Here is a 57,186-nt window from a genome sequence, read left to right as displayed (position 1 = left end):
CTTGCGGTCCAGTGTGAAGTCGCCCACTGGTGCGCTGACATGCACCACCGCGCCCACTTCCACACCGTCGTGCAGGAGGTTCGATACATGGCCGGGCGCCGTATCTTCGCGGCCGGCTTCGCGCTTCACCGAGATACGCAGCCAGTTGCCGTTCGGCGCATCCGACAAGCTGTACTGCCGCGGCTGATCGACGCCGAGTTCATCCACGAAACGCTTCACGCTCAGATATTGGCCTGGCTCGAAGCCGCAGGCCGGTGAGCCGTCGGCGGGCGTCAGATAGAACGAGGTGATTTCATCGCTCTCCACTTCCTTGCGCGCAACCTTGAACGGCCGGAAGCCGCTCCACGCCGCACCTTCGTAAAGCTTGGCCTCTGTGCCGATGAAAATATCCGCAAGCTGCCCATAAGCGACTTCCCATGCGCCGAGCGTCTCCTGATCGACTGCGTCGCCGAGCACATCAACAATCGCGCCTAACAGGTGGCGTCCCACGATCGGATACTGTTCCGGCCGGATATTCAGACTCACATGCTTATGCGCGATGCGTGAGACGGTGGGACCCAGCGCGCCGAGGTTATCGATATTGGCGGCATATGCGTATACCGCCTTCGCCAGCGTCTCCGGTTGATTGCCGCTCTTCTGATGAGTCTGGTTGAACACGTTCTTCAACTCGGGATGGTGCGCGAACATGCGCTTGTAGAAGCGTTTGGTGATGGTCGTGCCGTGCAAGGCAAGCACGGGAACGGTGGCTTTGACGCGGGCGATCTGGTCGGCGGTGAGTGCGGTCATAACGACTTCTCCTTAAAGATGCATTTACAATACATCTTTAAGGAGAAGTTTTATCCCGGACAGATTGTCACAGGCGCTTAAAGGGACTGAAGCGCCGCGTTAGCCGGCGCTACGATCGTGCTGCCACAGCACATCGCTGCCGCCGTCCGCGCGATTGAGCACGCGCGCGAGCACGAACAACAGATCGGACAGCCGGTTCACATACTGGCGCGGCGCCTCATTGACCGCCTCGCTTTCACCAAGCGCGACGATCGACCGTTCGGCGCGCCGGCACACCGTACGGCACACATGCGCAAGTGCGGCTGCGCGCGAGCCGCCGGGCAGAATGAATTCCTTCAATGGCGGCAGGGTGGCGTTGTAGTCGGCCAGCCAGTCGTCGAGTTGACCGAGATGCTTGTCGGTAATCATCGTGTGGCCGGGAATGCAGAGCTCACCGCCAAGATCGAACAGGTCGTGCTGAATCGCGACCAACGCCGCCCGCACCTTGTCGGGCAGCGTTTCGCACAGCAACACGCCGAGATTCGAATTGAGTTCATCGACGTCGCCGATTGCGGCAATGCGCGCGCTGTCTTTGCGCACGCGCCGGCCATCGCCGAGACCGGTGCTGCCGTCGTCGCCCGTACGGGTGGCGATCTTGCTCAAGCGGTTGCCCATGATGTCTCCCATGCATTCATTCAGTAACGATGCGTCTGCGCGGCGCCAGTGAATCCGGTAAGTAAGCCACCAGATCGGTCACCGGGTTATCCATATTGCGCGCATCGTGAGGTCGCCACCATTATAGAAGCGGCAGCCGTCCCCAACGCCGACCCGCGGATGATCGGCGTAAAATGAAGCACAAGCTGTAGAACAGCTCCGCCCCAATATCAGGAGACATGCGTGAATCATCCCGTGCCGCCGGCCCCGCTACGCCGGCCGTTTCCCGCCGAGTTGCTGACTGCCCTCAAAGCCGCCTTCGGCGAACGCGTGTCCACCGCGGAAGCCGTGCGTGCCCACCATGGCCGCGACGAATCACCGTTCGATCCCCAACTGCCCGACGCCGTCGTATTCGTGCGCAATACGGAGGATGTGCAAACCATCGTCCGGCTGTGCGGGCAGTACAACGTCCCGATCATCCCCTACGGCAACGGTTCGTCGCTCGAAGGGCATCTGCTGGCGGTCCAGGGCGGCGTATCGATCGACCTGTCGGAAATGAACCGCGTGTTGTCGATCAACGCCGAAGACCTGACCGTCACCGTCGAACCCGGCATCTCGCGCAAGCAGTTGAACGAAGCACTGCGCGACACTGGCCTGTTTTTCCCGATCGATCCGGGTGCTGACGCGAGCATCGGCGGCATGTCGGCCACGCGCGCCTCGGGCACCAACGCCGTGCGCTACGGCACGATGCGCGAAAACGTACTCGGGCTGACGGTGGTTCTCGCCGACGGCCGCGTGATCAAGACCGGCACGCGCGCGCGCAAGTCGTCCGCGGGTTACGACCTCACGCGTCTGTTCGTCGGCTCGGAAGGCACGCTCGGCGTGATTACCGAAATCACCGTCCGGCTGTATCCGCAACCGGAAGCGGTCTCGGCTGCGGTCTGCACGTTCCCGTCGATGGGCGATGCGGTGCGCGCGGTCATCGAAACGATTCAGATGGGCGTGCCGATTGCACGCGTCGAGTTCGTCGACTCGCTCGCGATCCGCTCGATCAATCGCCATTCGAACCTGACGTTGCGCGAGGCGCCTACGCTGTTCTTCGAATTCCACGGCACCGAAGCCGGGGTGAAAGAGCAAGCCGAACTGGTGCAGGAGCTGGCGGCGCAGAATGCCGGCGAAGGCTTCGAATGGGCAACCCGGCCGGAAGACCGCAGCCGCCTGTGGAACGCGCGCCACAACGCCTATTTCGCGATGCTGCAGCTGAAGCCCGGCTGCCGCGCCGTCACGACCGATGTGTGCGTGCCGATCTCGCGTCTCGCGGAATGCGTGATGGAAACCGAGCAGGATCTGAAGGCATCGCCGCTGCCCTGCCCGATCGTCGGCCATGTCGGCGACGGCAACTTCCACGTCGCGATCCTGATCGATCCGAACAAGCCGGAAGAACTCGTCGAGGCCGAGCGCCTGAACCATCTCATCGTGCAACGCGCGCTACGCATGGACGGCACCTGCACGGGCGAGCACGGTGTCGGTCTGCACAAGATGAACTTCCTGCTCGAAGAACACGGCGAAGTCGCCGTCAACACGATGCGCTCCATCAAACACGCGCTCGATCCGCACAATCTGATGAACCCGGGCAAGATCTTTTCCTGGGCAGCTTGAGGCGTCATCAGCACTCAGCTCAGTTGCAGCACAGCGGCAGCGGCAACGCCTGCTGCCGCACAACCAGGCTTGACCGGGCACGCAGCGTGAAAGACACCAGGAGACAAGTCATATGAACGCACCCGTCGAACTGACGGCCGAAGTTCTCGCCCAGCGCCAGCGCGAAGTCGTGCAGGCGTTGATGGCCGTGCTGCCGAACCACTGTCTGCTGTATCGCGAAGAAGACACCGTTGCCTACGAGTGCGACGGCCTCGCCGCGTACAGGCGTCTGCCGCTCGCGGTCGCATTGCCCGAGACGGAATCGCAGGTCCAGCGCATCGTGCAGATATGTCACCGGCTCGACGTGCCGATCGTGCCGCGCGGCGCGGGCACCGGTTTGTCCGGCGGGGCGATGCCGATTCGGCACGGCGTGGTGGTGTCGCTTGCGCGCTTCCGCAAGATCGTCGAAGTCGACTCGTATGCCCGGACCGCGACCGTGCAACCGGGGGTGCGCAATCTGTCGATATCCGAAGCCGCCGCGCCCTACGGGCTTTACTACGCGCCCGACCCGTCGTCGCAGATCGCCTGCACGATCGGCGGCAACGTCTCCGAGAATTCGGGCGGCGTGCACTGCCTCAAGTACGGCCTTACCGTGCACAACGTGCTGCGTGTTCGCGCCGTGACGATGGAAGGCGACATCGTCGAATTCGGTTCACTCGGGCCTGACGCGCCCGGACTCGATCTGCTCGCGGTGCTGATCGGCAGCGAAGGGATGTTCGCGATCGTCACCGAAGTCACCGTCAAGCTGATCCCGAAGCCGCAAACGGCGCAGGTCATCATGGCCAGTTTCGACGACGTCGTGAAAGGCGGCAACGCGGTCGCCGGCATCATTGCAGCAGGCATCATTCCGGCTGGTCTGGAGATGATGGACAAACCGGCTACGCGCGCCGTCGAAGAATTCGTCAACGCGGGCTACGACCTCGACGCGGCGGCGATCCTGCTGTGCGAATCAGACGGTACGGCTGAAGAAGTGGCCGACGAAATCGTGCGCATGACCGCGGTGCTGCGTGAACAGGGTGCAACCCGCATCCAGATTTCGCGCTCGGAGAATGAACGGCTGCGCTTCTGGTCCGGGCGCAAGAACGCGTTTCCCGCGGCAGGCCGCATTTCGCCCGACTACTACTGCATGGACGGCACCGTGCCGCGCCGCAGTATCGGACCGCTGCTGGCGCGCATCGAAGTCATGGAGAAGAAATACGGCCTGCGTTGCATCAACGTGTTCCATGCAGGCGACGGCAACATGCATCCGCTGATCCTGTTCAACGGCAACGATATGGACGAGTGGCACCGGGCAGAAGCCTTCGGTTCGGACATTCTCGAAACCTGCGTGGAGCTGGGTGGCACGGTGACCGGCGAGCACGGTGTGGGCATCGAGAAAATCAATTCGATGTGCGTGCAGTTTTCGCCCGAAGAGCGCGATGCATTCCATGCGGTCAAACGCGCCTTCGACGCGCCGGGCTTGCTCAATCCCGACAAGGGCATTCCCACCCGCGCGCGTTGCGCCGAGTACGGCAAGATGCATGTGCGCGGCGGCTTGCTGCCGCACCCGGACCTGCCGCGGTTTTAAGACGGCTGATGATGCTGCCGGACCAAGGCGGTTCCGCAGCGTCACATGGCGCGGCCGCCGCCCGGCTCTGCGCCGCCTGTCCACATAGCGGGATCCCGCCCACGACCAGCCCGCCTCCCTGCACGCGCACTCCCCGCCGACGCATCCACAAGCCCCAAGCGCCAAGCGCCTCACCGCTCCCACCCTGATTACCCGATGCGGGTCCGCTCCGGGTTGCCAGCGCGCCGCCGCCCGGTACAATCAATCGAAACACAATGAAGCAGGACACCATGGAAGAGGACGACATCGTCGCCGTTTGGTCTGAACGCGTGCGTTCAGCCAGCGCCGAAGGGCGCACACTGCGCATCCGTGGCGGCGGCACCAAAGACTGGTACGGTCAGACGCTGGAAGGTGACATCCTCGACACGCGCGCTTATCGCGGCATCATCGCCTACGACCCGGCCGAACTGGTCATCACGGCACGCGCGGGCACACCCCTGCTGGAGATCGAGGCCGCGCTCGCCGAACACCATCAGATGCTCGCCTTCGAGCCGCCACATTTCGGGCCGCAGGCGACCTTCGGCGGCTGCATCGCGGCGGGCATCGCCGGTCCACGCCGCCCGTCGGCCGGTGCGGCGCGCGACTTCGTGCTGGGCGCCGTCATCATGAACGGCCAAGGCCAGCCGCTGCATTTTGGCGGCCAGGTGGTGAAGAACGTCGCCGGATACGACGTCTCCCGTTTAATGGCGGGTTCGCTGGGCACCCTTGGGCTGATCCTCGAACTGTCGGTCAAGGTACTGCCGCTGCCGCAGGCCGAAACCACGCTCAAATTCGACATGAACGGCACCGATGCGGTCCGTAAGCTCAACGAATGGGGCGGCCGCCCACTGCCGATCACGGCGAGCGCATGGCGTCACGGCACGCTGGCCGTGCGGATGGCCGGCGCGGAAGCCGCGGTCAAAGCAGCGCGCACGGCGCTCGGCGGCGAAGTTGTCGATGCCGTTGAAGCGGAGCGCTTCTGGGCCGGCCTGCGCGAACAGACCGACTCGTTCTTTGCGGCCATCCCGCCGAAAGCCGCGCTCTGGCGCCTCGCACTGCCATCGATCACCGAGCCGATGCAATTGCCCGGCGCCCAGCTGATGGAATGGGGCGGCGGCCAGCGTTGGTGGATCACCGACACCGATGCGCAAACCGTGCGCATCAGCGCCAAACAGGCCGGCGGCCACGCCACCATCTTTCGTAGCGGCTATGGCTACGACCGCGGCGCAGGCGTATTCACACCGCTGCCCGCACCGCTGATGAAAATCCATCGCGGCCTGAAAACCGCCTTCGACCCGGCCCGCATTTTCAATCGCGGCCGCCTCTACCCCGACTTCTGAGCGACGCGATGCAAACCAACCTCGCGGACTTCATTCGCAACACGCCGGATGGCGACGAAGCCGACGCCATCCTGCGCAATTGCGTGCACTGCGGCTTCTGCACCGCGACCTGCCCGACCTATCAGATACTTGGCGACGAACTTGACGGCCCACGTGGCCGCATCTATCTGATCAAGCAGATGGTGGAAGGCGCGGCGGTCACGCGCAGCACCCAAGTCCACCTGGACCGCTGCCTCACTTGCCGCAGTTGCGAGACGACCTGCCCTTCCGGCGTGCAATACGGCAGGCTGGTCGAGATCGGACGCAAGATCACCGAGGAAAAGGTCACGCGCCCGCTCGGCCAGCGGATGGTGCGCCGGCTGCTCGCGAGCTTCGTGCCGAATAGCGCGCTGTTCACGCCGACCATGCGAATCGGTCAGCATATCCGCCCGCTCCTGCCGAAGAAACTGCGCGACAAGGTGCCCGCGCGCCAGCGTCCGCTCGAATGGCCGACTGCGAAACATCCGCGCAAGATGCTGATGCTCGCGGGCTGCGTGCAACCGTCGATGATGCCGAACGTCAACGTCGCAACGGCACGGGTGCTCGACGCGCTCGGCGTGGAAACGTTGATCGCGCCCGAAGCAGGCTGTTGCGGTGCAATCCGTCTGCACCTGGGCTACAACGACGAAGCGCTCGACGACCTGCGCGCCAACATCGACGCGTGGTGGCCATATATCGAACAGGGTGTCGAAGCGATCGTGATGAATGCGTCAGGCTGCGGCGCGACGGTCAAGGAATACGGGCATCTGCTGCGCAACGATCCCGCGTACGCGGAGAAGGCGCGCCGCGTGACCGAGCTGACGCGCGACGTCGCGGAGATCCTGCCGGAGTTCGAAGAAGCGCTCGTCGCCGTGACACGCCGCCGCGCGATCCATACGGTGGCATTCCATCCGCCGTGCACGTTGCAGCATGGTCAGCAGGTACGCGGCAAGGTCGAACATCTGCTGACGGCGCTCGGCGTGGAAGTGCGCCTGCCCGCCGACAATCATCTCTGCTGCGGCTCGGCCGGGACTTATTCGCTGACCCAGCCCAAGCTCTCGTACGCACTGCGCGACCAGAAGCTCGAGCGGCTGCAGGCGCAGGAGCCGCAGGTGATCGTGTCGGCCAACGTCGGCTGCATTGCGCATCTGCAAAGCGGCACGTCCACGCCCGTCGCGCACTGGATCGAACTGGTGGAGCACATGCTGTCCGCCTGAGGCGATCGATTTTGACGAGAAGCGCGGCACGTGGCTTGCGGTACGTCATCGCAAGTGCGTCCGCCTGTCCCGCAGCGGTATAAAGCGGCACGAGGTGGCGGCGTCCGTATAATTCGATCATCGCCTTTCGCCAGACTTCCGGTTCCGTTCCATGCCCGATCTGATTCACAACCTCGAAGCGGTGCAGCAGCGCATCGCCCTCGCCGCGCAGGTGGCCGGACGCGACCCGCGTTCGATCACCCTGCTCGCGGTCTCGAAGACGTTTCCCGCCGAAGACGTGCGCGGCGCCTACGCAGCCGGCCAACGCGCGTTCGGTGAGAACTACGTGCAGGAATCGATCACCAAGATCGAAGCGCTGGCCGATCTGCGGGCCGCGCTCGAATGGCATTTCATCGGGCCGTTGCAATCGAACAAAACGCGGCCAGTTGCCGAGAATTTCAACTGGGTGCATTCGGTCGACCGTCTGAAGATCGCACAGCGGCTGTCGGAGCAGCGCCCGGACAACCTGCCGCCGTTGAACGTCTGCCTGCAGGTCAACGTTAGCGGCGAAGCGTCGAAAAGCGGTGCGAGCATTCCTGAGGCCGTCGAGGTCGCGCAGGCAATCGCCGCGCTGCCGAAGCTGAATCTGCGCGGACTGATGGCGATTCCAGAGCCGGCCAGCAGCATCGAAGAACAGCGCGCACCGCATCGCCGACTGCGTGAACTGTTCGAACGTCTGCGTAACGACGGCCTCGAACTCGATACGCTCTCGATGGGCATGTCGAGCGACCTCGAAGCCGCCGTGCTGGAAGGCGCGACTATTGTGCGCGTCGGCACGGCGATCTTCGGTGCGCGCGATTACTCTCACTGACCGTTTCAGACCTTTCCCTTCTCGACACCTCACGGCACTTCTTTCGGAACATCATGAAAATTGCTTTTATCGGCGGTGGCAATATGGCCGCCGCGTTGATCGGCGGTCTTATCAAGCGCGGCGTCGCGCCCACTGATCTGTGCGCAATCGACCCCAACGAAGACGCGCGCCAACGCAATGAGCAGCAATTCGGTGTCAAGACCGGCGCGGCCGCGGACGCCGCGCTCGCGTCGTATGACGCCGTCGTGCTGGCGGTGAAGCCGCAGATCCTGAAGAGTGTCGCCGAGGCACTGGCGCCGCATCTGACGGCGTCGCAACTGGCGATTAGCATCGTCGCGGGTATTCGCATGGATGACATGTCGCGCTGGCTGAATGGCCACGCACGCATCGTACGTGTGATGCCGAATACGCCGGCGCTGATCGGCATGGGTGTCACGGGCCTCGTCGCGACCGGCAGCGTCGACGAAACCGGCCGCGCGCTCGCGTCGCAGGTGCTGGGCGCAGTTGGCGAAACCGTCTGGTTCGACGACGAAGCGAAGATCGACGCTGTCACCGCGATTTCGGGCAGTGGCCCTGCTTACGTGTTTTATTTCATCGAGGCGCTGCAGGAAGCCGCGCGTCAACTCGGTATGGATGAAGCGCAAGGCCGCGCGCTGGCGGTCGCGACGTTCACCGGCGCGGCACAATTGGCCGCGAATTCGGACGAGCCGCCGAGCCTGTTACGCGAACGTGTGACGTCGAAGGGCGGCACCACAGCCGCCGCGCTGGCCTCGTTCGAAGCGAGCGGGATCAAGGATGCGATCGTACGCGGCGCGCTTGCCGCCAATGCGCGCGCCAAGGAAATGGGCGACGAGTTCGGCAAGCTGTAAGGGCGGTCTGAAGTCCGCGCTCAGCAGTCAGGAGCCGAGTGACCCCGACGGACGCACTGCCTCGAATCGAACCGAGGCGGCGTCCGCAGCGCTAGAGAACCGCAGAAGAACTAAAACGAAGCCACTGCGTAATGCGCTGCGATACCGACAAACAGCGCGCCGCCCAACCAGTTGTTATGACGGAATGCCGCGAAACACGCCATGCGCTCGCGATTGCGGATCAGCGTGTAATGATAGATTGCGCAGCCCACCGCTGCCGCCCATCCCAGCCAATACAACACGCCGAAGCCGAGCATCACGCCGATGCCGACGTAAATCCCCAGCGTCGCCGCATAGCACAGCATGATCGCCGCCACGTCGAAGCGGCCGAAGGTTAGCGCCGACGTGCGGATGCCGATCTTGATGTCGTCGTCGCGATCGACCATCGCGTATTCAGTGTCGTACGCAACCGACCAGAACACATTGGCCAATAGCATGACCCAGGCCAGCATCGGCACGTGATCCTGAATTGCGGCGAACGCCATCGGAATGCCGAAACCGAACGCAATGCCTAGATAAGCCTGCGGAATCGCAAAGAAGCGCTTCGTGAACGGATACGAACCGGCGACGAACAGCGCAGCCACCGACAACTCCTTCGTCAGCGTATTCAGCGGCAGAATCAGCAAAAAGGCCAGCAGCGACAAGCCGGCCGCCAGCGCCACCGCTTCCCATGCCTTGACCTTGCCCGATGTGATCGGCCGGTTTTCCGTGCGCTTCACGTAGCGATCGAAATCGCGATCCGCGTAGTCGTTGATCGCACAACCCGCCGAGCGCATCAGCACGGTACCCACCGTGAAAATCACCAGCAGCGGCCATGACGGATGGCCGTCGGACGCAATCCACAGCGCATTGAGCGTCGGCCACAGCAGCAGCAGGCTGCCGATCGGCTTGTCCATGCGCACGAGGCGCAGATACAGGGGAAGTCGGGCGAACATGGGCGGATTCGGTGAAGTGCAGACGGTGCCGCTATTTTACGGGATGCGGACCGCAGTCGGCCTTCAGGCGGGGTGAAGCTGACCTGCTGGGGGCCAAAACCGAGGCCGCAACCGCAGTCGGGCCTTGAGCTACAGCTGAATCCGGATCCAGCGCCGCAAAAAACAAAGCCTCCCGCAAAGGGAGGCTTTGTTTGTGTTGCCACTCAACTCAATCCAACGCGCAAGCGCCGCGCTGAAATCCCAGGCACAACGCCCGGAACGCTAAAGCAAGCATTTAAGCCAGCATCGAGCGCAGCATCCACGCGGTTTTTTCGTGCGTTTGCATGCGTTGCGTCAGCAAATCAGCGGTCGGCTCGTCGTTGGCGGCTTCCGTCGACGGGAAAATCGCGCGCGCGGTACGCACCACGGCTTCCTGGCCTTCCACCAGTTGGCGGATCATGTCTTCCGCGGCCGGCACGCCGTCAGCTTCCGGAATCGACGACAGCTTCGCGAATTCCTTGTAGCTGCCCGGCGCATGCACGCCCAGTGCACGGATACGTTCAGCGATCGAATCGACCGCGAGCGACAACTCGTTGTACTGCGTTTCGAACATCAGATGCAGCGTGTTGAACATCGGACCCGTCACGTTCCAGTGAAAGTTGTGGGTCTTCAGGTAAAGCGTGTAGGTGTCGGCGAGCAGTCGCGACAGACCTTCTGCAATCTTCTTGCGATCCTTGTCGCTGATCCCGATATTGACGTGCTGTACGGCTTCTTTCTTGGCCATGATGACTCCTTTGAAGAGTGATACGAACCGGTCGGTAGAGTGACGGCGTGCGGATAGCAAACCCGGCACGCCGAACGCCCGCCAGTTTAGCTTAGAAAGCAGCTGCGTTCGTGTGACGCGTGGTCGCTTACCGCACCCGCAGTCTCGCGTTCAATCACGCACCCAATGCATGTTGCACGGCTTGCGCAACGATCACCACGAGTCCGCTCGAGACGATCGCGAATCCCACAGCTTTGCGCAGCGTCAATACGTACTGCCGTTGCTTGCCGCGCGCGGCCGACGAGCCGCCAATGGTGGACATCATCATCTGGATCATGATCGTGCTTCCTCGATTCGTATCAATACCGGCGGGGCGCCGATGCGCCCTGCCCTGCTGCATCAACTCACTTCAACTGCTCACTTCTTGCCGCCTTCAGCGAGCTCGGCCATCGCGGCGATCACGCCTTGCGCATAGGCCGGATCAGCACGGCGGAAATGCTCGATCTGACGCGCGACGATCTCTTGCGGCACACCGTTGATATGGCGTGCGATGTTGCCGAACAGCCGCTGACGCTGTGCCGCATCGAAGAGCGCAAACAACATGCCCGGCTGCGTGTAGTAGTCCTCGTCCTCGCGATGCTCGTAACGATCGACCGTACCCGCTGCGAGCGGCGGCTCCGCTGCATTGGCGTCCTGCGCGAAGTCGCCGAAGCGATTCGGCTCGTAGTTCACATTGCCGCCGAGGTTGCCGTCCGTGCGCATCGCGCCGTCGCGATGGAACGAATGGTGAACCGGGCAACGCGGGGCATTCACCGGAATCTGATGGTGATTGACGCCGAGGCGATAGCGCTGCGTGTCGCCATACGAGAACAACCGGCCTTGCAACAGACGGTCCGGCGAGAAGCCGATACCCGGCACCACGTTGGCGGGCGTGAACGCCGCCTGCTCCACATCCGCGAAATAGTTCGCCGCGTTGCGATTCAATTCGATCGTGCCGACGTCGATCAGCGGGTAGTCCTTCTGCGACCACACCTTCGTGATGTCGAACGGATTGAAGCGATAGTTCGCGGCTTCCGCTTCCGGCATCACCTGAATCGCAAAACGCCATTTCGGGAAGTTGCCTGCTTCAATGCTCGTGAGCAGATCCTGTTGCGCGCTTTCACGGTTCTGTGCCACCACTTGCGCCGCTTCTGCATCGGTAAAGTTCTCAATGCCTTGCATCGACTTGAAGTGGAACTTCACCCAGAAACGCTCGTTGTTCGCGTTGATGAACGAGTACGTGTGCGAGCCGAAGCCGTGCATCTGGCGGAAGTTCTGCGGAATGCCACGATCGCTCATCAGGATGGTGACCTGATGCAAAGACTCCGGATGACGCGACCAGAAATCCCATGCCGCGATATTGCTGCGCATGTTGGTGTACGGGTCACGCTTTTGCGTATGGATGAAGTCTGGGAACTTCAGCGGATCGCGGATGAAGAACACTGGCGTGTTGTTGCCGACCACGTCCCAGTTGCCCTCTTCCGTGTAGAACTTGATCGAAAAACCGCGCACGTCGCGTTCCGCGTCGGCGGCGCCGCGTTCTCCCGCCACCGTCGAAAAGCGCATGAAGAGCGGCGTGTCCTTGCCGACCTGGGCGAACACTTTCGCCTTTGTGAAACGCGAGATGTCGTGCGTGACCTTCAGCGTGCCGAATGCGCCCGAACCTTTGGCGTGAACGCGGCGTTCCGGAATCACTTCGCGATCGAAGTGAGCGAGTTTTTCGAGCAGCCAGACGTCTTGCAGGACGACCGGACCGCGCGCGCCGGCGGTCATCGAGTTCTGGTTGTCGGCGATGGGTGCGCCGGCTGCATTGGTGAGCTTACGTTCGGACATGCGGGACTCCTGAGTGGCTTTGATCGGAAACGGAATGCGGGGAAGAGGTGCGGCGCGCTGATGCCTACGGCTTATGCGGACAGGGCCCGATCGACCAGCAAGGACAATGCAACCGTGCCCATGCCGCGCACCGACGTGGCGAAAGTGCCGGTGCTGCCAGTGGTTATGCGGGCGGGTTGAGCGACGACGATTGGGACTTGCTGCGAGTTCGGCTGCGTCATGATTTCCTCCGGGTCTGATGGGATCGGGCGATCCATGGAGGAAACTATAACAACGCTATCGAATTAACGTGTTTGATTAATTTTATCTATTCGATAGGGAGTGCGCCTATTGCCGCCTTGAATGCCGCCGGACCGGCCGCAAAGGGTGCGCGGCGGCCCGGCTTGGGCGCGGGTACGGCCGGTCAGTTGACGGCGACAGGCAGATCGAGCTTTTTGACGCCCGTCAGATCGCAGGCGTTGATCGCGTCGCAGACGGCGTCGATCGCGGGCGTCCGCGTGAAGCTCTTGCGCCAGGCAAGCACCACACGGCGATCCGGCACCGGTTCGTCGAAGGCGACGTAGCTGAGCAGGCCGGCGTCGATACCGCCGGCGTGCGGCTTGACCTCGTGCACCGACATGCGCGGCAGCACGGTAATGCCGACGCCGCTCGCCACCATATGACGGATGGTTTCCAGTGACGAACCTTCAAAGGTCTTCTGGATGCCGTCCGCGTTCTGCGAGAAGCGCATCAGCTCCGGGCAGACGCCCAGCACATGGTCGCGGAAGCAGTGGCCGCTGCCAAGCAGCAGCATGGTTTCCTGCTTCAGATCCTCGGCGTCGATCTTCGCGCGGTTTTCCCACGCGTGACCGGAGGGCAGTGCAACGACAAACGGTTCGTCATAGAGTGGGCGCTGCATGAGACCCGTTTCCGCGAACGGCAGCGCCATGATGGCGACGTCGATTTCGCCCTGCTTGAGCAGTTCGATCAGCTTGACCGTGTAATTTTCCTGCAGCATCAGCGGCATCTGCGGGACGCGCTTGATCATCTGTTTGACGAGCGTAGGCAGCAGATACGGCCCGATCGTGTAGATGACGCCGAGGCGCAACGGCCCGACCAGCGGGTCTTTGCCCTGTTTCGCGATCTCTTTGATGGCGAGCGTCTGTTCGAGAACGCGCTGCGCTTGCGTGACAATCTGTTCGCCGATCGGCGTGACACTGACTTCGCTGGTGCCGCGCTCGAAGATCTGTACGTTGAGCTCGTCTTCAAGCTTTTTGATGGCCACCGACAAGGTCGGCTGGCTAACGAAACACGCTTCGGCGGCCCGGCCGAAGTGCCGTTCGCGGGCAACCGCGACGATGTATTTCAATTCGGTGAGCGTCATTGGGGGACCAATCAGTGCGATGAGTTCGATAGGTTCTAGTTATACACCTATAGGGTCGGTTCGCCAACCTTTTGGTCCTTTGGCGGCCGGATAGACGGGCGTGTCTGCCGTCAAGGAGCCATCCTCAAGCCTTCAGATACTGCTCCCGCGCCCCGAGCCAGCGGGCTAGATGCTGCATCACCACGTCCGGATAAGTCGCGAGCAAAGCCGCGGCGGCCTCTCTGGCCGGCTCGATGAGCCACTGGTCATTCTGGAGATCGGCAAACCTCAACATGGCCGCGCCCGACTGCCGGGCGCCAAGAAACTCTCCCGGACCGCGAATCTCAAGGTCGCGCCGCGCAATTTCGAATCCGTCAGTCGTCTCGCGCATGGTCTGCAAGCGCGCCCGCGCCGTCATCGACAGCGGACCGGTATAGAGCAACACGCAGACCGAAGCCGCACTTCCGCGCCCCACCCGTCCGCGCAACTGATGCAACTGCGCGAGACCGAACCGCTCGGCATGCTCGATCACCATCAGCGACGCATTCGGCACATCGACACCCACTTCGATCACCGTCGTCGCCACCAGAAGCTGCACTTCGTTGCGCGTGAACGCATCCATCACCGCGGCCTTCTCCGCCGGCGCGAGACGTCCGTGCACCAGCCCGACGTTCAATTCGGGCAACGCGGCCACCAGCGTCTCGTAGGTCTCCACCGCGGTCTGCAACTGCAAGGTCTCGCTTTCCTCGATCAGCGGACACACCCAGTACACCTGGCGCCCCGTCAACGCAGCCTCGCGCACGCGGCCGATCACCTCTTCGCGTCGCGCGTCGGAGACGAGCTTGGTCAGAATCGGTGTGCGCCCAGGCGGCAATTCGTCGATGGTCGAAACGTCGAGGTCGGCGTAGTAGGTCATCGCCAGCGTGCGCGGAATCGGCGTCGCGGACATCATCAATTGATGCGGCTGGAAATCGCGCGCCCCATCGGCGGCGTTCCGCGCCTTGGCGCGCAAGGCAAGACGCTGCGCCACGCCGAAGCGATGCTGTTCGTCGACGATCACCAACCCCAGCCGTGCGAACTCGACTGCGTCCTGGATGATCGCGTGCGTACCGATCACAAGCTGCGCCGTACCAAGCGCCGCCGCCTCGATTGCGGCGCGCTTTTCCTTCGTCTTCAGACTGCCGGCGAGCCACGCGACGCTTACTCCGAGCGGCTCCAGCCAGCCGCGCAATTTGCGCGCGTGCTGTTCGGCGAGAATTTCGGTCGGCGCCATCAGCGCGGCCTGGTAGCCGGCGTCGATCGCTTGCGCCGCGGCCAGAGCGGCCACAATCGTCTTGCCACTGCCCACGTCACCCTGCAACAACCGCTGCATCGGATGAGGCTGCGTCAAATCGAGCGCGATCTCGCCGCCCACGCGCTCCTGCGCCGCGGTCAGCGAAAACGGCAGCGCCTTCAGCAAACGTGCCACCAGCGCTCCTTCGTCGCCCAGCTTACGGCGCGGCATCGCCGGCGCCGCACGCGTGCGGCGCTCGTCATGGGCGCGCTTCAACGACATCTGCTGCGCCAGCAATTCCTCGAACTTGATCCGCACCCACGCCGGATGCGTGCCGTCGATCAGCGCAGTTTCGTCGGACTGGGCGCCCGGATGATGCAGCGTGCGCACCGCCTCCATCAGCGCCGGCACGCCGAGCGGCTGCAAATAAGCTTGCGCGATCGGCTCGGGCAGCAACTCCGGCAACGAGGTGCGCGACAACGCGTTGTCGATCGATTTGCGCAGATATGCCTGTGTCACGCCCGCAGTGCTCGGATAGACCGGGGTCAGCGCCTGCGGCAGCGGCGTGTCTTCGTCGACCACGCGCACCGCCGGGTGCACCATCTCCATGCCGAAGAAACCGCCGCGTACATCGCCGCGCACGCGCAGCCGCGCGCCGATCGCCATCTGCTTGACCTGCGAGCCGTAGAAATTCAGAAAGCGAAGGACGAGTTCGTCGCCGGCGTCGTCGCGCAGTTTCACCAGCAACTGGCGGCGCGGGCGATAGGCAATTTCGTTGTCGAACACCACGCCTTCCGTTTGCGAGATGCCACCCGGCAGCAGATGCCCGATCGGCGTCAGCGAGGTCTCGTCTTCGTAGCGCATCGGCAGATGCAGCACCAGATCGATGTCGCGCGTGAGGCCGAGTTTGGCGAGCTTGTCGACGGGTTTGGCCGCAGGCTTCGCGCCGGCTTCAGCAGCAGGCTTCCTGGTGGCTTTGCCCGCGGGTTTGCCGGCAGGCTTGTCGCCGAATGGGTCAACCATCTCACCTTCACGCGCGGCCTTGTCGCTCTCCGGCGCGACACCTCCGCCGACGTCGTTCAGCTCAGCCGCCGCTGCTTTGCCCCGCGAGACGCGGCGCTTCGGCTCGGCGCTCACTTCATCGGTAGCAGAGGGCAATCGGCGTTCGGACAAAGGCATGGGTTGCTTCGCAAGTACAATATCGGCTGTCAAAGGTATCGCCGCCAATCAGCGCGCGGGCACGCGGGCCGCTCCGGCGTCCCGCAATCATAGCCGCCCGGCTCCGGCTTCGGCTCAATTCAGTCCCAATTCGCTTCCAGTCGTCCGCATGTTTACGCTTTCCGATTTCGATTTCGATCTGCCGCCCGAGCTGATCGCGCAAGTCGCGCTGCCCGAGCGCAGCGCCAGCCGTCTGCTCGAAGTGGCCAACACGGCCGGCGCGACCGACGCCGCGCGCCTGATCGACCGCCGCTTTGCCGAGTTACCCGAGTGCATCGCGCCCGGCGATCTGCTGGTCTTCAACGATACCAAAGTCCTGAAGGCGCGCTTCCTCGGCCAGAAGGCCAGTGGCGGCAAGATCGAAGTGCTGGTAGAGCGTCTGACGGGTGAGCGCACCGCCCTCGCGCAGATCCGCGCGAGCAAGAGCCCGCAGCCGGGCACCACGATCCGTCTGGCCGACGCGTTCGACGTGACGGTCGGCGAACGCGTCGAGCCGTTCTACACGCTGCATTTCCCGGACGACTGCCTCACGCTGATCGAGCAATTCGGCCGGCTGCCACTGCCGCCGTACATCGAACACGACCCCGACGCGACCGACGAAACCCGCTACCAGACGGTGTTCGCGCAAAACCCGGGCGCGGTGGCTGCGCCCACCGCCGGCCTGCATTTCGACGACGCGCTGCTCGCGCGGCTCGACGCCCGCGGCGTAGAGCGCGCAACGCTGACACTGCACGTCGGCGCCGGCACCTTCCAGCCGGTGCGGGTGGAGAATCTGGCCGAGCACAAGATGCACAGCGAGTGGTATCACCTGCCGCAATCGCTCGCCGACAAAATCGCGGCGACGCGTGCGCGCGGCAACCGCGTGATCGCCGTTGGCACGACGTCGATGCGCGCACTCGAAGCCGCCGCACGCGATGCGGACACGGCCGGACGCCCGCTCGGTGCAGCCAGCACGGAAACCGACATCTTCATCACGCCGGGCTACACATTCCGCGTGGTCGACCGGTTGGTGACGAATTTCCATTTGCCGAAGTCGACATTGCTGATGCTGGTGTCGGCGTTCGCGGGCGTCGAGACGATTCGCGAGGCTTACCGCCACGCGATCGAACAGCGTTACCGCTTCTTCAGCTATGGCGACGCGATGCTGCTCACGCGCCGCGACGCTTGAACCGTTTCGTGTCGCACGGCGATATCCCGTGCGATAGCGTTGCGCGACGGCAGCGCGCGCGGTAGTCTGCCGCTCCTTGCTACGTTGATGTAGCGGCAGTCGTTGCTGACCTCCTGCGCCCACGTGCAGCGGCAGATCGGCGCCGCATCTCAAGTTTTCTTTACCCAGCCGCCGTGGCCTACCCGGCGGCGTTCATCATTTGCGCCGGACTGTCCTCCGGTGGCACAGGAGTCCCCATGACCGACGGTCATACCCACGATACAAGCGGTACCTGCAATACCTGCGCAAGCACCCCCTCGCGCCCTGACAACGGCCTCAAATTCGAACTGCTCCGCACCGACGGCCAGGCCCGCCGCGGTCGCGTCACGCTGAATCACGGCGTGGTCGAAACGCCAATCTTCATGCCGGTCGGCACCTACGGCACCGTGAAAGCGGTCCAGCCGCGCGAGCTCGAAGAAATGCACGCGCAGATCATTCTCGGCAACACCTTCCACCTGTGGCTGCGCCCGGGTCTGGAAACGATCGAGGCGCACGGCGGCCTGCATGGCTTCATGGGCTGGAAGAAGCCAATCCTGACAGACTCGGGTGGTTTTCAGGTGTTTTCGCTCGGCGATCTGCGCAAGATCACCGAAGATGGCGTCACGTTCGCATCGCCGATCAACGGCGACAAGCTCTTCCTGTCGCCCGAAGTGTCGATGCAGATCCAGAAGGTGCTGAACTCGGACATCGTCATGCAGTTCGACGAATGCACGCCCTACGCGACCAACAACGTGCCGACTTCGCATCAGGAGGCGGCCGATTCGATGCGCATGTCGATGCGCTGGGCCAAACGCTCGATCGACGAATTCAACCGCCTCGGCAATCCGAACGCGTTGTTCGGCATCGTCCAGGGCGGCATGTTTGAAGACCTGCGCGACGAGTCGCTGGCGGGCCTCGCGGAGATGGATTTCCACGGTCTCGCAATCGGTGGCCTGTCAGTCGGTGAGCCGAAAGAAGACATGATGCGTGTGCTGAACCATATCGGCCCGAAGTTGCCGGCCGACAAGCCGCACTACCTGATGGGCGTCGGCACGCCGGAAGATCTGGTGGCGGGCGTGGCCGCCGGCGTCGACATGTTCGACTGCGTGATGCCGACCCGCAACGCGCGCAACGGCTGGCTCTTCACCCGTTTCGGCGACATCAAGATCCGTAACGCCGCGCATAAGAACTCGCTGCGCCCGCTCGACGAGCAATGCGGTTGCTACACCTGCCGAAATTTCACCCGTGGCTACCTGCACCATCTGCATCGTGTAGGGGAAATCCTCGGTGCGCAGTTGAACACGATTCACAACCTGCACTACTACCTCGAGCTGATGCAGGAAATGCGCGACGCGATCGACGCAAAACTGTTCGAGCCCTTCCGCAAGCGCTTCCACGAGGACCGCGCGCGCGGCATCGATTAGCCGGCATTTGGGAATCAGCTGACGAATTTGCCAGAGGAATCCGTCGGCTTCGCGCGGAAAACCTTACAATTAACTTTCGCGCACGGCAAAAAAGGCTTTAAACGGTTGATCGCAAAGCCGATTCGCCGCGCCGACCCCTGTCTGGCCGGTGGTAGAATAACCGGCTGATTTTTTTGATCGTTTTGACTTATAACGGAGAGACCAACGTGTCGTTCATTTCCAATGCCTTCGCCCAAGGCACAGCAACTGGTGGCATTGAATCGAACCTGATGAGCTTCCTGCCGCTGATCCTGATGTTCGGCGTGCTGTACTTCATCATGATTCGCCCGCAAATGAAGCGCCAGAAGGAACATCGCAACATGCTTTCCGCAATGGCCAAGGGCGACGAAGTGGTCACGAACGGCGGCATCGTCGGCAAGGTGACCAAGGTGGGTGAAGCTTACGTCGGCGTCGAAATCTCGGAAGGCACGGAAATCACCGTGCAAAAAGCGTCGGTCACGACGATTCTCCCGAAGGGCACGATCAAGTCGCTGTAAGGCCTGCTCTCTCGCGTCCGGCGCGGCCTCGCCGGCGGTTCTCGCAGAACAACGCTGAACTGCCCGCGCTCATCGCCGGACGCATCGCTTCCAAGCCAACCTTCCCGTTGGACCACTCATGAATCGTTACCCCCTCTGGAAATACGCCGTGATGCTGGTGGCTCTGGTCATCGGCCTCGTGTACACCCTGCCCAATCTGTTCGGCGAAGCGCCGGCGGTGCAGGTGTCGAGCGGCAAGGCAACGGTCAAGCTCGACTCGACCACGCTGTCGGCAGTCGAAACGGCGCTTGCCGCCAATCAGATCAAGCCTGACGAAGTCACGTTCGACAATTCGTCGACCAACGCGAACATCCGCGTGCGGCTCCTCGACACCGACACGCAATTGCGCGTGAAGGACCTGCTGCAGAAGTCGCTGAACAGCGACCCGACCGACCCGCAATTCATCGTCGCACTGAACCTGCAAAGCGCGTCGCCGCGCTGGCTGACCGCCCTGCATGCGCTGCCGATGTACCTCGGTCTGGACTTACGCGGTGGCGTGCACTTCCTGCTGCAGGTCGACATGGCCGGCGCGCTCAACAAGAAGCTCGACTCCGACGCATCGGATGCACGCACCATGCTGCGTGACAACAACATCCGCGACGGCGGCGTGAACCGCGTCAACCAGACGGTGGTGATCAATTTCGCCGACCAGGCCACGGCAGACGCGGCATCCAAGCAACTGGGCCGCGGCATCGGCGAACTCCAGTGGGCCTCGCAAGCGAACCCGGACGGCGGTGTGCAACTGGTCGGCACGTTCACGCCGGCGGTGCAGAAAGCCGTGCAGGACGCTGCGCTCAAGCAGAACATCACCACGCTGCATAACCGCGTGAACGAACTCGGCGTGGCCGAGCCGGTGATCCAGCAGCAAGGCTCGGACCGTATCGTCGTCGAACTGCCGGGTGTGCAGGACACGGCGAAGGCAAAGGACATCATCGGCCGCACGGCAACGCTCGAAGCGCGCCTCGCCGACCCGGTGAACACGCATCCGAATCCGTCCGATCCGGTGCCGCCGGGTGACGAACTGTTCACCCAAGGCAACCAGACGCCCGTGCTGCTGCGCAAGCAGATCATCTTCACGGGTGACCGCATCATCGACGCGTCGGCAGGTTTCGACGAACATCAGCGTCCGTCGGTCAACATCCGTCTGGATTCGGCCGGTGGCCGCGCGGTGCGCAGTGTCTCGCGCGACAACATCGGCAAGCCGATGGCGATGGTGCTGTTCGAAAAGGGCAAGGGCGAAGTGCTGACGGTGGCGACCATCCAGTCGGAACTGGGCGACCGCTTCCAGATCACCGGCCAGGCCACGCCGCAAGGCGCTGCTGACCTCGCGCTGCTGTTGCGCGCCGGTTCGCTCGCCGCGCCGATGGACATCATCGAAGAACGCACGATCGGCCCGAGCCTCGGTGCGGACAACATCAAGAAGGGCTTCCACTCGGTGGTGTGGGGCTTCGTGGCAATCGCCGTCTTCATGATCGCGTACTACATGCTGTTCGGCGTGATCTCGATGATCGGCCTGTCGGTCAACCTGCTGCTGCTGATCGCCGTGCTGTCCATGTTGCAGGCCACGCTCACCTTGCCGGGTATCGCCGCTATCGCGCTCGCGCTTGGTATGGCGATCGACGCGAACGTGCTGATCAACGAACGGGTGCGCGAAGAACTGCGCCACGGCGCGCCGCCGCAACTGGCGATCCAGAACGGCTACGCGCACGCATGGGCGACGATTCTCGACTCGAACGTCACCACGCTGATTGCCGGCCTCGCGCTGCTCGCCTTCGGCTCCGGCCCGGTGCGCGGCTTCGCGATGGTTCACTGTATCGGCATCTTGACCTCGATGTTCTCGGCTGTGTTCTTCTCGCGTGGCCTCGTGAACCTCTGGTACGGCGGCAAGAAGAAGCTCAAGTCGCTGGCCATCGGTCAGGTGTGGCGTCCGCAGCCGGAAGGCATCGATGGCGCTGCCGCCTACCTCGGCAACGAAGATGCCGCGACCGACACAGCGCGAGCCGTCGCCGCGGCAAGCGCCAAGCCCAAGGCCAAAGCTGCGGCCCAGGCGCGTACCAAGCCGACTGTGCGCCGTCGCGACGCGTCGGGTTCGTCGAACACGCCGCAGAAACCGGGTTCATCCCGCTGAGTCCCGGAGAACAAGACCATGGAATTTTTCCGTTTTCGCAAAGACATTCCGTTCATGCAGCGTGCGTTGCTGTTCAACGCAATCTCGCTGCTGACGTTCGTCGCTGCTGTGTTTTTCCTGCTGCATCGCGGGCTGCATCTGTCGGTGGAATTCACCGGCGGTACCGTCATCGAAGTGCAGTATCCGGGTGCTGCGCCGCTTGAACCGGTGCGTGGCACGCTCAACAAGCTCGGCTATCCCGATGCGCAAGTGCAGAACTTCGGCACCTCGCGCGACGTGCTGATCCGTCTGCCGCTCAAGCAGGGCTACACGTCGGCTCAACAGAGCGACCAGGTGATGGGCGCGCTGAAAGGCCAGGATCCGCAGGTGCAATTGCAGCGTGTGGAGTTCGTCGGCCCGCAGGTCGGCAAGGAACTCGCTACCGACGGCCTGCTCGCGCTGGCCTGTGTGGTGGTCGGCATCGTGATCTACCTGTCGTTCCGCTTTGAGTGGAAATATGCAGTGGCCGGCGTGATCGCCAACTTGCACGACGTGATCATCATTCTCGGCTTCTTCGCGTTCTTCCAGTGGGAGTTCTCGCTGTCGGTGCTGGCTGCGGTGCTCGCGGTGCTCGGCTACTCGGTGAACGAATCCGTCGTTATCTTCGACCGGATTCGCGAGACCTTCCGCCGCGAACGCAAGCTGACCGTGATCGAGGTGATCAACCACGCGATCACCAGCACCATGTCGCGCACAATCATCACCCACGGCTGTACGCAGATGATGGTGCTGTCGATGTTCCTGTTCGGCGGCCCGACGCTGCACTACTTCGCTCTGGCGCTGACGGTCGGTATTCTGTTCGGTATCTACTCGTCGGTGTTCGTGGCCGCAGCGCTCGCCATGTGGCTCGGCGTCAAGCGCGAAGATCTGGTGAAGGACAAGAAGGAACGCACCGATCCGGACGATCCGAACGCGGGCGCGCAAGTCTGAGCTTGCTGTAGGCGGACCTCGCAATAAGAAAGGCCAGTTCTCTCGAACTGGCCTTTTGCGTTTACCGCCTTTGCCGTGTTTTAGCGGAACCCAAGCTTACGCCGCGCCGCCATCAGCGCCACCAGGCTCACGACCGAGGCAAAAATCATGTAATAGCTCGGCGCGGCCTTCGAACCCGTGAAGCTGATCAGCCACGCGATGATGAACGGCCCAAAGCCGCCGAAGATCGTCACGGCGATGTTATAGGCCAGCGACATGCCAGTCGTACGCGTCTGCACCGGGAACATCTCGGAGAGCAAACCCGGCAGCGCCGCAAAGTAGCCCGTCATCAGAAAGCCGAATACGACCTGCAGCGCAATCAGCGTGCCGAAGGTCGGATGCGCGACAAGATACACGAACGCCGGATTGATCAGCACGAGAAGCAGCAGTGCCGAGATCAGCATGATCGTGGTCCGCCCGTGGCGGTCCGACAGATGGCCGACTAGCGGCGAAAACACCATCTGGATCGCGCCGGTCAGCGCAATCGCCGCGAACGCGACCGAAGGCGCCAGACCCAACTGCTTCACGCCGTAAGTCGGCATGAACAGCACCAGATAGGTCGACACCGTACCGAGCACCACCACGCCGATCGCAATCACGAGGCGCAGCTTCTGACTCGCGAACGTGTCGCGCAGCGGCGTCGTGGTGGTTTCCGCCGCGAGGAACTCGGGTGTTTCGTCGAGCTTGGTGCGGATGTACCACGCGACCGGCCCGATCAGAAGACCAAAGAAGAACGGCACGCGCCAGCCCCATGAGGCCATCTGCTCCGGCGACAGCTTACCGGTCAACAGCACGCCAAAGCCGGCCGCGAGCAACGTGGTGAGCCCCTGGCTCGCGACCTGCCAGCTCGCGAAGAAACCGCGCCGCGCCGGTACGTGTTCAGCGAGAAAAGCCGTGGCGCTGCCGAACTCGCCGCCGGCCGAAAAACCCTGCATCAGGCGCGCCACCACGAGAATCACGGGCGCGGCAACGCCGATGCTCTGATACGTCGGCAGAAACGCGATAATCAACGTGCCGCACATCATCAGCAGGATCGACAGCGTGAGCGCCGCTTTGCGTCCGGCGCGGTCGGCGTAAGCACCGATCACGATCGCGCCGAGCGGCCGCATGAAGAACGACACGCCAAAGGTGCCGAGCGTCAGCAGCAGCGAGACCGTATCGTTACCCGCCGGGAAAAACAGCTTCGCGATGGTGACCGCGAAAAAGCCGTACACCACCAGATCGAACCATTCCAGCGCGTTGCCGATCGAGGCGGCAACCACCGCACGCCACGAATTCCGCCGGCTCCCCGCCAGGCTTGCCGCTGTCGTTGTATTCATGCAGATCTCCAATGCGCGCGAAATATTATTAACGTAGGCTTTACGCCGGATCTTGCCGAACTGGGTGCGCGCACAACCAATGCGGTGTCTGCGCTCTATGTACCTGAAAAATTAAAACGGCGCGAGCGGCAAATCACTCGTGGCCCTTGCACAAGGCTTTCGGCGTTTCAGGCAGGCAATAAAAAACCGCTTCATCGCAAAAGCGAACGAAGCGGTTTTTTTGTTGCGACGCAACGGCCGCGCCATAAGTGACATTGAATACGAGCCGGCTAAAAGGCTCGTTAAAGCGCTTATTGCTTGATGCCTTCGGCCTGAATATGAAGCTTGGTATCCATGCTGAAGCCGTACTTGGCGCCGAAATCCATGCCGTAATCGCTACGGTTGAAATGGGCGCTTGCTTCCACGCCGCACACTTCGCGCTTGAGCACCGGATGCTGCATGCACTTGAACGAGTCGATCGTCAGATTCAGCGGCTTGGTCACGCCATGCATCGTCAGGCTGCCAACCACCTGGACCGGCTTGTCGCCGTCGAACTTGATATCGGTACCCTTGTAGGTCACCGACGGATACTTGGTCGCATCGAAGAAGGCGTCCGTCTTCAGATGCTCGTCGAGCTTGGTGTTGCCGGTTTCGACCGAAGCCGGGTCAACCGTGACGTCCACCGTGCCGGTCTTCGCTGCGCGGTCGAGTGTGACCGTGCCGGAGCTCTTGGTGAACTTGCCGCGCCACACCGAGAGGCCACCGAAGTGATCCGCCTCGAAGCTCGGATACGTGTGGGTCGGGTCGAGCTGATAGGTGTCCGCTGCAGCAAACGCGCCGAGCGAGAAAGAAGAAGCCAGTGCGCCGACGGCGATCAACAGGGATGTTTTCAATTCATGCTCCTTATGTTTTTCGGAATTCCTGACTTGAAGGAAAGCGGCCGCGCCCGGAGAGCGCGGCAAACGTCACTTGTGTGCTGCAACGATATGAAACTTGATCACCACGTCATCGGCCACCACCGAGGTGTCCTTCCATTCGCCGGTGCCGATGTCGAATTGAGAGCGCTTGATCGGCAGCGAGCCGTCGAACGTCTGGCTCGCACCCTGCTGGGTGACCGTAACCGGCACCACGACGGTCTGCGACTTACCCTTGATGGTCAGCTTGCCGGTGACCTTGAACTGATTGCCGCCGGCCGGCGCAATCGCGCTCGACACGAAAGTTGCAGTCGGATACGTCTTCGCGTCGAACCAGTCCTTGCCGCGCACCTGGTCGTTGTAGCTTTCGTCGCCGAGGTCGTAACTGGCCACGTCGATGCTGAACTGCGCAGTGCCGTCGGCCGGTTTTGCCGGGTCGAACTTGACTTGCGCGGTGAACTTGCCGAACTTGCCTTCCACCGGCACGTTCATCTGCTTCGAAGTTGCCGTCACCGAACTCTTCGCGACGTCAACCTGGGCCAGCGCACTGCCGGCGGCGGTCAGCGAGGCCGCAGCGACCGCGGCGAGCATGTAGCGATAAAACGAAACTTTCATGGTTATCCTTATTTGATGAAAGGGAGCATGCGCGACAGCAGGCCGTCGCGGTCCAACCATTGATGCTTGAGCGCCGCCGCAATGTGCAATGCGACCAGCACGAGCAACGTGTAATTCAGCGCGATATGCACGTTCTTCAGCAACTCCTTGAGATGCGGGTCCGGTGCGATCAGGCGCGGCAGCGGAATCAGGCCGAGGTACACCACCGGGATGTTGGCCGCCGAGCTATACAGATAGCCGGAAGCGGGAATCACGATCATCAGCACGTAGAGCAACAGATGCGTGAGATGCGCCGCGCCGCGCTGCCAGGCCGGCATGCGGCGCGGCATCGGCGGGGCCGCGTGGGTGGCGCGCCACAAAATGCGCAGCACCGCGAGCGCGAACACCGTCACGCCAATCCATTTGTGCCAGGAGAAGTAGCGCAGCTTGGTGGGCGTGAAGCCGGGGATGTCGGTCATCACCCAACCAAGCGAGAAGCCGCACACGATCAGCAGCGCGATCAGCCAGTGAAAGGCAATGGCAGTCCGCGTGTACGACTCCCGGCCACCGAAAGAAGGATTGAGTGCCATGACAGGTCAACGCAAGCTAAGAGAGGTAAACGGCGCAGCCGGCCCTGCTATTCCACGCCGCCGATGCATGCTGCATCGTGCGACGCGATAGAAAAACATGGCGGCTGCGGCACACGCCAAGGCCGCCATGCTACCGCAAGCAGGAAAAGCTGGCTGTGCCGACCAGAGTTAGCGCTTTAGCGCTTACTTCGGTCCCACGCAGAGCCGGCACCCGGAAAGTTTTCCCGCGAGCAGAACGGTATTGAACAATTAGGGACGGACAGTGTCAGAAGTAAGCTTTTGTGCAAAACTATTCCCGATTCCGAAGCCGCCTGGTCGAGCGCTTACGTCAGGAGCAATGGCCTGCCCACGGCGAAGCGTGTTTGGTACTATTGCTCCACGCTTTCTGCAGCCCTGCTCTGAAACGGGCATTGCACGCCTCCCATCACGTCGTTAGCCCTTCTGCCGTATGGACCATGACAACCTGATCGCGTGCCATGAATGCGACACGCTGTTCCGCAAGCCCCGGCTTGTCGGGCGGGCGGTCGCACGCTGTCCGCGCTGCGGCGCGACGCTCTATCGCGGCGTCTCCCGCAAGCTCGACAGCATCTGTGCGATGACGCTGGCCGCGCTGATCACTTTCGTCATCGCCCAGGCCTTCCCGATAGTCGAACTCGAAACCAACGGCATCACCTCGCAAACCACGCTGTTCGGCGCGCTCGTCGCGCTATGGGGCGAGGACATGCAGATCGTTGCGGTCATGGTGTTCTGCTCGACCATCCTGTTCCCGCTGACCGAGCTGGTCGCGCTGCTCTACGTGCTGATCCCGCTGCGCGCCGGCTATGTGCCGCCCGCCTTCAACCGCGTGCTGCGCGCAATTCAATTCGTGCGGCCGTGGGGCATGATCGAAGTGTTCATGCTCGGCGTGCTGATCACCATCGTGAAGATGGTGAGTCTCGCGCGCGTGATTCCCGAAGCGGCGCTATTCGCGTTCGGCGTGCTGACGCTGATGATCGCGGTGGTCCTCACGTTCGATCCGCGCGTGCTGTGGGATCTTGCCGATGAGATGGGCGACCGCAGCCGGCGGCCGTTGCCGCGCACCTCCGCGGACAGCGCGGCGGCTGCCGTCAGTTTGGTCGCCGGGCCGCCCGCGCCGCCGGAGGTGCAAGCCGGGTCGCAATCCGCATTGCCGCCTGGCGTGCCCCCGGCCCCGCATCAGGGATGAGCGCACGATGAAATACATCACCGCGAAGCGCGCGGGTCTGGTCTCCTGCCATGCGTGCGGACGCGTCGAGCCGCGCATCCGCTCCGTCACGCCGCAGCACTGCAGCCGTTGCGGCGCGGTGCTGCACCGGCGCAATCCCGACAGCCTGATGCGCACGTGGGCACTGCTGATCGCCGCCGCCTTGCTGTATATTCCCGCGAATCTGCTGCCGGTGATGCATACCTCGTCGCTCCTCGGTTCGGAGGACGACACCATCATGAGCGGTGTCGTGTACTTCTGGACCTCGGGTGACTGGCCGTTGGCCGTGATCGTGTTCATCGCCAGCATCATGGTGCCGATGCTCAAGCTCAGTGTGCTGGTACTGCTCACCGCCACCGCGCAGCGCCGCTCGCGCTGGCGGCCGGAGCAACGCACCACGTTGTACCGGATGGTCGAACGCATCGGGCGCTGGTCGATGCTCGACGTGTTCGTCGTCACGCTGACCGTCGCGCTGGTCCGTTTCAAGTCGCTTGCTGTAATCACGGCAGGACCGGGCGCGATCGCCTTCGGCTCGGTGGTGATTCTGACAATGATGGCATCCATGCAATTCGATCCACGGCTCATCTGGGACAACGTGGAAGGCAGTACTCCAAAACCTCAGGACCTCGACCATGACTAGCCCGCAAGGACCGACGCCCGCCTCCGATGCGCCGCGCAACGATTCGAACGGACCGAAGCTGCCGCCCCAACTGCCAGACCCCGACATCGAGCCGCGCAGCCGCTGGCTGCCCTCGCTCGTCTGGGTGATTCCGCTGATCGCCGCGCTGATCGGCCTCGCGCTCGTGATCAAGTCGGTGACCGAAAAGGGGCCGACGATCACGATCACGTTCACCAGCGCCGAAGGCCTCGAGCCCGGCAAGACCAAGGTCAAGTACAAGGACGTCGACGTCGGCTCGGTGAAGACCATCACGCTCTCGAAAGATCTGTCGCACGTGCTGGTTCAGGTGCAGCTCACCAAAGAAGGCGAAGACTTCGCGGTCAAGGATTCGCGTTTCTGGGTGGTGCGCCCTCGCGTCGGCGCGAGCGGTGTGTCGGGGCTGACCACGCTGCTCTCGGGTGCGTACATCGGCGCGGACGCCGGCCATTCGCCGGACACCGAGAAGAACTTCGTCGGCCTTGAAACGCCGCCGCCTATTACGGGCGATCAGAAGGGGCATCAGTTCATTCTGCACGGCGACTCGCTCGGCTCGATCGACATCGGCTCGCCGATTTTCTACCGGCGCGTGCAGGTCGGCCAGGTGGTCGGCTTCTCGCTCGACAAGGACGGCACCGGTGTGACGATGCAGGTCTTCGTGTCGGCGCCGTTCGACCAGTACGTCGGCACCAATTCGCGCTGGTGGCATGCGAGCGGCGTCGATCTGCGGCTCGATTCGAGCGGGTTCAAGCTGAATACGCAATCGCTTGCGACGGTGATCGTCGGCGGCTTGTCGTTCCAGTCGCCGCCGGGCCAGGGCGTGGGCGCGCAGGCGCCGAACAACATGACGTTCCGCCTCGGTTCGGATGAACAGGACGCGATGCGCGAGCCGGACGGCGTGCCGTTGCGCGTGGTGATGAACTTCAATCAGTCGCTGCGCGGGCTGTCGGTCGGCGCGACGGTCGACTTCCGCGGCATCGTGCTGGGTCAGGTAACCAACATCGGCATCGACTACGATCCGAAGACACGTAGCTTCACGATGCCGGTGACGATGAACCTGTACCCGGACCGCCTCGGCAAGCGCTTCCGCGAAACCGCGCCGGTGCCGGGCAGCCTCGCGGGCCAAAGCTTGCTGCAACAGCTCGTCAAGCATGGCCTGCGCGGCCAGCTGCGGACCGGCAATCTGATTACGAGCCAGTTGTACGTGGCGCTCGATATCTTCCCGAAAGCGCCGCCGGCCACGGTTGACGTCACGGGCGATCCGCTCGAGTTGCCGACCATTCCGAACTCGCTCGACGAACTGCAGGTGCAGGTTGCCGACATTGCGAAGAAGCTCGACAAGGTGCCGTTCGACCAGATCGGTTCGAACCTGAACAGCGCGTTGAAGAATGCCGACCAGCTGTTCACGCGACTCGACAAGGAAGTCGTGCCGGAGGCGCGCGACACCTTGGCTGCGGCGAAGCAGACCTTCGGTTCGGCCGAGGCGACGTTGCAGCAGGACTCGCCGTTGCAGTCGGATGTTCATCAGGCGTTGCAGGAACTGACGCGCACGTTGCAGTCGCTGAATGCGTTGTCGGATTATCTGGAGCGTCATCCGGAATCGCTGTTGCGCGGTAAAACAGGAGATAAACCATGATGTTTGCCCGGCTCCCCCGCCCGCCGCGCGGGCTTGTGCGCGGCGCTGTTTATGTCGGCGCTCTGGCCGGACTGGTGGCGATGGCGGCGTGTTCGTCGCCGAGCAGCCGCTTTTATACGCTCGGCGCCGATAGCGCGCCTGCTGCCGGCTCCGCGGCGCCGGTTAGCGCCCGGACTTCGGCTACGCCGACGTGGCTGATCGAAGTCGCGCCGATCGATGTGCCGCCGCAAGTGGCGAAGAATCAGCTTGTGGTGCAGACGGGACCGACGCAGGTTCAGGTGCTCGAGCAGGAGCGTTGGGCTTCGTTGCCCGGTGACGAGATTCGTCGGGCTTTGTCGACCAGTCTGACGCAGCAGTTGGGCACGATCGATGTGTATGGCACTGCGTATCCGGATACGACGCCGGTGTACCGGGTCAGCATGAACGTGCAGCGGTTCGAGTCATGGCCGGGGTCACATGCGTTGATCGATGCGGTCTGGAGTGTGAGGGCTGTACGTGGTACTGCGGTGATGACCTGCCGGAGTGTGGTTAGTGAGCCGGTTAGCGGTGGGTACGATGCGCTTGTTGATGGGCATCGGGTGGCGTTGCAGCGGATTGCTGTGCAGGTGGCTGCTGCTGTGCAGGCGATGGCGGCTAGTGCGCCTAAGGGCGGCGCTGCTGGGAAGGGGGCTGCTTTTGCCGTGCCGGCTTGTCCTTCTGCTGTTGTGAGTAGTTGAGGTTTTTTTGCCTGCAGGCGCTTGTTGTCTGTGTGCTTAGCGCTTTGGCCTTTCCTTGATTTGTTAGTGGTCTATTAGCGTTGCCCCTGTGCGGGGCGGCACCTACTTTTCTTTGCATGCCGCAAAGAAAAGTAGGCAAAAGAAAGCGGCTCAAACCGCTCATGCTAAGTGGGTACCGCGGTCTGCACAGGGTAGTGGTCCATCTGGAATCTGTGTTCGTGCACCTGCATACGCCAGTGACAAGGGCGTCATACTTCCGGCGGCGCTCCGCGCGCCGAAGAGCAGTTCATAAAACCACCCACTACGTTTTAGCTCTTGCGTTTGTGCTTTTGGATTTGGGATCACGTTTTTGCTGGCATCGTGACTCGTCATTGCATTGCCATTGCAAGTGCGAGCGGGAGTGAAAGTGGGAATGGTCGGCATTTCATTTGAAGCGGGTGTTCCCGGGTGAGCGCAGAGGCACGTCGCCGAGGCGAAGCCGACCGGCCCCCACAGACCTCAACCGAAGCCCCTGGTTTCCCATGCAGACCCGTCCGCGACGCACGTCGTGCGGAGTGGGAGCTGATGAGTCCTTTGTCACTAACGCCGAATGTGCGAGAACACGGATTCCAGATGCACCACTACCCCAAGCAAACCACGGTGCCCACTTAGCAGTAGCGGTTTGAGCCGCTTTCTTTTGCCTACTTTTCTTTGCGGCGGCAAAGAAAAGTAGGTGCCCCCCGCACAGGGGGAACGCTAATAGACCACTAGCAAATCAAGGAAAGGCCAAAACCCCAGGCACACGAACAAACAAGCGCCGCAGGCAAATAACCCCAAATGCTCACCTCAATCAAAAGACTCCTAAAAAAATGGCGCGCCTCCCGCGACGGCGGCCACCAACTAGACGCGCTACTAGCAATAGCCGACAAAACGGCCCCATATCCAGACCGTAGCGAATGGCTGATCGAACTCGCCCACTGGATCCACCGCGGCCGCGCAGTCCACCCCGAACAACCGGGCACCGCCAACACCACCCCAGCACACACAAGAATCCGCTACATGCTCAACGTGCTGGACCGCAACCCAGCCTGGAAGACCAACGTCGCCGGCATTCTCCGCGCGCTCCTGCGTGAAAGCGACGGCCTCTCGCTTCTCTGCGATGCAGGCATGCCTGTGCACTCAGGCTTCTTCGGCGCACTCTTCGAACGCCTCGAAGCCTCATTGATCCCGCCCGCGCCAAACCGCCGCGATCTGAGAGCGATCGTCACGCTGATGTTCAACCAGCAACGCGACGCCGAATGGATCGCCAATCTGCCAACCGATCTGCTCACCCGCATCCGCGCGCTCTTCGATTACGAAGAGGACGACAGCGAACAACACGACACCACCCCATTCTCGCTCGACCTGCTGGCCGCCTTGCACAACCTCACCTGCCAGATCAGCTCGACCGGTCTGTCGCAAACCGTCCGCAGCCGTCTCGGTGAAGTCGACGTCGGCGATGCCGGCGGCGTGCGGGTCGCCATGGAAAAGCAGCCGTTCTACCGGCTCACGCGCGCCATGCTCGCCGTCGAAGCAGCCCATCAGGCAGTCAGCGAAGGCGCCCCGCAGGAGAAGCTGCTGCATGAGGTCAACTATCTGCGCCTGCTGCTCGACGAATGCCGCAGCGCCACCGGCAACGTCTTCGCCCATCTCTATCGCAACGGCGTCAGTGTCGATATCGTGTTCCAGGTCGAACGGATGCGCATGCGCATCGTGCGCGCGGAGCACCTGCTAAACGCCTGGATGGCGCAGGACGATCCGCATGCCGGCGCCCGTCTCGCCGCCGAACTGGTGGACGCGAATCACGCGAGCCAGAGCGTGGCGCATCTCGTACGCAGCAATTTCTCGTTGCTGGCGCGCAAGGTCGTCGAGTACAGCGCCGATACCGGCGAACACTACATCGCCCGCGATCGCGCCGAATATCTGAAGATGCTGCGCATGGCGGCCGGCGGCGGGCTCGTGACCGTCGTCACGGTCTGCGTGAAATTCGCCATCACCGGCGCGCATCTGCAATCGATGTTCGAAGGCCTGCTCGCCGGCATCAACTACGCGGCCAGCTTCCTGCTGATGCACTTCCTGCACTTCTCGCTCGCCACCAAGCAACCGGCGATGACCGCGCCCACGCTCGCCCGCGAACTCGACGGCACCGGTACGCCCGCAGGCGTCGACAGCTTCGTGAGTTCGGTGACCGCGTTGATGCGCACGCAGGCAGCTGCGGTGCTCGGCAACGTGCTGCTGGTGTTTCCTGTGTGCTTCGGCGTGCAATGGGTGTGGCAAGCGCTGTTCAACGCCAACATCATTTCGCCCGAGAAGGCGCACGCCACACTGCACTCGTTCTCGCTGCTGGGGCCGACGCCGTTCTACGCCGCGCTGACCGGCGTGCTGCTGTGGTCGTCGAGTTTGCTGTCAGGATGGGCGGACAACTGGTTCGTCCTGCATCGCGTGGCGGACGCGCTCGCCTACAACCGGCGCCTGCGCATGACGCTCGGCGCGGCCGGCACCGCCCGGCTCGCCGCGTTCTGCCGCTCGAATGTAGCGGGCGTCGTAGGCAATATCACGCTCGGCTTGATGCTCGGGCTCGTGCCGGCGATCCTCACCGCCTTCGCCTTCACTTTCGAGGTGCGTCACGTGACGCTCAGCGCCGGCTCGATCGGCATCGCGCTCGGCGTGCTGGGCAAGGACGCGTTGAAGTTGCCGGAGCTGTGGTGGGCGGTCGCGGGCGTCGGCAGCATGGCGATCCTCAACGTGGCCGTGAGTTTCGCGCTCGCCTTCTACATGGCGGTGAAATCGCGCGACTTGCGGCGCAATACGGTGCGCTCGCTGCGCGGCGCGATCTGGCAGCGGGTGTTCAGACATCCGCTGGAGCTGGTATGGCCGGCCAAAGCGGCGCCACAGAGCAAATAGAGGCCACGCGCAGAGGCGCCCGGGCGGCGGGGCCGCTCCCCCGGGAACAGCCCCGCCTGGCTCGCCACCCCGACCGCGTACAATAGCGCCTTATCTAACGCCTTCCGGCAACCTCAATGTCCTTCGATTTCTTCCTTCCCTGTCCGCGCGGCCTTGAAGCCTCGCTCGCCGCCGAGCTCGCCGAAATTGCCGCGAAGCACCTGAACGGCGCGCCGTTCACGGCCGGCGCGCAAGTGCCCGGCGGCGTGCATTTCCGCGGCGGCTGGGCTGCCGGCATGGCCGCCAACCTGCACTCGCGCCTCGCGAGCCGCGTGCTGCTGAAAATCGCGCATCGGCCGTATCGCAGCGAACAGGACATTTACGCGCTCGCGCTCGAACAACGTTGGGAACAGTGGTTCTCGGCGAACGAAACGCTGCGCGTGGACGTCACCGCCATCAAGTCGCCGCTGCGCAGCCTCGAATTCACGACGCTGCGTGTCAAGGACGCGATCTGCGACCGTCTGCGTGAAGTCAGCGGCGCGCGGCCGAACATCGACACCGCCGCACCCGACGTGCGCGTGTTCGCGTTCCTCACCGCCACCGAATGCACGCTCTACCTCGACACCTCCGGCGATCCGCTCTTCAAGCGCGGCTGGCGGCTGGACAAGGGCGCGGCGCCGCTGCGCGAGAACCTCGCGGCGGGCATCCTGCGTCTGACCGGCTGGACCGCCGGCACGCCGCTGTACGACCCGATGTGCGGCAGCGGCACCTTCCTCGCGGAAGCCGCGCAAGTGGCGCTGGATATCGCGCCCGGTGCGGAACGCCGCTTCGGCTTCGAGAAGCTCAAGCAGTTCGAAGCAAAGACCTGGCAACCGCTGAAGGCCGCCGCGCTCGACGCCAAGCACGCCGCCCGCACCTCGCGCGCCGATCTGCAGATCTTCGGCAGCGATATTTCCGGCGACATGCTCGACAAGGCGCGTGCGAACTTCCAGCGCGCCGGTCTGCCGTCGATTCCGCTCAAGCAGGTCGATGCGCGCGGCATGACCGCGCCGTCGGCTGAGCCCGGCATCCTCGTCGCGAATCCCCCGTATGGCGAACGGATCGAAGTGCGCGGCCGCAACGCGCGTGGTGAAATCCGCGAAGGCCGCGCCACGCGCGAAGGTCGCGACGACGACAGCTTCCACCGCGCCCAGGAAGAAGCACCAGACAGCGAGTTTTTCCAGTCGCTCGGCGATGCGCTGAAGCAGCGCTTCACCGGCTGGCATGCGTTCATCCTAACGTCGGATCGCAAACTGCCGGGCCAACTGCGTCTGCGTGAATCGACCAAGACACCGCTCTTCAACGGTGCGCTCGAATGCCGGTTGTTCCGCTTCGATCTGATTGCGGGCAGTGTTCGCCAGCGGCCGCAGAATAACGACACACCGGCAGCGTAAGCCGGAGCAGAGCAGCATCGAAAAAACCGCGGATCCAGGTCCGCGGTTTTTTTCGCCGGTCGCTCGGCGATCGGCCTCTCCAGCCCGCTGATCGTCCGCCATATTCTGTTGCCACACCCACTCCCTACTGACACTACGCTGTCAGTAGCCCCCAAGCACACTCCTTCTCACGCCATCCGGCGCTTTGCACGGCTTACCGCCATCCCGAGGAGAGTGTCATGTCCGCATCATCCAAAGTTGTTGCATGGTTTGAGATTCCGTCCGTCGATTTCGATCGCGCCGTCCGCTTTTACGAAGCCGCGCTCGACGTCAAACTGAATCGTCAGGAAGTCGGCGGCCAGCCGATCGCCATCTTCGGCTACGAGGAACCGGCCACCGGCGGCGCGATCATCCATAGCCCGTCGATGACGCCCTCCGACGACGGCGTGCTCGTCTATCTGAACGCGCAGCCGACCGTCGACGCCACCCTCGCCCGCGTCGAAAAGGCCGGCGGCAAGACCGATGGTCCGGTGATCAAGTTGCCGCAGGACATCGGCTACATCGCGTTCTTCACCGACACGGAGGGCAATCGCCTCGGCCTGCATTCGCTGACCAACGGCTAACACCCGACGCGGCGCACAAGCGCGGCGGCCAGCAGGCACCCCGCAGAACGCCGACCGGAGCGCGGCATGCGGCGCTATCATCGCGGGACTGTTCCTGTCCTTTTCTACAAGACGCCCACGATGACGCGCCGCGCCGACCGTCTGTTCCAGATCGCCGAACTGTTGCGCGGACGGCGTTTGACGACCGCGCAACAACTCGCCGACTGGCTGCATATCTCCCTGCGCACGGTGTATCGCGACGTGCGCGATCTGCAACTGTCAGGCGTGCCAATCGAAGGCGAAGCAGGCATCGGCTACCGGTTGAGCCGCGCGGCGAGCCTGCCGCCACTCACCTTCACCGCCGATGAGTTGGCCGCGCTAGCGGCGGGCGCACGGATGCTCGAATCGTGGGGCGGCGCCGGCTTTGCGAGCGGCGCACGCGGGGCGTTGGCGAAGATTGCCTCGGCCATGCCCGCCGACAAGCGCGCAACGATCGAACGTCTGGCGATCTTCGCGCCGTCGTTTCACATCAAGGCGGATTTTTCAGCGAAGGTGGATATCCTGCATCGCGCGATCGACGCCCGGCACGTCGTGAGCTTTGCCTATACCGATGTGAACGGCGCAGCGACTGAGCGGCGCGTGTGGCCGCTGGCGCTGGCGTATTGGGGTGCGCGCTGGACGCTCGGCGCGTGGTGCGAATTGCGCAGCGACTTCCGCAATTTCGGTCTGGAGAAGATCCAGACGCTTCAGGTGCTCGAATCGTATCCGGATCAGGAAGGACGACGCCTGGCGGATTTGCTGCGGCATGTGAATGCGAAGCCACGGTGAAGATGTGGATGCAGCTCGCGGCCCGCCGCGAGGCAGGCCGCGCAGCACAGTGGCGCGTTATTCCACTGCCTTCACCATATCTTCAATCACCTTCTTCGCATCGCCGAACACCATCATCGTCTTGTCCATGTAGAACAGGTCGTTGTCGAGACCGGCGTAGCCTGCGGCCATCGACCGCTTGTTCACGATCACCGTGCGCGCCTTGTACGCCTCGATGATCGGCATGCCTGCGATCGGCGACTTCGGATCATTCTTCGCGGCCGGATTCACCACGTCGTTCGCCCCGAGCACCAGCACCACATCGACCTGACCGAACTCGCTGTTGATATCGTCCATTTCGTAGACCATGTCGTACGGTACTTCGGCTTCGGCGAGCAGCACGTTCATGTGCCCCGGCATCCGGCCGGCTACCGGGTGAATCGCGTACTTCACCTCGATGCCCTTCTCGACCAGCTTGTCGGTGAGTTCCTTCAACGCATGCTGCGCACGTGCGACCGCAAGACCGTAACCCGGCACGATCACCACGGTTTCAGCATTCCCGAGCATGAACGAAGCATCATCAGCCGAACCGGATTTCACCGGACGCTGCTCCGCCGACCCACCTGCTGCCGCCGCACCCGCCTCGTTGCCGAAACCGCCGAGAATCACGTTGAAGAACGAACGGTTCATCGCGCGGCACATGATGTACGACAGGATCGCACCGGATGAACCCACAAGCGAGCCGGCGATGATCAGCATCGGATTGTTCAGCGAAAAGCCGATGCCCGCCGCCGCCCAGCCCGAGTACGAGTTCAGCATCGACACCACCACCGGCATGTCGGCGCCGCCGATCGGAATGATGATCAGCACGCCCAGCACGAAGGCGATGATCGTCATGATGATGAACGGCAACCACGACTGCGTGAGGAAGAAAATCACGCCGAAGCCAAGCATCGCGAGCGCGAGGAACAGGTTGATCGGATGCTGCCCCGCATAGACCACCGGTGCGCCCTGGAACAGCCGGAACTTGTACTTGCCCGACAGCTTTCCGAACGCGATCACCGAACCGGAGAACGTAATCGCGCCGACGAACGTGCCGATAAACAGCTCGACGCGATTGCCGTACGGCAGGAAGCCCGGTGCCGTGTTGTCCGGATCGATAAGACCGAAGGCCGACGGCTCCGACACCACCGCATACGCGATACACACGGCCGCGAGACCGATCAGCGAGTGCATCGCCGCGACCAGTTCCGGCATCTTGGTCATCTCGACGCGCGCGGCGACAAACGCGCCGATCGCGCCGCCGATCACCAGCGCGACCAGCAGCAGGCCGAGCCCTAACCCAAGATTCGAGCCGAGCGCATTCGCCTGTTTGACGATCAGCGCGATGGTGGTGAGGATCGCAATCGCCATCCCGACCATGCCGAAGGTATTGCCGGTGCGCGCCGTCTTCGGATTCGACAGCCCCTTGAGCGCCTGAATGAAACAGACCGACGCGACCAGATAAAGCAGCGTGACGACATTCAGACTCATTACGCGTTCTCCTTGGCCGTCTTGTCAGCGATGAGCTTCTTCGGCTCTTTCTTGCGGAACATCTCCAGCATTCGCCTCGTCACCAGAAATCCGCCGAACACATTCACCGCCGCGAGCGCGACGGCCAGCGTGCCGAAGAACTTGCCGGTGTCGCCCACGGTGAGGCCTGCTGCGAGCATCGCGCCGACGATCACGATCGCCGAGATCGCGTTGGTCACGGCCATCAGCGGCGTGTGCAGCGCGGGCGTGACGTTCCAGACGACGTGGTAGCCGACGTAAATCGCCAGCACGAAGATGATCAGGTTGATGACGGTGTGGTTAATGACTTCCATTCCTCTCTCTCCTTTGTCGACCAGAGTTGGCGCTTTAGCGCCTACTCTGGTCCCATGCAACATCGTTGCTATGCCTTGCGCGTGACTTCGCCGTCGCGGGCCAGCAGCGTGGCCGCGACGATGTCGTCTGCGAGATCGATGTTCAGGGCGCCTTCCTTGGTGATGATCAGCTTCAGGAAGTCGAGCAGGTTGCGTGCGTATAAGGACGACGCGTCGGCAGGCACCATCGAGGCCAGATTCGTATAGCCGACGATCTGTACGCCATGTTTCAGGACGACCTGATCCGCTTCGGTCAGCGGGCAGTTGCCGCCGCGCCGGCCTTCATACTCAGCGCCGCGTCCTGCTGCGAGGTCGACCAGCACGGAGCCTGGTTTCATCGCCTGCACGGTTTCCACCGAGATCAACGTCGGTGCGGCCCGGCCCGGGATCAGGGCGGTCGAGATCACAATGTCAGCCTGTTTGGCCCGTTCATGGACCAATGCCGACTGCCGCGTGAGCCACGAAGGCGGCATCGGCCGCGCGTAGCCACCGACGCCCTGCGCAGCTTCCCGTTCCTCATCAGTTTCATAAGGCACGTCGAGAAACTTGGCGCCGAGCGATTCGATCTGCTCCTTGACCGCCGGACGCACGTCGGACGCCTCGATCACGGCGCCCAGGCGCTTGGCGGTCGCGATGGCCTGCAGACCGGCCACGCCAGCGCCGAGAATCAGCACGCGGGCCGCTTTCACGGTACCGGCTGCCGTCATCAACATCGGCATGAAGCGCGGATAAAGCGTCGCCGCCAGCAGCACCGCCTTGTACCCGGCGATGTTCGCCTGCGACGACAGCACGTCGAGGCTCTGCGCGCGGGTGGTACGCGGCGCGGCTTCCAGGGCGAACGCGGTGACGCCCGCGGCCGCCAGCTTTGATGAGTTTTCTGTATTAAACGGATCGAGCATGCCGACCAGCGTTGCGCCGCGCTTCAGAAGCGGCAACTCGGCATCGGTTGGCGACTGGACCTTGAGGACCAGATCAGCCCCAAAAGCAGTAGCCGCGTCGACGATTTCCGCACCGGCGGCCGTAAAAGCTTCGTCAGGAAAGCTTGCGCCGGTGCCGGCGCCGCTCTGGATCGTGACCCGGTGGCCCTGGGTCACATACTTCTTGACCGTTTCGGGCGTCGCGGCGACGCGGGTTTCGTGCGCGCGCGTCTCGGCTGGCACTCCGATGTGCATCTTTTCTCCTCCTCGACTTCCTGTTTTACGACAGAGCTGCCGACGAGGCACGCCGGCTTGCAAGTGCAACGGCTAACGGCGTCACTTTAACCGAAACCTGGGGGTGCGCAGAAATCGGGGACAATCCGGGGGTGCCTGGCGGGTGAGGCCGCTCGCCGGCTGCGGCTGAGCGGCCCTCGCACCCGCCCGCTCGCTTCCCGGCAGCCCAGGCCCATAAACGGTAAAATGCGCACCCATGAAACCGGAAACCTGGCTGCCGCACGTCACCGTTGCGGCCATCGTCGAGCGTGACGGGCATTTTCTCGTGGTCGAGGAACATACCGCCGACGGCCTGCGCCTGAATCAGCCTGCCGGCCATCTGGAAGCGGGCGAAACGCTTCTGGAAGCGGTCATCCGCGAAACGCTCGAGGAAACCGCGCATCCGTTCACGCCCGAGGCGTTGGTCGGCATGTATATGACGCATTTCGAGCGGCCCGGCAGTGAGGGCGTGACATATCTGCGCTTCACCTATTGCGGCACGAGCGGCAAAGCGGATACCGAGCGCGCGCTCGATCCCGACATCGTCCGCACACTGTGGATGAGCGCCGACGAATTGCGCGCCTGCCCCGAACGGCATCGCACGCCGCTTGTCATGCAATGTCTCGACGATTACCTCGCGGGACGGCGTTTCCCGCTCGACTTCGTGCACACGCATTCGGTCGGGCGAAAACAGGCGTAAATAGACGTACGTAACCCGCACAAACGGGCCTGATCCGTCACAAGCGGCCAGGCAGACGACAGGGCAACACGGTCCACCCACGATCAACGAAGTCACGCAGTACCCAGTGAGCACCTTATGAGCAAGCAGAAAGTCGTAGTAGGCATGTCGGGCGGCGTCGATTCGTCGGTTACCGCGTGGCTGCTGAAGGAACAGGGCTACGACGTAGTCGGCCTGTTCATGAAAAACTGGGAAGACGATGACGACAGCGAGTACTGCTCGACGCGCCAGGACTGGATCGACGTCGTCTCGGTGGCGGACCTGATCGGCATTGACGTCGAAGCAGTCAACTTCGCCGCCGAATACAAAGACCGCGTGTTCGCCGAATTCCTGCGTGAATACTCGGCCGGCCGCACGCCGAATCCGGACGTGCTGTGCAATGCCGAAATCAAGTTCAAGGCCTTCCTCGATCACGCCATGTCGCTCGGCGCGGAAACCATCGCAACCGGCCACTACGCGCGCGTGCGCGAGAACAACGGCCGCTTCGAACTGCTGAAGGCCTTCGATCATACGAAAGACCAGTCGTACTTCCTGCATCGGCTGAACCAGGCGCAGTTGTCAAAAACACTGTTTCCTTTGGGCGAGATTCCGAAAACCAAAGTCCGCGAGATCGCCGAACAGATCGCGCTGCCGAATGCGAAGAAGAAAGATTCGACCGGCATCTGCTTCATCGGCGAACGGCCGTTCCGCGACTTCCTGAACCGCTATCTACCGACCAAACCCGGTCCGATGAAAACCACCGACGGCAACGTGGTCGGTGAACACATCGGCCTCGCCTTCTACACGTTCGGGCAGCGCAAGGGTATCGGCCTCGGCGGCAGCAAGGAAGGCAGCGGCGAGCCGTGGTTCGTCGCCGGGAAGGATATTGCGTCGAACACGCTGTATGTCGTGCAAGGCCATGACCATCCGTGGCTGCTGAGCCATACGCTCTCAGCGGGCAATACGAGCTGGGTCGCGGGCGAGCCGCCGGCCGACGGTTTCGCGTGCGGCGCGAAAACCCGTTACCGGCAAGCGGACGCACCGTGCTCCTTCAGCGCGGCAGGTGTCGGCGAAGGCCTCTTCGAACTGAATTTCGACGCCGCGCAATGGGCTGTCACACCGGGGCAATCTGCGGTGCTCTACGATGGCGACGTGTGTCTCGGCGGCGGCATTATCGAACACGCGGTGACCGGGCAGCCAACGGCGCGCCAGCCGCAACAAGCAGCGTTGCTCACCGCCCGTTGAACCATGAATTCGATCGTGCGGCAACGCTTCGGCGCCGCCGCACGCGCTTTACCCGCATGCCTCATCTTCAAGCTTCAGACTTCACGCTTCACCGATGCGTTTCACCTTCGAGCCGCAACTAGCTTCACCATAACAAACAGGTGTTCGTTCCCTCGCGGCAGACTCCGCCTGCGCCGACAGCGTTGACGACCCCTCCGCGACGATCCTCACTGCACTGGAGTCCCCATGTTTTCTCGACGTTATCTGGCGATGTGGTGCGCAATCGTGCTGTTCGCCATCTGTGCTCTGTTTGCCGCGACGAATCACATTTCGTGGTTCTGGATCATCGTGCCGGTGGCGCTCGTCGCGCTCGGCCTGTTCGATTTGACGCAGCAGCACCACGCAATTCTGCGCAACTATCCGCTGTGGGGCCACTTCCGTTTCCTGTTTGAATTCATCCGGCCGGAAATCCGCCAGTATTTTGTCGAGGACGATACCGACGAGAAACCGTTCTCGCGCGCGCAACGCAGCATCGTCTATCAGCGCGCGAAGAACGACGTGGACAGCCGCCCGTACGGCACCGAGCTCGACGTCAAAGCAGTCGCGCACGAATGGATCAGCCACTCGCTCGCACCGACCACACTCGATAACCACGACTTCCGTGTCGTCGTCGGCCCCGACCGCGCGCAACCCTACTCGATGTCGATCTTCAACGTCTCCGCGATGAGCTTCGGCTCGTTGTCGGCGAACGCGATCATGGCACTGAACCTCGGCGCGAAGAAGGGCAACTTCGCGCACGACACCGGCGAAGGTTCGATGTCGAAATACCACCGCGAGCATGGCGGCGACATCATCTGGGAAATCGCCTCGGGCTACTTCGGCTGCCGCAACGACGACGGCACCTTCAGCGCGGAGAAGTTCGCGAAGCAGGCCGCCGAGCCGCAAGTGAAGATGATCGAGGTGAAGCTCTCGCAAGGCGCGAAGCCTGGTCATGGCGGTGTGCTGCCAGCCGCGAAGATTACGCCCGAGATTGCGGAAACGCGCGGCGTGCCGATGGGCCGCGATTGCATCTCGCCCGCCACCCACTCCGAATTCTCGTCGCCGCGCGGCCTGCTCGAATTCGTCGACCGCTTACGGACGCTGTCCGGCGGCAAGCCGACCGGGTTCAAGCTGTGCATCGGGCATCCGTGGGAATTCTTCGGCATTGCCAAGGCGATGCTGGAGACAGGGATTCTGCCGGACTTCATCGTCGTCGACGGTGCGGAAGGCGGCACGGGCGCAGCGCCGCTGGAGTTCACCGATCACGTCGGCGTGCCGTTGCAGGAAGGCTTGCTGCTGGTGCACAACACGCTGGTCGGCATCGGCTTGCGTCAGCGCATCCGGATCGGCGCGAGCGGCAAGATGATTACCGCGTTCGATATCACCAGGACTTTGGCGATCGGTGCGGATTGGGTCAACGCGGCCCGTGGCTTCATGTTCGCGGTCGGTTGCATTCAGGCCCAGACCTGCCACACCGGCCGCTGCCCGACGGGCGTCGCGACGCAGGATCCGGTGCGTCAGCGTGCCTTGGTGGTGCCGGACAAGGCCGACCGCGTGTTCAACTTCCATCACAACACGTTGCATGCGCTGAAGGAAATCATTCAGGCCGCGGGGCTCAAGCATCCTGCTGAACTACGCGCGCATCACATCGTGCGGCGCGTGTCGTCGCATGAGGTGCAGTTGATGTCCGAACTGTTGAAGTATCTCGATCCGAATGATCTGCTGAAGGGTAACTATCGCTATACGCTGTACGAGAAGTATTGGCCTTTGGCGCAAAGCGATTCGTTTGCGCCGAAAGTTGAACTGGCGGCGACTTAACCCGGTTATGGTGGCGATCGGCTGGCGTGCCGATCGTCGCAACGTTTTAGACGTGGATTACGAGTTCAGGATCTGGAAGCGTTTTTGGGTTTCCATATCGATGAGGTGAGGGTCTATGCGTTCCCGTCAGGTGCCGAGATGACAGATCGTTCCGGTCCGGCCTTTCGCCCCCGGTATCATCACTTGTTCCAGTCGAGCCCTTCGCTCAAGGCCGAGCTTGTAAGTCGTGCTGTTCACGGCAACATTGTGATCGACAGCGAGCGTGTTTCGGGCTTTCTGAACGACGATTCAGTCCGCCACGCGATTGCCATCTATCAAGTGGGTGCTACGAAGATCGAGAAGGTTTGGTTCGTTAGCTAGGAAATCAGGAAGTCCTCGCGGAGTCTTAGGTTTTGACGGCGAGTTCTTGCGCAAAAATAAGAATACTTAAGACTCCGTCTTATATACAAGGACAGCGGCGGACCGTACATTTGCGTGGTCTTGTTCCCCCTCAATGTTCATGGTTACGCCCTCTTCTGTTCCGCTGCCGCTCGGCGAGCGCACGCAACTCGTCCAGACCCGCCATGGCTGGATGCTCGCCAATCCAAACGACTTCTATCTCGGCCGCGCCCTCATCGAATACGGTGAATGCAACGAACTCGAATCTGCTGTGTTGCGACAGTTGCTGGTGCGGCCGGGGATCGTCGTGGAAGTCGGCGCGAATATCGGCGTGCATACCATTCCGTTGGCGCGTGAGGCGCAGGCGCGCCGCCAGGTGCTGGTCGCGTTCGAGCCACAGCCGGTGATCTTTCAGAACCTCTGCGCTAATCTCGCTGCCAACGAGTTGCATAACGTGCTGGCATGGCCGTATGCGTGCGGGGCGGGTGCAGGGACGCTGCATTTCGCGCGGCCCGACTACGACGCGCCGGGTAACTTCGGTGGCGTGTCGATGCAGACGGAGGCTGGGGCGAACACGATCGCCGTGCCGTGCGTGCGGCTGGATGACGTACTGCGCTCGCATACCGTCGGGCTGCTGAAACTCGACGTTGAAGGCTTCGAGTTGAGCGCGCTGCAAGGCGCGGAGGAAACCATCGCGCGCTCGCGGCCAGTGATTTACGTGGAGAACGACCGGCTCGATCGGTCGCAGGCGTTGATCGAGTGGTTGTGGTCGAAGGAGTATCGGATGTGGTGGCATTTGCCGCCGCTGTTCAATCCGGGGAATTTCTTTGGGCGCGCGGAGAATATCTACGGCAGGTTGCTGTCGTGCAATATGCTCGCGCTGCCGCGGGAGTTGGAGATGGAGATTGAGGGGTTTGTCGAGGTGACGGATGCGGATTCGGCAACGCATGCGTTGATGAGTTTGGGTAGTTAGCGGAGCGCGAGGCGACGCGTGAATACGCGTTTAAGCTGTGGCGCGCGCTGTACAGCACGGGCATAGGCGAAGGTATGTGCCTCTACAGGACTGAGAGCATGGAAGTAATCGCGCGTCGAATAGAACTGCGCTCGCGCGGCCCTCAGATCGCGAATGACTTTCCAGGTCCCGCCACTCGGCGGGCCATTTTTTGTCCGTTGATTACGACTCTTGCGCCTCGTCCGCACCCGCGCCAATCTGCCGAGGGCAAGGGGCATTGCACCATTCGCCCAACGCCCTCAGTACGTCCTCAACTACCGGCCCCCAATCGCCTAGCCGCTGTTGACGGAACAGCCGCATCGATGGATACCAAGGGCTATCAGTTCGATCAGCCAGCCATCGCCAATCTGTACAAGTAGGGAGGAGTACCCATACTGGCCGTCCCGCCGCACCTGCCAGGTGTGCAACCGAGGTGTCAATGGTGATGACCAGATCAAGCGTTTGTACGATAGCAAGCGTATCGGAAAAATTGGAGATGGCTGGCCCGAGTGTATGGAAATCGAACTCACCCGCGAGCGCTTCCCCTTCATGCTCCAGCTCGCCTTTTTGAAGTGCAAACCAGGTCACACCGGCATGTCGCAGCAAAGGTCGCAACGCGTCTAACTTGATTGACCGATATCGGTCAAAGCTGTATTCAGGATTTCCCGCCCACACCAGTCCGACGCGCATCCTCTTAGACACTTTGACGGGTGAAATGTTGTCGAGATAGCTCTGCCAATGTCGAACTCGGTCCTCGGTCGATGTGAGATACGGCATGGCGACAGGGAGCATCGGTAGGTCGAGTTTTATGTGTTCTGGAACCCGCAGCATGCGGCACCAGAAATCGTAAGCGTTGGGTGGCTCTTCTGTCCACACGGCATGAACGCCGCTCGCCCCACGCGCCAAATCTCCAATGGGCACGTCAACCCAAACATCAACGACGGCGCCTTGCCGGCATAGCCAATCGGCCATACGTAAAAACTGAATCTGATCTCCCAGCCCCTGTTCGGCGATCAGTAGAAACTTCCGTCCCACAACAGACTCCCCTGCCCATTCGGGGAAATCTGGGCGAACAAGGTTGTGATTCTGCGGCAGGTGTTCATGCCACTTTTGTCCCTTCCATCCTGGCTCGAAATCGCCAGATTGAAGCTGACTCAGGGCGAGGTTGTACTGCATATGTGCGTTGTCCGGCAAAAGGCGCACAGCCTCGGTACTATGTGCCCGCATCCTTGACGGGTTGCCGAGTACGGCGAATGCATAGGCCGCGTTGTGATGCAACCATGCGCTTTCTGGGTCGACATCAAGTCCTTGTTCGGCCACGCTGATGGCTTCCGAGAAGTGATGAACGCTGTTGAGCGCGTACGAAAGTTCTTTGAGTGCCGTTGCATCGGCCGCAAAGTGTGCTCGCATATATTCCACAACATCCCCGATGTCCGCATGACGTTCGGCTTTTGCGAGCACCGCTATCAGACCGAGACCATCAGCAAGGCTTTTCGAGTCGATCGCCCACGCGCGCGTCCAGTAATCCGCTGCATGCGAGAATTTGCCTAGTTCGGTGCTGATTCTTGCCAGCGCGCGAACGGCGTGATGCAACTTAGGTTCGATTGCAAGTGCGTTCTCGTATTGAACGATTGCCTCGCTTAAACGTCCGGCTGATCGCAGGCAGTCGCCGAGATTCCTGTGGAGACTGGCGGTACTGCCACTCAAGCCAAGCGCACGATGATAGAACGCTTCAGCTGCCACATGATCCCCGCCTGATGCCGCAAGCAAGCCGCCATGTTCCCAGATATCTGCACGCTTTGGCGCTATGGTTAATGCACGATTAACAAACACCCGCGCCTGCTCCAACTGGCCATTATGAAAGCTGGCGAGTCCCGCTTGATGAAGAGCGTGCACGTTCTCAGGAGATAGAACTATTGCTTCCTGATAGGCAGCCAGTGCCTCCGGCATATGATCATTGCGAAAATGCGCGTCAGCGCGTGCAAGACAGCCGTCTACTTCAAGCTGCGCGGGGAATTGATTCTCGGACATAGGCTAAGATCTGAAGTGCAATGTTTTATGGCCCGTCAATATCGAACGACGCCAGCATGGATTGCTACATAAGGGCGTCGATTTGGTATCGGATTGACTTATTGCGCGTAGCTTCCCACTAAGGAAATGCCAGTGACCTTGGTGCTCGCGTTGACCACTATGTAATACGTTCCCGCCTGCGGCGTGGCGAATGAACAAGTATTGCTGCTTCCATTCGCTATAGTGGCCTCGCAAAGAGAATGCGTAGTAGTAGGTGAATCACGTCGTGCATACATCGTCGCCGTGCCACTCCCTCCCGACAACGTAAGCGTGAGACCTTTTGCGCCGTCCGGGACAGTGAGCGCATAGTACTGTAATTCGTAGGCGGCCGCAGAAATTTGGACTGCGACATTTCTGACCAATTCAGTTATCGGCGGCGGTCGAACTGGAACCATGCGCGTCAGTGTACTCACGGCGCCGGTAGTGTCCGTAAGTGTCAGCGATATATCGTAATTCCCGGCGTATTCGTAATTATGGTATGGCTGGTGCGCGTCCGGCACTGTCCATACTGTACCGTCGCCAAATGTCCAAGTCCGAGATACGATAGAAGCACCTCTGCTGGACGAATTGTCCGAGCATGTCAGTTGCATCAAATTTGGCGCCTCCCTACACGTAAAGTCTGCGGCCGCCGGAATCTTTCCCGATTTGGCGGCTGCGACGGTTGCCGTTGCGTCGAGCATACCTGCACCGATGGGTTGATCCAGCTGCCCGACGGGAAATGCGCGCGCGTTTTGCATGATCAGGGCTCGCATTTCTCCAGGTGTCAGGGGCTTGGGTGCCGCCGCTTGAGCAAGCGCAATAACCCCGGACACAAAGGGGGTAGCCATGGAGGTGCCCGTCAGGTACGAGTACGCGTCGCCCACGCTCGGCGATGCCGTCCCGTAGTTCCACGTAGACCATATGTTCTCTCCCGGAGCAGAAATATCGACGACCGGTCCGTAGTTAGCGTCAGCCCCGCGATTACCATTAGCATTATGTCCGGCCACGACGATAACATTCATACAGTTGCCTGGTTGATAGAACTCCGCATTCAGATTGTTATTTCCTGACGCAACAACAACCGAGGCCCCGCGTTTTACTGCATCATTGATTGCATTCTGATAGGTGAAGCTGCAAGTCCCGTTTCCTCCGAGGCTCAGGTTAAGAACTTTTGCTGGGAACGCATTCGTGGGAACACCGTCAACAGCGCCACCAGAAGCCCAAGCAATCCCGTCAGCAACATCAGACATTAGACCCGAACCACATCCGTTTAGTACACGAACTGGCACTACCTTTGCCCCCCACGCGGTTCCGGCTATACCTTTGCTGTTGTTGGTTGCTGCCGCGAGGATGCCGGCAACGTGGGTGCCGTGCCAGGTAACAGGACAGGCCTCTGTCGTGGTACCGAGATTCGATCCATTGCCGCCTCGATTCCCTGCGGTAAAGTCGTAGCCGGGCAGAATATTGGAATCGAGGTCGCTATGACTCGTTACGCCGTTATCTAGCATGGCTATGACAACTCCAGACCCATTGCTGATGTCCCATGCACCTTCAGCCCGTATGCCGCCAATGAAGGTTCGAGTTGCCGTACTTGGCGTGTATGCCCACTGCATCCTGTCGTAGTCCGTGTCGTTGGGGACCATGTTGACTTGCATTGGCGTGTCGACTTCGACATATTCCACGTCGGGGTCGGCCGCAATATTGCGCATAAAAGCTTCAGCGTCCTTGGCGTTCAACTTTCGATCACTTGCAATTACGTCTGCTCCAATACCTAGGCGTCGCAAATGTTTTGCTTTCACGATGAAGCCGCTCGTTCGCCTATCGAGCCTCGGCTGAACTGTATCCTTTGAAGCCAACTCAGATGTGCCGCTCCTGTACTTAACAATGAATCGATCATTCGATTCGGTCGTTTGGAGACCACTTATGCTGACCAGGGCCTTTTGATTCAAGGAAACCTCGCCGGAGCTTGCCGCATCCGGTGCCGCGACGCCCTCGGCTATCGGCAGCGTGGGAACTGCCGCATCATCACCACTATTTCCGCCACATGCTGCAAGTGCAAGCGAGATGCAGGCGGTGCTTGCAAACACTCGACCTGCCTTTACTTTGCACCATCGCGGACGGATCGCACTGATTTTGCGGGACCGTTCCCGCCTATTTTCTTGTCTCTTCTTTTGCACATTTTTCATACGGTTTGCAAACGAAATTGCCCCTGTTTCCTGCTTTTGATGCTGCGCCCTGAGTCGCGACCACATGCGGACCTGTTGTGAGACTTCGGCGCAGGTCCTATCTTTATTTTCGGAAGACTCACAGCGAACGATTAGCAACGACGCGCATGCGCTATGACACTTCACCACCTGTAATCGGCGCGTTAGCGTTGTAATCATTCGTAATGGAGGAGCCTAAATAGCGTGGGCGAGTAAAGCCATCAGGGACGTCTATTTATCCTCAGGGGAAAATCACCGGAGCGTGTACGACTGTGGGCATGCTGTTGATGCAATAAAAAAGGCGCGATTGCTCGCGCCTTTTTTATTGCTGTGGCGTGGTAGCCACTATTCCTGGTTAGTGCTGCACGGCTGCCTGCTGCTCACCAGCACTCGCGGTAGGTCTTGCCAGCACAGACTTGCGCGTTGCGTTCATACTTTGCTCCGTGTCAATCCAACCTTGCCCTGCCACTTGTGCAGCCTCGGAAAGCAGTTTCGCCGCAACGTTGGCCGTGATGCGACTGTGAGGAACCCCCTTAGCGTCAAGGGCGATTACCTGGTACAGTTCGCGGTCGCATTCAATCTCTCTTTCATATCCCTCGGCAGTCTCAACCAGCGGTTCCAATAGCGCTTTCTGGCTTTGTCGCTCCTCCCTTGTCATGGAAGGACTCCTGCATATTGAGGCTGCAAGAATAGCCAGTCTCCTGAGTTGGTCCAACTGGCGGTCGCACAAGTTGTGCGCTGATAGTGCCAGTTTTTCGTACTGGAGAGCATCAACGGAAGGACGTGTTGCGGGGTGGGTCTTTTTAGTGGTTTTGGTCATAGTGCGATTTCCGGTTTGTTCCTGAATCGCCCGACACTCGCCAACAGATGGGGTGAGCGGGCACGTAGCGAGTTTGAGAGACCGGGCGATGAAACCATAACCGGCGAGCCGCAAGGCTCCCTCACCACGGCCCGCCCATAGAAAGGCGCGCATGGCGGAGCACTACCCACTCTCGCGGGTAGTGCGGTTACATCGCTACGAGCTCTCACACCCGCGCCGTTTTGTCTAACGGCAGAAACAATGTAAATCAACTATTTTTTGAGAGGATCAACTGGCCAAGCTAAACGCGAAAATTATAACTAATCTTTACATTCGGCCCTGCAGGCGCTCTTTACTGGTTATCGTGCAACGGACGCCGGCACTCGACTACGATCGGTGCATGGTCAACCCACTGCCGTGCCCAGTTGAAACAAAAGACGACCAAATCGACACGACGCGCATGCATGCATGCGTGCGTGCGCTGACGACATCGGCCAACGGTTTCATCGCGAGTCGAAAGAACTATGAAACCTGCCCGAAACACCCCTTTTGTCGCCCAAGGAACCCTTCAGTTCCCGTCAGACCCCGCAAAACGGACACCCCCCTCCCTTTCCGTTAAAATCTACGGTTTAGCACTTCGCTCCACGGCCAGCCTGTGCGCTTCGGCGCTTACGGCGCGGCCCCATGCCCGAAAGGCACTTCATGCTCACGTTTCAGCAAATCATCCTGACACTGCAGTCCTACTGGGACAAACAGGGTTGCGCGTTGCTCCAGCCGATCGACATGGAAGTCGGCGCGGGCACGTCCCACGTCCACACCTTCCTGCGCGCAATCGGTCCGGAACCGTGGCGCGCCGCGTATGTGCAGCCGTCGCGCCGCCCGAAAGACGGCCGCTACGGAGAGAACCCGAACCGCCTGCAGCATTACTACCAGTACCAGGTGGTGCTGAAGCCGGCGCCGGAAAACATCCTCGATCTGTACCTCGGCTCGTTGGAAGCCCTCGGCTTCGACCTGAAGCAGAACGACGTGCGCTTTGTCGAAGACGACTGGGAAAACCCCACGCTCGGCGCCTGGGGCCTCGGCTGGGAAGTGTGGCTGAACGGCATGGAAGTCACCCAGTTCACCTACTTCCAGCAGGTCGGCGGCCTGGATTGCAAGCCGGTGCTGGGCGAAATCACCTACGGTCTCGAACGTCTCGCGATGTATCTGCAGAAGGTCGAGAACGTCTACGACCTGGTCTGGACCGAGTGGGAAGAGCAAGGCCCGAACGGTCCGGAACTCCGCCGCCTGACCTACGGCGACGTGTACCACCAGAACGAAGTCGAACAATCCACCTACAACTTCGAGCATGCGAACGTCGATCTGCTGTTCACGTTCTTCAACAGCTACGAAGCGGAAGCCAAGCGCATGATCGAAGCGCAGATCGCGCTGCCCGCTTATGAACTGGTACTGAAGGCCGGCCACACGTTCAACCTGCTCGACGCCCGCGGGGCGATCTCCGTCACGGAACGGGCGGCCTACATCGGCCGGATTCGCGCGCTGTCGCGTCTGGTCGCACAGGCTTACTACGACTCGCGCGAAAAGCTCGGTTTCCCGATGCTCGGCAATCCGGTGCACGGCGTGCCCGGCCTCACGACCGACGCACAAGATGCTGCAATGCCCGCGTGGGCACCGCCGCTGAAAATCGAACGCAAGATCGATCCGGACTGACGAGAACATCAAGAAATGACTCAACCCCATCAAGCTACCCTGCTCGTCGAGCTGCTGACCGAAGAACTGCCGCCTAAAGCACTCGCGCGTCTCGGCGACGCCTTCGCTGAAGGCATTGCGCAGCGCCTCGCGGCGCGCGACCTGGTCGAAGGCGAATTGTCGTTCGAACGTTATGCGACGCCGCGACGCCTCGCTGTCACGATCAAAAACGTGCGCTCAGTCGCGCCGGAAAAACACGTGCGCGAAAAAGTGCTGCCGGTTTCCGTCGCGCTCGATAAAGACAGCCAGCCCACCGCGCCGCTCGCCAAGAAACTGGCCGCGCTCGGCTTCCCCGATTTTTCGGTGAACGACCTGGAGCGCGCGCAGGACGGTAAGACCGAAGCCTTCTTCCTGCGCTACGCCGCGCCGGGCGCCACGCTTGCCGAAGGCCTGCAAAGCGCGCTCGACGAAACGCTCGCCAAGCTGCCGATCCCGAAGGTAATGACGTATCAGCGCCCGGACGGCACCAATGTGCAGTTCGTGCGTCCGGTGCATCGCCTGACCACGTTGCACGGCGAACAGGTCGTGCCGGTCACGGCACTGGGCGTCGATGCCGACGACACCACGCTCGGCCACCGCTTCCTGTCGGAAGGACTCGTACAGATCCAGCACGCGGATTCGTACGCCGATACGCTGTTGCACAAGGGCCGCGTGGTCGCGAATTTCGCCGACCGCAAAGAAACCATCCGCACGCATCTGCTGGCGCAAGCCGACGGCGACCAGGTCGTGATGCCGGAATCGCTGCTGGATGAAGTGAATTCGCTGGTCGAATGGCCGGTGGTCTACGCCTGCCGTTTCGAGGACGAATTCCTGCAAGTGCCGCAGGAATGCCTGATCCTGACGATGCAGACGAACCAGAAATACTTCGCGTTGACGGATGCGAACGGCAAGCTGCGCTCGCGCTTCCTGATCGTGTCGAACATCGAAACGAAAACGCCTGGCGATATCGTCGAAGGCAACGAACGCGTGGTGCGTCCGCGTCTGGCTGATGCGAAGTTCTTCTTCGAGCAGGACAAGAAGAAGCCGCTCGCCGACCGCGTGCCGCTGCTCGCCAACGTCGTGTATCACAACAAGCTGGGTTCGGCGCTGCAACGCGTCGAGCGCGTCGAAGCGCTGGCGGGTGCAATCGCCTCGCTGATCGGCGCGGATGTCGCGCTCGCGAAGCGCGCTGCACGTCTGGCCAAGGCCGATCTGATCACCGATATGGTCGGCGAATTCCCCGAGCTGCAAGGCACGATGGGCACGTACTACGCGCGCCACGACGGCGAGCCGGAAGAAGTCGCGCTGGCATGCTCGGAACACTATCAGCCGCGCTTCTCCGGCGATGCGTTGCCGGCCACGGCAACCGGCACCGTCGTCGCACTCGCCGACAAGCTCGAAACGCTGGTCGGCATCTGGGGCATCGGCCTGCAACCCACCGGCGAGAAAGACCCGTTCGCGCTGCGCCGTCATGCGCTCGGCGTGCTGCGGATTCTGGTCGAGAAGCAATTGCCGGTTGACCTGATCGAACTGCTGCGCACCGCTTACGCGCAATTCGCCGCGGTACCGGGCGTCGCCGATTCGACGCAAGCGATCTATGAATTCAGCATGGACCGCCTGCGCGGTCTGCTGCGCGAACGCGGCTACGCGCCGGGTGAAATCGACGCGGTGCTGGCACTGAACCCGAAGCGCCTCGACGACATCGTCGCGCGTCTGGATGCAGTGCGCGAATTTGCAGCGCTGCCGGAAGCGGCCTCGCTCGCGGCAGCCAACAAGCGGATTTCGAACATCCTGAAGAAATCGGAAGGTTTGGCGACCGGCGGTGTACAGGTTGCACTGCTGACCGAAGCGGCCGAAAAAGCCTTGTACGCACAGCTCGAACAGGTCGCGCCGCGCGTGCAATCGCAACTCGCCGCACGCGACTACACGGGCGCACTCACCGCGCTTGCCGCGCTGCGCGAACCGGTCGACACGTTCTTCAACGACGTGATGGTCAACGCCGAAGATCCGGCGTTGCGCGCCAACCGTCTGGCCTTGCTCGGCGCACTGCATCAGCAGATGAATTGCGTCGCCGATATTTCCCGACTCGCCGCCTGAGCCCCGCGCCATGCCGACCAAAAAAGTGGTGATCCTCGACCGCGACGGCGTGATCAACGTCGATTCCGACGCGTTCATCAAGTCGCCGGACGAATGGGTTGCCCTGCCCGGTTCGCTCGAAGCGATCGCGCGCCTGAACCAGGCGGGTTATCGCGTGGCGGTCGCGACCAACCAGTCGGGTATCGGCCGCGGTCTCTTCGACATGAACGCGCTCAATGCGATGCATCTGAAAATGCATCGCATGGCGGCGGCGGTCGGCGGCCGCATCGACGCCGTGTTCTTCTGCCCGCACACGGCGCAAGATCACTGCGAATGCCGCAAACCGAAGCCCGGCATGCTGAAGATGATCGCCGAACGTTTCGAAGTCGATCCGCACAATACGCCGGTGGTCGGTGACGCGATGCGCGACCTGCAAGCGGGCGCGTCGCTTGGCCATCCGACGCATCTGGTGCTGACCGGCAAGGGCCGCAAGACGCTCGCAGCCGGCGGCCTGCCCGAGGGGACGCGTGTGCACGACGACCTGCGCGCGTTCGCACTCGACTTCCTTTCCGACGCTCACGAGTGACGCGCACCACGCGCGTCCCCAACCCTCACTGACCACGACGATGCGTTTCATTCGTTCTTTGCTGCTGCTGATCTACTTCGTGCTCTTCACGGTGCCGTATGCAACCGCGTGCTTCATCGCGTTTCCGTTCATGCGCGCCGACAATCGCTACTGGATGGCCGCCGGCTGGTGCCGCGCCACGCTTCACACGGTGCGTTGGCTGAACGGCATCCGCTACAAGATCGAGGGCTATGAGAACTTGCCCAATGGTCCGGCCGTGCTGCTGTCGAAGCATCAATCGGCCTGGGAAACGCTGGCGTTTCCGGCGCTGATGCCGCGGCCGCTGTGCTACGTGTTTAAGCGCGAGTTGCTGTACGTGCCGTTTTTCGGCTGGGCATTGGGCATGCTGAAGATGGTTCACATCGACCGCAAGGAAGGCAAGTACGCGTTCGAATCGGTCATCAAGCAAGGCAAGCAGCGCATGGCCGAAGGCGCCTGGGTGATCATGTTTCCGGAAGGCACGCGTACGCCGACCGGCAAGCAAGGCAAGTACAAAACCGGCGGCGCGCGTTTTGCGATTGCTACCGGCGCGCCAGTCGTGCCGATCGCGCACAACGCCGGACGTGTGTGGCCGCGCAACTCGTTTCTCAAATATGCGGGTATAGTCACAGTGTCGATCGGCAAGCCGATCGACACGACGGGGCTCACGCCCGATGAAGTGAACACGCGCGTCGAACAGTGGATCGAAGCTGAAATGCGTCGCCTCGATCCTACCGCGTACCGCGCGGCGGATAGCACCTCCGCCGCCGCACCAATCTGACGCGCCCGCGCCCTCGAAGGCGCATTTGCGCGAAGCCGAATCCGATGCAGAAGTCTCCTACGTCGCAGCCCGCTGCGGCGCTCGATAACCGGCAGCTCGATCTCCCGCTCTTCGCCGAGCCGGGGTCGATGTCGTCGTCCCCTTCACCGTCGGCGGGCTCGCAGGGCGGGCAGCAGCCGGCCGTGCCGCTCGCACCGGACGGCACCAGGCTGCGCAGCCTCACCATCGGTTCGCGCACGCTGCACTATGCGCTCAAGCGCTCGGCACGCCGCTCGATCGGCTTTGCTATCGACAGCACCGGCCTGATGATTACCGCACCACGTTGGGTCACGCTTGCCGATATCGAAACCGCGATCACCGAAAAGCAGCGCTGGATTTTTACGAAGCTGATCGAATGGCAAACGCGTGTAGAACAGCGCGCGTTGCCCAAGGTCGACTGGAAAGATGGTGCTGAAGTGCCGTATCTCGGCCAGCCGGTGCGCGTGAAGCTCGGTGCGCCGCAAGGCACGCTCGCGTTCGACGCGGATGAAGCCGCACTGCAAGTGCCGCTGCCACTGCAAGCGGACCCGCAGCAGATCAAGGATCGTGTGCAAGGGTGGCTGCAAGGCGAAGCAAAGCGCCTGTTCGGCGAGCGCCTTGCGATCTACGCGGAGAAGCTGGGCGTCAACTATCGCGCGTATGCACTCTCTTCGGCGGCCACGCGTTGGGGCAGTTGTTCGAGCGATGGGAAAATCCGCCTGAACTGGCGGTTGATTCACTTCCCGCTGTCGATTATCGATTACGTCGTTGCGCACGAACTCGCGCATCTACGCGAGATGAATCACAGTCCGCGCTTCTGGGAGACTGTGGAATCGATTTTTCCGGAATTCCGCGAAGCGCGGCAGACGTTGAAGTCGCATCCTCCGGAATTGCTGCCGACACTTTGAGGCCTTCAAGTCCTCTTCGGCCTTCTTCGGCCTTCAGGACTTCGGCCATGCAGACTTAAAGCCGGCGCCTCAACGCGAAGCACCGACTTTCTGAAACCCACCACTCACTCCGTGCAGAAGGTTTCCTGCAAGTGACGCCACGTCACCTTGCCGTGCACGTCCAGATCCATCACCGCCGTCGAGCGCCGCACGTTCGCATTGCCCGCGTTGTCGCGCTGATACTCACGATATTTCACCACGGCACCCGATGGATACTCGGACACGATCTCCATATCGCGAATCGTGATCTGCGAGCCGGGGCGCGCGCCGTTCAGCTTCGCAAAAATCTCGCGCAGGCCCGCGTGGTCCAGTGTAAGACCGGACGGCATCACCAGCGTGAATTGCGGAGCGAAGCGCGCCATGATGCGATCCAGCGCGCCGTGATCCGCGGAGCCGTCGAACAAAGTCTGGATTTCGACGTGGATGTCGTCGAGTTCTTTGAAGTAGGGATTGCCGTTATTCATTGCGTGTCTTCGCCCCGCTGCTTACGTCACTTTTTCTTCTGAATGAACTCGATCTTGTAGCCGTCCGGATCTTCGACGAAAGCGATCACGGTGGTGCCGTGTTTCATCGGGCCGGCTTCGCGGACGACCTTACCGCCCTGGGCCTTGATCTTGTCGCAGGCGGCGTATGCGTCGGCGACTTCGACGGCGAGGTGCCCGAAGCCGGTGCCGAGGTCGTACTTCGGCGTGTCCCAGTTGTGCGTGAGTTCGAGAACGGTGCCGTCACGTTCGTCTTCATAGCCGACGAAAGCCAGCGTGAATTTACCGTCCGGATAGTCATCGCGGCGCAGCAATTTCATCCCGAGCAGCTCGGTGTAGAAGGCAATCGAACGGTCCAGGTCGCCGACCCGGAGCATGGTGTGAAGCAGGCGCATTGTGTACTCCCTAGTGCGTGATGTCGAGAACGACAATGTACCCGGAATCGCGCCGCGCTGCAGAGCGCGCCACACGTGCCGACATGCGGCGAAACGCGTGGCATGCCCATTTTCAGCTCGCGCTTTTCACCTCGTCGCGCAATGCGCGCCGCAAAATCTTGCCGACATTGGTCTTCGGCAGTTCGCTGCGGAACTCGATGATCTTGGGGCGCTTGTAACCCGTCAGTTGCTCCTTGCAGAATGCAAGAATGTCCGCCTCGGTAAGCGCAGGGTCTTTCTTTACGACGTAAAGCTTCACCACTTCACCCGCCTCCGCGTCAGGCACGCCCACCGCCACCACTTCGAACACGCCCGGGTGCTTCGCCACCACGTCCTCGATTTCATTCGGATAGACGTTGAAGCCCGACACCAGAATCATGTCTTTCTTGCGATCGACGATCTTCACGAAACCCTCTTCCGTCATCACGCCGATGTCGCCGGATTTGAAGAAGCCGTCCGGCGTCATCACCTTCGCGGTTTCGTCGGGACGGTTCCAGTAGCCGGCCATCACCTGCGGCCCGCGAATGCAGATTTCGCCGCGCTCGCCGAGCGGCACGTCGTTGCCGGCGTCGTCGCGAATCGAAATTTCCGTGGACGGCAATGGCAAGCCGACCGTCCCGGTGAACGCGGTGGACGTCGGCAGATTGGTCGTGGCGCACGGCGAGGTTTCCGAGAGCCCATAGCCTTCGACGATCGGCACGCCGGTCAGCGCTTGCC

The 57,186-nt window shown here is 61.9% G+C and carries 51 protein-coding genes (2 of these 51 running past the window's edge); 29 read left to right on the top strand and 22 right to left on the bottom strand.

Annotation, left to right across the window (positions count from 1 at the left end; all coding sequences use genetic code 11):
- A protein-coding gene (gene hmpA / locus PQQ86_RS02510; RefSeq protein WP_408264675.1) for an NO-inducible flavohemoprotein crosses the window boundary here: on the bottom strand, positions 1-786 show its 5' portion. Its footprint begins 420 nt before the window's first position; 786 of the gene's 1,206 nt are visible here — the first part of the coding sequence; the start codon lies at positions 784-786; its stop codon lies beyond the left edge, outside the window.
- Between the two features lie 99 nt (positions 787-885).
- The gene (locus tag PQQ86_RS02505; protein WP_097393522.1) at positions 886-1,440 is read right to left on the bottom strand and encodes a cob(I)yrinic acid a,c-diamide adenosyltransferase; all 555 of its coding nucleotides are present in this window, start codon (positions 1,438-1,440) and stop codon (positions 886-888) included.
- A gap of 222 nt (positions 1,441-1,662) precedes the next feature.
- Here PQQ86_RS02505 and PQQ86_RS02500 point away from each other — a divergent pair, with 222 nt between their 5' ends.
- The 6 genes from PQQ86_RS02500 (at position 1,663) to proC (ending at position 8,996) form a co-directional block, all read left to right on the top strand.
- Positions 1,663-3,078 (top strand): FAD-linked oxidase C-terminal domain-containing protein, encoded by a 1,416-nt coding sequence (locus tag PQQ86_RS02500; RefSeq protein ID WP_408264672.1) that lies wholly within the window; start codon positions 1,663-1,665, stop codon positions 3,076-3,078.
- A gap of 112 nt (positions 3,079-3,190) precedes the next feature.
- Positions 3,191-4,684: an FAD-linked oxidase C-terminal domain-containing protein gene (locus PQQ86_RS02495; protein WP_093644629.1), complete on the top strand. Its 1,494-nt coding sequence runs from the start codon at positions 3,191-3,193 to the stop codon at positions 4,682-4,684.
- A 269-nt stretch (positions 4,685-4,953) separates the two neighbouring features.
- Entirely contained in the window at positions 4,954-6,042 is a 1,089-nt protein-coding gene (gene glcE / locus PQQ86_RS02490) for a glycolate oxidase subunit GlcE (protein WP_408270025.1), read from the top strand.
- An 8-nt stretch (positions 6,043-6,050) separates the two neighbouring features.
- Positions 6,051-7,277, top strand: a complete 1,227-nt coding sequence (gene glcF, locus PQQ86_RS02485; protein WP_408264670.1) for a glycolate oxidase subunit GlcF — start codon at positions 6,051-6,053, stop codon at positions 7,275-7,277.
- A gap of 151 nt (positions 7,278-7,428) precedes the next feature.
- On the top strand, positions 7,429-8,127 hold the full coding sequence (locus tag PQQ86_RS02480; RefSeq protein ID WP_408264668.1) for a YggS family pyridoxal phosphate-dependent enzyme: 699 nt from the start codon (positions 7,429-7,431) through the stop codon (positions 8,125-8,127).
- A gap of 53 nt (positions 8,128-8,180) precedes the next feature.
- Positions 8,181-8,996: a pyrroline-5-carboxylate reductase gene (gene proC / locus PQQ86_RS02475; RefSeq protein ID WP_408264666.1), complete on the top strand. Its 816-nt coding sequence runs from the start codon at positions 8,181-8,183 to the stop codon at positions 8,994-8,996.
- 110 nt (positions 8,997-9,106) lie between these two features.
- Here the strand turns inward: proC and ubiA are convergent, their stop codons facing one another.
- From ubiA to recG, 7 genes are all read right to left on the bottom strand, one after another.
- Positions 9,107-9,970 (bottom strand): 4-hydroxybenzoate octaprenyltransferase, encoded by an 864-nt coding sequence (gene ubiA / locus PQQ86_RS02470; RefSeq protein ID WP_408264664.1) that lies wholly within the window; start codon positions 9,968-9,970, stop codon positions 9,107-9,109.
- 274 nt (positions 9,971-10,244) lie between these two features.
- Positions 10,245-10,733 (bottom strand): Dps family protein, encoded by a 489-nt coding sequence (locus PQQ86_RS02465; RefSeq protein ID WP_097391341.1) that lies wholly within the window; start codon positions 10,731-10,733, stop codon positions 10,245-10,247.
- Between the two features lie 154 nt (positions 10,734-10,887).
- Positions 10,888-11,049, bottom strand: coding sequence for a hypothetical protein (locus PQQ86_RS02460; RefSeq protein ID WP_179839251.1), 162 nt, complete (start codon positions 11,047-11,049; stop codon positions 10,888-10,890).
- A gap of 80 nt (positions 11,050-11,129) precedes the next feature.
- The gene (locus PQQ86_RS02455; RefSeq protein ID WP_408264662.1) at positions 11,130-12,584 is read right to left on the bottom strand and encodes a catalase; all 1,455 of its coding nucleotides are present in this window, start codon (positions 12,582-12,584) and stop codon (positions 11,130-11,132) included.
- Positions 12,585-12,655: 71 nt separating this feature from the next.
- Positions 12,656-12,805 (bottom strand): hypothetical protein, encoded by a 150-nt coding sequence (locus tag PQQ86_RS02450; RefSeq protein ID WP_408264660.1) that lies wholly within the window; start codon positions 12,803-12,805, stop codon positions 12,656-12,658.
- Between the two features lie 182 nt (positions 12,806-12,987).
- Entirely contained in the window at positions 12,988-13,947 is a 960-nt protein-coding gene (locus PQQ86_RS02445; protein WP_408264658.1) for a LysR substrate-binding domain-containing protein, read from the bottom strand.
- A gap of 124 nt (positions 13,948-14,071) precedes the next feature.
- Positions 14,072-16,378: an ATP-dependent DNA helicase RecG gene (gene recG / locus PQQ86_RS02440; protein ID WP_408264656.1), complete on the bottom strand. Its 2,307-nt coding sequence runs from the start codon at positions 16,376-16,378 to the stop codon at positions 14,072-14,074.
- 148 nt (positions 16,379-16,526) lie between these two features.
- Here recG and queA point away from each other — a divergent pair, with 148 nt between their 5' ends.
- The 5 genes from queA (at position 16,527) to secF (ending at position 22,699) form a co-directional block, all read left to right on the top strand.
- Entirely contained in the window at positions 16,527-17,585 is a 1,059-nt protein-coding gene (queA, locus tag PQQ86_RS02435) for a tRNA preQ1(34) S-adenosylmethionine ribosyltransferase-isomerase QueA (RefSeq protein ID WP_408264654.1), read from the top strand.
- Positions 17,586-17,821: 236 nt separating this feature from the next.
- On the top strand, positions 17,822-19,027 hold the full coding sequence (gene tgt / locus PQQ86_RS02430; protein WP_408264652.1) for a tRNA guanosine(34) transglycosylase Tgt: 1,206 nt from the start codon (positions 17,822-17,824) through the stop codon (positions 19,025-19,027).
- Between the two features lie 206 nt (positions 19,028-19,233).
- On the top strand, positions 19,234-19,563 hold the full coding sequence (yajC, locus tag PQQ86_RS02425; protein WP_035562406.1) for a preprotein translocase subunit YajC: 330 nt from the start codon (positions 19,234-19,236) through the stop codon (positions 19,561-19,563).
- A 118-nt stretch (positions 19,564-19,681) separates the two neighbouring features.
- A complete protein-coding gene (secD, locus tag PQQ86_RS02420; RefSeq protein ID WP_408264650.1) occupies positions 19,682-21,730 on the top strand; it encodes a protein translocase subunit SecD in 2,049 nt (682 codons plus the stop codon).
- Between the two features lie 18 nt (positions 21,731-21,748).
- A complete protein-coding gene (gene secF, locus PQQ86_RS02415) occupies positions 21,749-22,699 on the top strand; it encodes a protein translocase subunit SecF (protein ID WP_408200984.1) in 951 nt (316 codons plus the stop codon).
- Between the two features lie 80 nt (positions 22,700-22,779).
- On the opposite strand, the gene PQQ86_RS02410 is transcribed toward secF, so the two are convergent.
- The 4 genes from PQQ86_RS02410 to PQQ86_RS02395 form a co-directional block, all read right to left on the bottom strand.
- Positions 22,780-24,057, bottom strand: coding sequence for an MFS transporter (locus PQQ86_RS02410; RefSeq protein WP_408264648.1), 1,278 nt, complete (start codon positions 24,055-24,057; stop codon positions 22,780-22,782).
- 290 nt (positions 24,058-24,347) lie between these two features.
- The gene (locus PQQ86_RS02405; RefSeq protein WP_408270021.1) at positions 24,348-24,917 is read right to left on the bottom strand and encodes a YceI family protein; all 570 of its coding nucleotides are present in this window, start codon (positions 24,915-24,917) and stop codon (positions 24,348-24,350) included.
- A gap of 84 nt (positions 24,918-25,001) precedes the next feature.
- On the bottom strand, positions 25,002-25,565 hold the full coding sequence (locus tag PQQ86_RS02400) for a YceI family protein (RefSeq protein ID WP_408264646.1): 564 nt from the start codon (positions 25,563-25,565) through the stop codon (positions 25,002-25,004).
- A gap of 8 nt (positions 25,566-25,573) precedes the next feature.
- Positions 25,574-26,134 (bottom strand): cytochrome b, encoded by a 561-nt coding sequence (locus PQQ86_RS02395; protein ID WP_408264644.1) that lies wholly within the window; start codon positions 26,132-26,134, stop codon positions 25,574-25,576.
- Positions 26,135-26,582: 448 nt separating this feature from the next.
- Between PQQ86_RS02395 and PQQ86_RS02390 the strand changes: the two genes are divergently transcribed.
- The 8 genes from PQQ86_RS02390 (at position 26,583) to PQQ86_RS02355 (ending at position 36,106) form a co-directional block, all read left to right on the top strand.
- Complete coding sequence (locus tag PQQ86_RS02390; protein ID WP_408264643.1) at positions 26,583-27,338, top strand: paraquat-inducible protein A; 756 nt, start codon at positions 26,583-26,585, stop codon at positions 27,336-27,338.
- 7 nt (positions 27,339-27,345) lie between these two features.
- Complete coding sequence (locus PQQ86_RS02385; protein WP_408200974.1) at positions 27,346-27,996, top strand: paraquat-inducible protein A; 651 nt, start codon at positions 27,346-27,348, stop codon at positions 27,994-27,996.
- The gene (locus PQQ86_RS02380) at positions 27,989-29,647 is read left to right on the top strand and encodes a PqiB family protein (RefSeq protein WP_408264642.1); all 1,659 of its coding nucleotides are present in this window, start codon (positions 27,989-27,991) and stop codon (positions 29,645-29,647) included. The genes PQQ86_RS02385 and PQQ86_RS02380 overlap by 8 nt, the downstream gene beginning before the upstream one ends.
- Positions 29,644-30,363 (top strand): PqiC family protein, encoded by a 720-nt coding sequence (locus PQQ86_RS02375; RefSeq protein ID WP_408264640.1) that lies wholly within the window; start codon positions 29,644-29,646, stop codon positions 30,361-30,363. The genes PQQ86_RS02380 and PQQ86_RS02375 overlap by 4 nt, the downstream gene beginning before the upstream one ends.
- An 816-nt stretch (positions 30,364-31,179) precedes the next feature.
- Positions 31,180-33,285 (top strand): site-specific recombinase, encoded by a 2,106-nt coding sequence (locus PQQ86_RS02370; protein WP_408264638.1) that lies wholly within the window; start codon positions 31,180-31,182, stop codon positions 33,283-33,285.
- Positions 33,286-33,401: 116 nt separating this feature from the next.
- Entirely contained in the window at positions 33,402-34,697 is a 1,296-nt protein-coding gene (locus tag PQQ86_RS02365) for a THUMP domain-containing class I SAM-dependent RNA methyltransferase (RefSeq protein ID WP_408264636.1), read from the top strand.
- Between the two features lie 218 nt (positions 34,698-34,915).
- A complete protein-coding gene (locus tag PQQ86_RS02360; protein ID WP_408264634.1) occupies positions 34,916-35,299 on the top strand; it encodes a VOC family protein in 384 nt (127 codons plus the stop codon).
- A 66-nt stretch (positions 35,300-35,365) separates the two neighbouring features.
- On the top strand, positions 35,366-36,106 hold the full coding sequence (locus PQQ86_RS02355) for a helix-turn-helix transcriptional regulator (protein ID WP_408264632.1): 741 nt from the start codon (positions 35,366-35,368) through the stop codon (positions 36,104-36,106).
- 57 nt (positions 36,107-36,163) lie between these two features.
- Here PQQ86_RS02355 and PQQ86_RS02350 read toward each other — a convergent pair whose 3' ends face one another.
- The 3 genes from PQQ86_RS02350 to PQQ86_RS02340 form a co-directional block, all read right to left on the bottom strand.
- Positions 36,164-37,618 (bottom strand): NAD(P)(+) transhydrogenase (Re/Si-specific) subunit beta, encoded by a 1,455-nt coding sequence (locus PQQ86_RS02350; protein ID WP_408264630.1) that lies wholly within the window; start codon positions 37,616-37,618, stop codon positions 36,164-36,166.
- Positions 37,618-37,950 (bottom strand): NAD(P) transhydrogenase subunit alpha part 2, encoded by a 333-nt coding sequence (locus PQQ86_RS02345; RefSeq protein WP_028198874.1) that lies wholly within the window; start codon positions 37,948-37,950, stop codon positions 37,618-37,620. The genes PQQ86_RS02350 and PQQ86_RS02345 overlap by 1 nt, the downstream gene beginning before the upstream one ends.
- A 68-nt stretch (positions 37,951-38,018) precedes the next feature.
- Complete coding sequence (locus tag PQQ86_RS02340) at positions 38,019-39,161, bottom strand: Re/Si-specific NAD(P)(+) transhydrogenase subunit alpha (protein ID WP_408264628.1); 1,143 nt, start codon at positions 39,159-39,161, stop codon at positions 38,019-38,021.
- Between the two features lie 235 nt (positions 39,162-39,396).
- Between PQQ86_RS02340 and PQQ86_RS02335 the strand changes: the two genes are divergently transcribed.
- The 5 genes from PQQ86_RS02335 to PQQ86_RS02315 all read left to right on the top strand — a co-directional run bounded on the left by PQQ86_RS02335 (position 39,397) and on the right by PQQ86_RS02315 (position 44,329).
- Positions 39,397-39,879, top strand: a complete 483-nt coding sequence (locus PQQ86_RS02335) for an NUDIX hydrolase (RefSeq protein ID WP_408264626.1) — start codon at positions 39,397-39,399, stop codon at positions 39,877-39,879.
- Between the two features lie 117 nt (positions 39,880-39,996).
- Positions 39,997-41,142 carry a tRNA 2-thiouridine(34) synthase MnmA gene (gene mnmA, locus PQQ86_RS02330; RefSeq protein ID WP_408264624.1) on the top strand — a complete coding sequence of 382 codons (1,146 nt, stop codon included), beginning with the start codon at positions 39,997-39,999 and terminating at the stop codon, positions 41,140-41,142.
- A 225-nt stretch (positions 41,143-41,367) separates the two neighbouring features.
- Positions 41,368-42,978 (top strand): FMN-binding glutamate synthase family protein, encoded by a 1,611-nt coding sequence (locus PQQ86_RS02325; RefSeq protein WP_408264622.1) that lies wholly within the window; start codon positions 41,368-41,370, stop codon positions 42,976-42,978.
- A gap of 84 nt (positions 42,979-43,062) precedes the next feature.
- Entirely contained in the window at positions 43,063-43,338 is a 276-nt protein-coding gene (locus tag PQQ86_RS02320; RefSeq protein WP_408264620.1) for a hypothetical protein, read from the top strand.
- A gap of 139 nt (positions 43,339-43,477) precedes the next feature.
- Positions 43,478-44,329, top strand: coding sequence for an FkbM family methyltransferase (locus PQQ86_RS02315; RefSeq protein ID WP_408264618.1), 852 nt, complete (start codon positions 43,478-43,480; stop codon positions 44,327-44,329).
- Between the two features lie 201 nt (positions 44,330-44,530).
- Here PQQ86_RS02315 and PQQ86_RS02310 read toward each other — a convergent pair whose 3' ends face one another.
- The 3 genes from PQQ86_RS02310 to PQQ86_RS02300 all read right to left on the bottom strand — a co-directional run bounded on the left by PQQ86_RS02310 (position 44,531) and on the right by PQQ86_RS02300 (position 49,420).
- Positions 44,531-46,378, bottom strand: a complete 1,848-nt coding sequence (locus PQQ86_RS02310; protein ID WP_408264616.1) for a tetratricopeptide repeat protein — start codon at positions 46,376-46,378, stop codon at positions 44,531-44,533.
- A gap of 98 nt (positions 46,379-46,476) precedes the next feature.
- Positions 46,477-48,582, bottom strand: a complete 2,106-nt coding sequence (locus tag PQQ86_RS02305; RefSeq protein WP_408264614.1) for a S8 family serine peptidase — start codon at positions 48,580-48,582, stop codon at positions 46,477-46,479.
- A gap of 373 nt (positions 48,583-48,955) precedes the next feature.
- Positions 48,956-49,420, bottom strand: coding sequence for a hypothetical protein (locus tag PQQ86_RS02300; protein WP_408264612.1), 465 nt, complete (start codon positions 49,418-49,420; stop codon positions 48,956-48,958).
- Between the two features lie 681 nt (positions 49,421-50,101).
- On the opposite strand from PQQ86_RS02300, the gene glyQ reads away from it, so the two are divergent.
- Genes glyQ through PQQ86_RS02275 form a run of 5 tightly spaced genes read left to right on the top strand, consistent with a single transcriptional unit; the run spans position 50,102 to position 55,514 of the window.
- Complete coding sequence (gene glyQ, locus PQQ86_RS02295) at positions 50,102-51,109, top strand: glycine--tRNA ligase subunit alpha (RefSeq protein ID WP_169490305.1); 1,008 nt, start codon at positions 50,102-50,104, stop codon at positions 51,107-51,109.
- Positions 51,110-51,124: 15 nt separating this feature from the next.
- Positions 51,125-53,224, top strand: coding sequence for a glycine--tRNA ligase subunit beta (gene glyS / locus PQQ86_RS02290; protein WP_408264610.1), 2,100 nt, complete (start codon positions 51,125-51,127; stop codon positions 53,222-53,224).
- 10 nt (positions 53,225-53,234) lie between these two features.
- A complete protein-coding gene (gene gmhB / locus PQQ86_RS02285; protein WP_408264608.1) occupies positions 53,235-53,789 on the top strand; it encodes a D-glycero-beta-D-manno-heptose 1,7-bisphosphate 7-phosphatase in 555 nt (184 codons plus the stop codon).
- Between the two features lie 40 nt (positions 53,790-53,829).
- Positions 53,830-54,588: a lysophospholipid acyltransferase family protein gene (locus tag PQQ86_RS02280; protein WP_408264607.1), complete on the top strand. Its 759-nt coding sequence runs from the start codon at positions 53,830-53,832 to the stop codon at positions 54,586-54,588.
- A gap of 44 nt (positions 54,589-54,632) precedes the next feature.
- A complete protein-coding gene (locus tag PQQ86_RS02275; protein ID WP_408264605.1) occupies positions 54,633-55,514 on the top strand; it encodes a M48 family metallopeptidase in 882 nt (293 codons plus the stop codon).
- A 104-nt stretch (positions 55,515-55,618) separates the two neighbouring features.
- Here the strand turns inward: PQQ86_RS02275 and PQQ86_RS02270 are convergent, their stop codons facing one another.
- The 3 genes from PQQ86_RS02270 to PQQ86_RS02260 form a co-directional block, all read right to left on the bottom strand.
- Complete coding sequence (locus PQQ86_RS02270; protein WP_408264603.1) at positions 55,619-56,017, bottom strand: hypothetical protein; 399 nt, start codon at positions 56,015-56,017, stop codon at positions 55,619-55,621.
- 26 nt (positions 56,018-56,043) lie between these two features.
- Positions 56,044-56,430: a lactoylglutathione lyase gene (gene gloA, locus PQQ86_RS02265; RefSeq protein ID WP_054037722.1), complete on the bottom strand. Its 387-nt coding sequence runs from the start codon at positions 56,428-56,430 to the stop codon at positions 56,044-56,046.
- A 112-nt stretch (positions 56,431-56,542) separates the two neighbouring features.
- Positions 56,543-57,186: the end of a long-chain-fatty-acid--CoA ligase gene (locus PQQ86_RS02260; RefSeq protein ID WP_408264601.1), read on the bottom strand. 1,009 nt of this gene lie beyond the right edge of the window; the window shows 644 of its 1,653 coding nt (coding positions 1,010-1,653); its start codon lies beyond the right edge, outside the window; it ends in the stop codon at positions 56,543-56,545.

Origin of the sequence: Paraburkholderia sediminicola, assembly GCF_046026675.1 — a bacterium.
GTDB classification, from domain to species: domain Bacteria; phylum Pseudomonadota; class Gammaproteobacteria; order Burkholderiales; family Burkholderiaceae; genus Paraburkholderia; species Paraburkholderia sediminicola_F.
Note: the sequence above shows the minus strand (reverse complement) of the source record. Positions and strands in the feature narration are given on the sequence as shown.

Excerpts from the sequence above, each read along its gene's own strand:
- PQQ86_RS02280 (WP_408264607.1), top strand. The coding sequence starts at position 53,830 with ATGCGTTTCATTCGTTCTTTGCTGCTGCTGATCTACTTCGTGCTCTTC.
- glyS (WP_408264610.1), top strand. The coding sequence starts at position 51,125 with ATGACTCAACCCCATCAAGCTACCCTGCTCGTCGAGCTGCTGACCGAA.
- gmhB (WP_408264608.1), top strand. The coding sequence starts at position 53,235 with ATGCCGACCAAAAAAGTGGTGATCCTCGACCGCGACGGCGTGATCAAC.
- PQQ86_RS02480 (WP_408264668.1), top strand. The coding sequence starts at position 7,429 with ATGCCCGATCTGATTCACAACCTCGAAGCGGTGCAGCAGCGCATCGCC.
- PQQ86_RS02445 (WP_408264658.1), bottom strand. The coding sequence starts at position 13,947 with ATGACGCTCACCGAATTGAAATACATCGTCGCGGTTGCCCGCGAACGG.
- PQQ86_RS02305 (WP_408264614.1), bottom strand. The coding sequence starts at position 48,582 with ATGAAAAATGTGCAAAAGAAGAGACAAGAAAATAGGCGGGAACGGTCC.
- queA (WP_408264654.1), top strand. The coding sequence starts at position 16,527 with ATGTTTACGCTTTCCGATTTCGATTTCGATCTGCCGCCCGAGCTGATC.
- PQQ86_RS02345 (WP_028198874.1), bottom strand. The coding sequence starts at position 37,950 with ATGGAAGTCATTAACCACACCGTCATCAACCTGATCATCTTCGTGCTG.
- recG (WP_408264656.1), bottom strand. The coding sequence starts at position 16,378 with ATGCCTTTGTCCGAACGCCGATTGCCCTCTGCTACCGATGAAGTGAGC.
- PQQ86_RS02355 (WP_408264632.1), top strand. The coding sequence starts at position 35,366 with ATGCGGCGCTATCATCGCGGGACTGTTCCTGTCCTTTTCTACAAGACG.
- ubiA (WP_408264664.1), bottom strand. The coding sequence starts at position 9,970 with ATGTTCGCCCGACTTCCCCTGTATCTGCGCCTCGTGCGCATGGACAAG.
- PQQ86_RS02360 (WP_408264634.1), top strand. The coding sequence starts at position 34,916 with ATGTCCGCATCATCCAAAGTTGTTGCATGGTTTGAGATTCCGTCCGTC.
- glyQ (WP_169490305.1), top strand. The coding sequence starts at position 50,102 with ATGCTCACGTTTCAGCAAATCATCCTGACACTGCAGTCCTACTGGGAC.
- mnmA (WP_408264624.1), top strand. The coding sequence starts at position 39,997 with ATGAGCAAGCAGAAAGTCGTAGTAGGCATGTCGGGCGGCGTCGATTCG.
- secF (WP_408200984.1), top strand. The coding sequence starts at position 21,749 with ATGGAATTTTTCCGTTTTCGCAAAGACATTCCGTTCATGCAGCGTGCG.
- PQQ86_RS02340 (WP_408264628.1), bottom strand. The coding sequence starts at position 39,161 with ATGCACATCGGAGTGCCAGCCGAGACGCGCGCGCACGAAACCCGCGTC.
- PQQ86_RS02325 (WP_408264622.1), top strand. The coding sequence starts at position 41,368 with ATGTTTTCTCGACGTTATCTGGCGATGTGGTGCGCAATCGTGCTGTTC.
- gloA (WP_054037722.1), bottom strand. The coding sequence starts at position 56,430 with ATGCGCCTGCTTCACACCATGCTCCGGGTCGGCGACCTGGACCGTTCG.
- PQQ86_RS02270 (WP_408264603.1), bottom strand. The coding sequence starts at position 56,017 with ATGAATAACGGCAATCCCTACTTCAAAGAACTCGACGACATCCACGTC.
- PQQ86_RS02400 (WP_408264646.1), bottom strand. The coding sequence starts at position 25,565 with ATGAAAGTTTCGTTTTATCGCTACATGCTCGCCGCGGTCGCTGCGGCC.
- PQQ86_RS02335 (WP_408264626.1), top strand. The coding sequence starts at position 39,397 with ATGAAACCGGAAACCTGGCTGCCGCACGTCACCGTTGCGGCCATCGTC.
- PQQ86_RS02495 (WP_093644629.1), top strand. The coding sequence starts at position 3,191 with ATGAACGCACCCGTCGAACTGACGGCCGAAGTTCTCGCCCAGCGCCAG.
- PQQ86_RS02275 (WP_408264605.1), top strand. The coding sequence starts at position 54,633 with ATGCAGAAGTCTCCTACGTCGCAGCCCGCTGCGGCGCTCGATAACCGG.
- PQQ86_RS02455 (WP_408264662.1), bottom strand. The coding sequence starts at position 12,584 with ATGTCCGAACGTAAGCTCACCAATGCAGCCGGCGCACCCATCGCCGAC.
- PQQ86_RS02465 (WP_097391341.1), bottom strand. The coding sequence starts at position 10,733 with ATGGCCAAGAAAGAAGCCGTACAGCACGTCAATATCGGGATCAGCGAC.
- PQQ86_RS02385 (WP_408200974.1), top strand. The coding sequence starts at position 27,346 with ATGAAATACATCACCGCGAAGCGCGCGGGTCTGGTCTCCTGCCATGCG.
- PQQ86_RS02350 (WP_408264630.1), bottom strand. The coding sequence starts at position 37,618 with ATGAGTCTGAATGTCGTCACGCTGCTTTATCTGGTCGCGTCGGTCTGT.
- PQQ86_RS02450 (WP_408264660.1), bottom strand. The coding sequence starts at position 12,805 with ATGACGCAGCCGAACTCGCAGCAAGTCCCAATCGTCGTCGCTCAACCC.
- PQQ86_RS02395 (WP_408264644.1), bottom strand. The coding sequence starts at position 26,134 with ATGGCACTCAATCCTTCTTTCGGTGGCCGGGAGTCGTACACGCGGACT.
- PQQ86_RS02315 (WP_408264618.1), top strand. The coding sequence starts at position 43,478 with ATGGTTACGCCCTCTTCTGTTCCGCTGCCGCTCGGCGAGCGCACGCAA.
- PQQ86_RS02505 (WP_097393522.1), bottom strand. The coding sequence starts at position 1,440 with ATGGGCAACCGCTTGAGCAAGATCGCCACCCGTACGGGCGACGACGGC.
- PQQ86_RS02310 (WP_408264616.1), bottom strand. The coding sequence starts at position 46,378 with ATGTCCGAGAATCAATTCCCCGCGCAGCTTGAAGTAGACGGCTGTCTT.
- PQQ86_RS02370 (WP_408264638.1), top strand. The coding sequence starts at position 31,180 with ATGCTCACCTCAATCAAAAGACTCCTAAAAAAATGGCGCGCCTCCCGC.
- proC (WP_408264666.1), top strand. The coding sequence starts at position 8,181 with ATGAAAATTGCTTTTATCGGCGGTGGCAATATGGCCGCCGCGTTGATC.
- PQQ86_RS02365 (WP_408264636.1), top strand. The coding sequence starts at position 33,402 with ATGTCCTTCGATTTCTTCCTTCCCTGTCCGCGCGGCCTTGAAGCCTCG.
- glcE (WP_408270025.1), top strand. The coding sequence starts at position 4,954 with ATGGAAGAGGACGACATCGTCGCCGTTTGGTCTGAACGCGTGCGTTCA.
- PQQ86_RS02390 (WP_408264643.1), top strand. The coding sequence starts at position 26,583 with ATGGACCATGACAACCTGATCGCGTGCCATGAATGCGACACGCTGTTC.
- PQQ86_RS02375 (WP_408264640.1), top strand. The coding sequence starts at position 29,644 with ATGATGTTTGCCCGGCTCCCCCGCCCGCCGCGCGGGCTTGTGCGCGGC.
- PQQ86_RS02410 (WP_408264648.1), bottom strand. The coding sequence starts at position 24,057 with ATGAATACAACGACAGCGGCAAGCCTGGCGGGGAGCCGGCGGAATTCG.
- PQQ86_RS02380 (WP_408264642.1), top strand. The coding sequence starts at position 27,989 with ATGACTAGCCCGCAAGGACCGACGCCCGCCTCCGATGCGCCGCGCAAC.
- glcF (WP_408264670.1), top strand. The coding sequence starts at position 6,051 with ATGCAAACCAACCTCGCGGACTTCATTCGCAACACGCCGGATGGCGAC.
- PQQ86_RS02300 (WP_408264612.1), bottom strand. The coding sequence starts at position 49,420 with ATGACCAAAACCACTAAAAAGACCCACCCCGCAACACGTCCTTCCGTT.
- PQQ86_RS02460 (WP_179839251.1), bottom strand. The coding sequence starts at position 11,049 with ATGATCCAGATGATGATGTCCACCATTGGCGGCTCGTCGGCCGCGCGC.
- secD (WP_408264650.1), top strand. The coding sequence starts at position 19,682 with ATGAATCGTTACCCCCTCTGGAAATACGCCGTGATGCTGGTGGCTCTG.
- tgt (WP_408264652.1), top strand. The coding sequence starts at position 17,822 with ATGACCGACGGTCATACCCACGATACAAGCGGTACCTGCAATACCTGC.